Origin of the sequence: Nereida ignava, from assembly GCF_001049735.1 — a bacterium.
GTDB lineage: Bacteria > Pseudomonadota > Alphaproteobacteria > Rhodobacterales > Rhodobacteraceae > Nereida > Nereida ignava.
On sequence record NZ_CVPC01000003.1, the window covers coordinates 226793 to 282760 of the forward strand.

The following is a 55968-nucleotide window of genomic DNA, read 5'->3' on the forward strand; positions in this document are numbered from 1 at the left end:
GGGGGCTGTGGTAGTTTTGATCCGCTGACATCAAATAAATCGGCAGGTTGCGGGGCGGGTCTTCTTGCATATCGCGAATGCGCGCAGACGCCTCGATGCCCGAAAATTTAGGCATATGGATGTCCATCAGAATAAGCGCAAATCTGTGGCTTTCATTGGCCAGAAGATCAAGGCAGATGTCCCCATCCTCAGCCAACTCATAGCTATAGCCCAAGGCATCCATGAACTCTGCCATCATGAATTGCGTCGCGGGATCGTCTTCTACAATCAATACTTTTTTAGTCACGGTATTCGCCGTCGGTTCGTGTATTACGGAAGGTTCATCAAGCAATTTCTGCATCGACTTGTCGCCAATCATATAGTGTCAGTGTAAATATGCTGCCCTTGGGGCTGTTAGGGCGAACGGAAAGGGTGCCCGATAATAGGGCGGCGACTTCCTTGCTGATCGACAGGCCAAGGCCGCTGCCCTCTGCGCGACGTGCGACGCCGTTGTCGATTTGATAGAAACGCTTGAACAGCTCGGCCTCATGACTTTTCGAAATGCCTGGCCCCGTATCACAGATGTCAAAGATCAAACCATCGGAGTCTTTGTCGATGTGAATATGCATGCTGACTTGGCCGCTTTCGGTGAATTTGAAAGCATTGTCCAAAAGGTTCGTCAAAATTTGTGAAACCCGCTCCAGATCAATGCAAATACTCTGCGGAATGGCAGGGTCTACGGTAAGTTCTGTTGATATGTTGTTGCCAGCGCGCGCCTGAAAGCCGCTAAGCTGTGAGCGCAACTCCTCAATGGCTAGGTTTGTGCGTACTTTGGTGGGGGTGATGTTAACGACCTCTGCATCAAGGCGCGACACATCAAGCACTTTGGTGAGTTCTGCAAACAAGCGTTCTGCTGAGCGGTGGCCACTGACCGCCTGACGTTTTTGGCGTTCCGGAATGTCTGCCCGTTCGATCAATTCAAACATTCCCATGATTGCGTTCAAAGGCGTGCGGATTTCGTGGCTCATCACCGCTAGGAAGCGCGATTTGGCATCATCGGCTTTTTTAGCAGCTGCCTCAGCAGATTTTCGGTAGAGGACTTCGTCGCGCAACTGTGCGTTTTTGTACTCCAACTCGTCTTGGTCACGGATGCTGGCTATGCGTGCATTGCGCAAGCCGTTCGCACTTAGCAGCAAAAGCCCGCCCATCAGTGTTAAAATACCTGCAAACATGGCCCCGATTTCGGGCGTATATGTTTGTTGTGCTTGCAAGAAAGCCGCACGAGGTTTCAGCGCGACGTTCAATTCATTGCCAAGGTATTGTGCGCTGGCGGTGGCAATTTTCGTTGCCGGATTTGAGGCAAAGTCTGGTGACGCAAAGATTTGCTCTCCGCTGAGGGTCAAAGACGTGCTGACATCTGCGGGTGCTAGCTCCTTCAACCATGTTCCCACCGAGAACACGGACACAATGCCGCCCATGAATTGACCTGCATTGAACACCGGCTCAAACACCAAAAAGCCGATGCCATCACCGTTCAAAAGGGGCACTGGGTCTGTCATTGTGGTTTGTTTGCTGTCGCGGCCCGCGAACAATGCGCGGCGCCTGTCGGGGCTGACTGCAGAAATATCACGACCGTTGGCAACTGTGTTTGTAATGGGCGCAGTTGATCGCGCGATAAAGTTGTTGTCGAGCCAGCTCATAGCAAGATTGCCGGGCATGTCATCTAGGTGATTTTGGGCATCATCCAAGAAAGCATCGGTGTCTAGTTGCCCCGCAAAGGCAATCCGTGATGCCATACGTTTGGCTGCCTCTTTGCGGTTTGTCAGATCAGCTTTGAGTGTTTTGGCAAAGGCATCTGCGCGGGCTTGGGTTGCGCGGATCGCTTGGTCATTGCGTTCTGCATTCAGGTAGACCCAAGTCACAGCGGCGACAACGATGGTTAATCCCATCACGCCAGCAAATGTTTTGCGTTGATTGTATTTTTGAACGTCCGTCATATTAAGCCCGCTCAGCTTTGGGCGAGTGCGACATCGCAGCGTAATCAATAAGGGCTGCAAGATCAGGAAGTGAAACCGGTTTGCGTAAAAGCCAATCCACCCCAGGCATTTCGGCCATGTGGTTGCCATGTGCAAAAACGCGTTCACCGGTGATCATGATGATCCGGCAGTCGGGTAGGGCTGTGCGAGCGTAATGTGACACACCGATTGAGGTGCCGCGTTCCAGATGCAGGTCGAGCATAAGCAAATCATAGGGTTGCTCGTGCATTGCCGCCATCGCGCTTTCAGCGTTGTCGACCGCCGTTACGGCGTGCCCTTCGTCCTCGAGAAAATCACACCAAACCTGACGCAATTCTTGTGAATCTTCGAGAACCAAAACATCCATTACTGTCACCGACTAAATAAGTTGTCAGATACAGATAACGCGATTTGTATGAACGAAACCTAAACGGTTTACATAAAGTAAATATCTTGTGGGTTAAGTGGCAGCGCCGCATTCCCCGACAAGGTTCTCATATTGTGCTGTAACCCAGCCCAATGCCTGCTCTGGATTGCGCTCTTCGACTTGCCCTGTAAGCTTGCCGAACACGGCCGCCGAGCGGGAGTTGTCGATCATATCGAGGTTTTGACTGGTCAGCACCACGTCGTAGACAAAGAACGCGACAGCCACCAAAACGATGCCGCGCAATACGCCAAACAAAAAGCCGATGCCCTGATCAAGCCCGCCCAAGACAGATCGCTGCACAAGGGATGAAAAAAGTGGGGTGATGATCGACATGATCACAAGGGCAAGCGCAAACACGGCTGCAAAAGCGGCGATGATGGCCAACTCACAGCTTTCACCGATAAATCCGCCAATGACGGGCAGCTCTTTGACCAACGGTTCAGCTTGTGAGGCAAAAACAGACGCCAAGATAGCAGCCCCGATCCAACCTGCGATGGAAAGTGCCTCGCGGACAAAACCACGGGAGTATGCAAGCAACGCGGAAACCACGATCACAAGCGCTACAATTCCATCAATCAGAGTGAATCCGTCCATTTACACTTGTCCTTCTTGCTGGCGTTACCTGTCGCCAAAGATTTCAGTCACGAAACTCGCTAGATCTGGCATTTGCCGCAGCGCCATACCCTGTGTCGCAGGTGGTTTTGCAGTTTGCGCCGTAATGGCACCGCTAAAACCAAGTTTTTGGGCTTCTTTCAACCTATTTTCGGTTTGGGAGGCCGGTCTGAGCGCACCGGACAGGCTGATTTCGCCAAATATGACACTGTCTGCAGGCAGTGTTGCGTCCTCGCGTGCGCTCACCAAAGCGGCGGCCACGGCCAGATCTGCTGCGGGTTCGGTCACGCGCATCCCACCGGCCACATTGAGATACACATCAAGTCCGGTGAACGGCACACCTGCGCGCGCCTCCAGCACGGCCAAAATCATAGCAAGACGGCCCCCATCCCACCCCACAACTGTTCGGCGGGGTTGGGCATGTGGAGAAGGGGCCACGAGCGCTTGGAATTCACACAAAACGGGCCGTGAGCCTTCTATGCCCGCAAAAACAACGGAGCCCGGTGTTGGTTTGCCCCGTTCGGATAGAAAGAGGGCAGAGGGGTTTTTGACTTCCGCAAGACCGCGGCCCGTCATTTCAAAAACACCGATCTCGTCTGCAGGGCCAAAGCGGTTCTTAACGGCGCGCAAAATCCGGAACGGGTGGCCGCGCTCGCCCTCAAAATAAAGGACTGTATCTACCATGTGTTCAACAACGCGCGGCCCAGCAATTTGCCCACCTTTAGTGACGTGACCGACCATGATCACGGCGATGCCGTTGCGCTTGGCAAAACTTGTCAACTCATGGGCCGCTGCCCGCACCTGACTGACCGATCCAGGTGCTGCCTCAACGTGATCGGCCCACATTGTCTGGATTGAATCGATGATGCATAGATCAGGCTTTTCGTCTTCGAGGGTGGTCAGAATATCGCGCAGGTTTGTCTCAGCGGCTAATAAGACAGGGCTGCTGGTAAGTTTAAGACGCTGAGCGCGCATGCGGACTTGTCCCGCTGCTTCTTCGCCCGAGACATAGACAACCTTGAGGCCGTTGCGCGCAAACCTTGCCGCCGCTTGCAGCAAGAGTGTTGACTTACCGATGCCTGGGTCGCCGCCCACAAGCAGGGCAGAGGCCTCGACCAATCCGCCCCCCAAAACGCGGTCAAGTTCTTCGACGCCCGACAAAGTTCGCGCAGGTGGTGTGTCTTGTGCTGCCAGATCGGTCAGGTTCAAGGCTTTGCCACGACGCATGCCAAGGGATTTGGAGGCAGGTCCCGAGGACAAGGCCTTTTCTTCTTCAATCGAGTTCCACTCGCCACAGCTATCACACTGCCCCGACCATTTGGACGTGACGGCGGCGCATGATGTGCAGCGAAAGCTGGCTGATTTGGCCATGTTACGTCCTTTGCGAGCCCTTGCGTTTCGTTAGTGCCGCAAGCTGCGCGCGGTTGCAATGGACAGGCACAATGAGGCGAGGATTGTAGCAGTGAAAAGATATAATCCCCAAGCTGGCTCAACCCGCCCAAAGCCCGCGCCTTTCGCCAAAACAATGTAGAGCGCGATCAAGAAGACATCTGCCATCGCAAATTTGCCCAACACGCCGATCAATGGCAGGGCGGTTGGTGCCATAATGCGCAACTGAACAAGCAACAGACCAAGCGTTTTTGCGATTGGGGCGATGATCGCAAAGATAATAACAACCAAAGCAAGAAGCACATCGGTCTGCCAAAGGCTTGCAATGCCCGACCAAAGTGAAATTTCGTTAAGACCGAACAGCGGCAGCAGACCTGCACGCATGAGGGGCGCAAACCACGATAGGGGGAACAGGATCAGCAAAAGGGCATTTGCGGCAATCAACACCTTCATCACACTCGAAACCTCCGCCGCTGTCGATTTAGTTCATCCCTGAAGAAGTACCTCAAGGGCTATGGTTGACAGTAGCATATCCTTTGGGCGCGTCGTAATTCGCTTGAAAATAAGCCCAGGCTAGCGAATTGCCGCAATGGGACCTTCGCTTAGTCCGTTGATAAACTGATGCACGTAAGGATCGCCCGTCGTGTCCATTTCCGTAACCGTGCCGGTCCATTTGATCGTCCCGTCGTGCAACATTGCAACGCGGTCGGCGATGGCGCGGACTGATGACATATCATGGGTGATGGTCATCGCGGTTGCGCCCATTTCCACGACAATTTCACGGATCAAATCGTTGATCACACCTGCCATAATTGGGTCGAGACCGGTGGTGGGCTCGTCGAAGAAAATAATCTCGGGGTCGGCGGCGATGGCGCGCGCAAGCCCTACGCGCTTTTGCATGCCGCCGGACAGCTCGGCCGGAAACCGGTCTGCGACATCAGGTTTGAGGCCGACGCGTCGCAGCTTTTCAATTGCCAGCGCACGGGCTTCGTCGGTTGAGACGCCCGATTGAACAAGGCGAAAAGCGATATTTTGCCAAACCGGCATGCTGTCAAAAAGCGCGCCGCCCTGAAACAGCATTCCGAAACGCGACAGCAGCGCATCACGGTCGCCGTCTTTGATGTCTTTGTCCGCCACCGTAATGGTGCCGATATCAGGTTTTACCAGCCCAAGAATACATTTCAGCGTTACAGACTTGCCTGTGCCTGAACCACCAATGATCACCATGCTTTCCCCTTTAGGGACATGAAGATCAACTCCGTTTAGTACGGCATTGTTTCCAAAGGCTTTATGAACGTTTTTGAGGCGGATCATGCTGTGAAAAACGCCTCTGTTAGAATGTAGTTAGCAGCTAAGATAAGCACACTAGCCGCCACCACAGCCGCTTTTGTTGCGGCACCTACACCTTGCGCGCCGCGTCCTGAAGTCATGCCAAAATAGCAGCCCATCAATGCGACAATGAACCCAAAAACCGCGCCTTTCACAAGGCCGCTCGCAATGTCCCAAAACTCCAGAAAATCAGCGGTGTTTTGCAAATACGCGGCTGCGTTGAACCCAAGCCTGCTTGTGCCAACAAGATAGCCGCCCATAATCCCGATGATGTCACCGATAAGCACCAATACAGGTACAGTCAGTGTGGCGGCCAGAACCCGTGGAACAGTGAGGTATTTCATCGGGTTGGTCGACAGGGTGACCAGTGCATCAATTTGTTCGGTTACTTTCATTGTACCGATTTCGGCGGCAATCGATGAGGCAACACGCGCCGCAACCATAAGACCACCCAAGACGGGTCCCAACTCGCGGACCATTCCGATGGCGACAATCGACGGTACCACTGCTTCTGCGTTAAACCGCGCGCCGCCGGCATAGATTTGCAGCGCAAGAGCCCCACCTGTAAACAGCGCCGTTAGTCCCACAACAGGCAGGCTGAAGTATCCAATGGTGATGCAGGCTGAGACAAATTCACGCCAGTAAAATGGGGGGCGTGCAATTTGACCGATTGTTTGAGCAGCAAACAGGGCGACCGCGCCAATCGCGCCAATCGCGTTTAGAACAGCGCGGCCTGTGCTGCCCAAAAGTAATGTAGCGGACCGGATCACGCGTAGCGTCTTTCGTAACGATGCCCGAGCGATGTCAGGATTTCATAGCCGATGGTGCCAGCACTGTCTGCCAGATCATCGACGGTTTGGTGCGGACACAAAATATCAAGTGCATCTGGGGTGCCGGACAGATCAGTAATATCCACGGTGATCAAATCCATTGAGACACGGCCAATCACAGGGCACACCGTGTCCCCTGCATATACTTTTGCATCGTTTCCAATAGCGCGGATCAACCCGTCCGCATAACCAGCGGAGACAGTGGCAACGCGGCGTGCTGATTTCGCGATATAGGCGTTGCCGTACCCAACGGCCTCGCCTTCAAGCACATCGCGTACCTGAATAATTGGCAGTGATAGATGCACCGTCGGTGTGGCATCTGCGAAAGGCAGTCCGCCGTAAAGCCCGATACCAGGGCGGACCATGTCGAAGTGAAACTTTGGCCCAAGCAACGTGCCGCCAGTAGCGGCAAGCGAAAGGGGGGCTTGGACACCGGCGGTCATCTCTAAAAAGACGTCGCATTGAAAATCGTTCATCGGGTGATCAGGCTCGTCCGCACAGGCCAGATGGCTCATCACTAAGGCGGGGCCTTGACCAAGGGCAACGTCGCGCACCGCGGCCCATTCGCCGGGTTCCATGCCAAGCCGGTTCATTCCGCTATCAAGCTGAATGCCAAAGGGTGCGGATGGCAGCGCTTCAAAGTGGCGGGTGAGTTGTTCGACACTGTTCAATAAGGGCGTCAGGTGCAGATCATTGATGATGTCTGTGTCGCCGCGCATGTGGCCACCAAAGACCATGATCTCGAGGCCCGGGCCAAGCGCTTGGCGCACTTTTGCGCCTTCTTGCGCCGTTGCTACGAAAAACGTCTTTGCACCTGCATTGGCGAGAGATTTTGCAACGCGGTCCGAGCCAAGCCCGTAGCCATCCGCTTTGATCACGGCTGCCGTTTGCACCCCTGATTGGGACATTGCATCCAGCGCGCGCCAGTTTTGGACGACAGCGTCCAGTGAGATCGTGAGAGTTCCTGTAGCCATAGTGAACGGGTGCCTAAGCTTACGGGTAAGGTCAAGGCCAAATAGAGACGGGCATTTACGGATGCTTAACTGCTTGCGGCTTAGGTTGCTGTCAAAACACACCAGAACGGAGTGGCCTCATGTCGCAAATTACGCAATTTCCAAGCCAAACACCTGCCTCAATCGAGGTTCCCGCCGCAGTACCAAACACGGAGGCGGTGAGTTCCGCAAAGCTGAGAACCAAAAAGACCATCCTTGGCAATGTGATGCAAATGTCAGCCGCAGGCGATGTTCCGCGCACGATGACAGAAGTTGCGAAAGCCTCAGGCCTAGGCCGTGCCACAGTTTACCGCCATTTTCCGGATTTGGGCGCGCTTGCTGCTGATATTGTTCGGCCTAAGCATGATGCGATGGTTGCCACGTTGCGCGCAGCAGAAGGCATTAATGATGTTTTGGTAGCACTGTTGAAGTATCGCCGCATGTTGTCGAGTGAGCGTGCGCTTTTATGTTCTGATGCGGTGCGTGGAACGGGCGCAATTGAGGCATTAAAAGAAGATGTAGCAGATGTTCTGGCTGATTTTGTGGATCAGGGCAGCGATGCAGGGGCGTTTTATGGGCGCGTGTTGGTCGATGCGCTGTGGCCGCGCGGCGAGGACACACCAGCCCTAAGTGCAGGGCTGGATGATGTTGTTGTTATTGCGCGCATTTCGGGCCTGATCACACAGATCGAAGCAGTGATCGCAAATGATCGCGCCCCAACGACTGTGATGAGCTAAGCTGCTGATTAATATTCGCTGCCTTGGTCGCCTTGCCACGGTTTGGCAAGGTTGCCGAAACGTGTGAACTTACCCTCAAACGACAAGTGCACATCGCCAATCGGACCGTGGCGCTGTTTGCCGATAATGACATCTGCTTTGCCGTGAAGCTGTGACATCTCATCTTGCCACGCAGCCATCTTGTCTAGCTCGTGATCTGCGGGTTTTTCACGCTCTTTGTAATATTCAGCACGGTACACAAACATAACGATATCGGCGTCTTGCTCAATTGAGCCGGATTCACGAAGGTCCGACAACTGCGGGCGCTTATCTTCGCGATTTTCCACTTGTCGCGACAACTGTGACAACGCGATGACCGGAATATCAAGTTCCTTAGCAATCGCTTTAAGACCCTGAGTAATTTCCGAGACTTCGTTCACGCGGCTGTCTTTTGCGGTCGCGGGGCGAAGAAGCTGCAGGTAGTCTACGATGATCACGTCCAACCCATGGGTCCGTTTCAAGCGGCGCGCCCGTGCGGCAAGCTGCGAAATGGGTAGGGCAGGTGTGTCATCAATATAAAGCGGGCAGGCCTCAAGCGATTTGGCGGCATCCACAAAACGGCGGAATTCGCCTTCTGTCATGTCGCCCTTCCGGATCTGTTCGGATGGGATTTCGGAAGCTTCGGACAAAATCCGCGACGCTAGCTGTTCGGCGCTCATCTCAAGGCTGAAAAAGCCCACAACACCGCCATCTTCAGCGCCTTCATGTCCTTCGGGCGTGATGCCTTTGCGGTAGGCTTTGGCGATGTTGAACGCGATGTTCGTGGCAAGAGATGTTTTACCCATCGACGGGCGTCCCGCCAAAATGAGTAGGTCAGATCGGTGCAAGCCGCCCAACATCTTGTCCAAGTCGACCAACCCAGTGCTGATCCCCGCCATGCCACCTTCGCGTTGATAGGCGGCGTTTGCGACATTCACCGCGTCAGTGACGGCTTTCAAAAACGATTGAAAACCCTGTTCGGCCTGACCTTGTTCGGCAAGTGCGTAGAGCTTTTGCTCGGCTTCGACGATTTGCTCTTTGGGCTCGCTGTCCACATCGACTTTGCCTGCTTTCGCAGCGATATCGCGGCCTACGCTGATCAACTCACGGCGGATCGCCAGATCATAAATCATTTGCGCGTAGTCCCGCGCGGCAAACCCCGCAACGGACGCACCTGCCAGCTTGGCCAAATACGTTGCACCGCCAAGCTCTTTTAGCCCTTCGTCATCTTCCATGAATGATTTGAGCGTAACAGGAGACGCAAGCGCATTCTTGGTAATCCGTGCCTTTGCCGTTTCATAGATGCGCGTGTGAACGGGGTCGTAAAAATGCTCTGGGTTCAGAATGGCGTCGATGCGGTCAAAGATATCGTTATTGGTAAGGATCGCGCCCAACAGCTGCTGTTCAGCCTCAATCGAGTGCGGCAAAAGTCCTGCGTCCGCGCCAGCGTCACCATTTTGCGCACCAACGGGGACCACTTGGCCCATGTTCGATATCTCGTTCATCATTCCCCCAACTGCTGTCGCAGCGCGTCAAACCCACTTAGATGCTGCTCTTGCAGAGCCTTCACCTTTCACATTTTGCCAAACCCGCATGGAGAGGGCAAATTGTATAATCCTGTGAATAACTTATTCTTAACAAAATATAGCAGCGCAAGCAATCTGCGCCGCTATATCTATGCGTGTGGTGTCGTAAGATAGCGCGAAAAAAGTCGCGCTAGACTTTGTCGGCGTTGGCCTTCTGCCATTCGCGTGGGGCGTTCAAAAACGCCTCAACTTCTGTCAATGTGGCGGAGTCGAATGCGCCTTGGGCTTTTGCCTCGGCCAATACATCCCACCATGTGCATAGGCTGATCAGACCAACCCCATGATCGCCAAGTGTTTTTTCCGTCTCTGGGAAGATTCCGTAGTAGAAAATTACCGCAGTCCATGCACAGCTCGCGCCGGTTTCGCGGATTGCGTCGACAAAAGACAGCTTGCTGCCCCCATCGGTTGTCAGATCTTCAACCAAAAGCACGCGCTGGCCTTCGCTCATGTCGCCTTCGATTCGAGCGTTGCGCCCATAACCTTTGGGTTTTTTGCGCACGTAGGTCATTGGAAGTGCCATGCGCTCGGCTACTAAGGCCGAGAACGGAATGCCCGCGGTTTCGCCACCGGCAATGTTATCAAATGCCTCGAAACCTGCTGTGCGCATGGTTTCGACCACCAAGAAATCCATCAACGTGCTGCGGATGCGCGGGTGGCTGATAAGCTTGCGACAATCAATATATGTGGGGGACGGAAGCCCTGATGCCAGCTTGAACGGCTCGGCTGCGTTAAAGTGGACGGCCTTAATTTCCAGCAACATACGCGCTGTGAGACGGGCGATTTCGGTGCTGTCGGGGAAGGAAGAAGGGATCATCTATGCCTCAATATGCCAGTGAAGGGGGAAGCCCGGATCAAAGAGAGTGACGGGACCCTCGCCGGTGTTCAGTTTTTCAGGATAGCCAACGGGCGTATCGCGCTTGGTCAGCGTAATCGTCGTGTTATTTGCCGGCAGGCCGTAATGCAAAGGACCGTTGAGCGAGGCGAAAGCCTCAAGTTTATCCAGCGCGCCCGCGACTTCAAAAACATGTGCGAGGCACGACATCGTGTTGGTCGCAGAGAAAACGCCAGCGCATCCGCAGGCCTGCTCTTTGTTCGGATCCGTATGGGGCGCGGAGTCCGTGCCCAAGAAGAACCTCGCATCACCGCTGGTGGCGGCCTCTACCAATGCCACGCGGTGACTTTCGCGCTTTGCGACAGGCAAGCAGTAGTAGTGGGGTTTGATCCCGCCAACCAAGATGTGATTGCGGTTGATGATCAGGTGATGGGTTGTGATGGAACCCGCAAGATTTGCATCCGCGCTGCGCACATATTCAACGGCTGTTGAGGTTGTGATGTGCTCCATTGTGACACGCAATTGCGGTACGTCGCGGCGCAATGGCTCCAGAATGCGGTCGATGAAAACTGCTTCACGGTCGAAAATATCAATGTCCGCATCAGTGACCTCACCGTGACAGCACAGGGGCACACCAGCTTCGGCCATGGCTTCAAGAACAGGACGCACTTTGTCCATATCACGCACACCGGATGCAGAGTTTGTGGTGGCGCCTGCGGGATAGAGCTTCACGCCGGTGATAAGCCCTGCTTTGTGGGCGGCTACAACATCGGCAGGATCGGTTTGTTCGGTCAAATAGAGCATCATCAGCGGATCGAACTGCATGCCTGCCGGCAAGGCATTCATGATGCGCGCACGGTATGCGTTTGCGTCGTCTGCCGTTACCACTGGCGGAACCAAGTTCGGCATAATGATTGCACGCCCGAAATGACGGGCTGTTTCGGGCAAGACGGCTTCAAGCATTGCGCCGTCGCGCAGGTGCAGGTGCCAATCATCGGGGCGGCGGATGGTCAATGAAGTGCTCATGCAGGCGCGATACATCAAAACCCCACCAAAGGGCCAGAAGAATTGAATAGGTCGATGCAGCAAAGCAGCTGTACGCAATCGGTGATAATACGCTTATTGCGGGCGGCATGATCTGGACCTGTGGGCTCGTGTCGGTCATTTTGGTGCTGAGTTAATGAGTTACGCGTGAGGTTGAGAATATGATGTTAACATTTTTTCTTGGAATTGGCTGCGGACTTGCTGTGCCGCGTGTAGAGCAGCCGCTTCGGACAGCGATTGAAAAAATTAGCCTGATCAAACTTAACCTTGAGCCGGCGGAAATGGATGTGATCTCTGTACTGGTCTTGATGATTGGGGCATCGCTGATTTGCGGACTGCTCGATATCTCGTCGTCTGCATTCCTGCTGGCGCTCGGCACTCTGATCGGCCTTTACGGGCAACGCATCATTGCAGGATTTCGGTCGGGTGAATAATGCCGCGTGCGCAGGTGCTCTGGCATTTATTGTTGGTGGCCTTTGTCTGACTCCACATAATGCCCAAGCGGATCAGGCTTATGGTGCCGATGTAAATTGTGACGATCCGCAAAACCAATTGGAAATGACGTATTGCGAGGGGGAGGCCTTTGCACGTGAGGATGCGCGCCTCAACTTGGCGTATCGAGGTGCGATGGAGCGCGCACAAAACCTTGAGAGTGATGAGACAGCGCGCCTGTTGCGTCAGGCACAGCGCGCGTGGATCAAATACCGCGATCTGGCCTGCGCGTCCGAGGCGGCAACGGCCCAAGGCGGTAGTATCTCCGGACAGCTTTATCTTGGCTGCAAGACGTATTTGACCCGCCAGCGTGCCGATGATTTAGCTGTTTTTTTCGATGTGATGTAGGTTTAGCTCATTTGGTAACTGAAACCTTTGTCTCTAAAGTGAAGTGAAATCAAAGAGGTAAGTATCAGCCCTGCGTTAGATGCATGGCGGGATTGCGGATTTACCGGCTACTCTGCGCTGCAGCATTTGTCTACATCTAACTCAACAGACAAACGCAGCTCACCGTAGGAATATCGAAATGGCTTTTTACACTGACACCGTCGCATCCGCTCCTCGCACTGGCTTTTTTGCCGCAATTGGTTCCTTTTTTACATCCATCGCAGTTGCACGTGAGGCGTCTTTGAATGTGCAAGGTCGTGTGGCCAAAATGGATGAGTTGCGTGCGAAAACTGACGAAGAACTCGCCGCACTCGGCATGACACGTGACACTATCGCGCTGCATGTTTTCCGCGATCTATACTACATCTGATTACCAACTCGTTCCCTGACTATGAGTTTTGATGGCCCTGCATTCTGTGCGGGGCCTTTCTCTTTTCAGCGGTCTCTGTGAGGAACGTTGAACTTAGAGTGCGTGACCTGCTGTTAGCGCGGCGGTCGCAAGGGATCGGGAAGGGCAATGCCCTTGTCCATCAACGCGCTTAGTCTGCGGCGGGCGATCGGCATGCGGTAGTGTTGGCCGATGGCGCGGCAGAGTTTTGCAAGGCGCATGGGTTTTTCTTGCGCTTCAACTGCCAGCACTGCGCGGCGCAAGAAAGGCACATGCTTGCGGCGTAGGCGCATCAGTTTATGCAAAGATTGTCTGTTTAGTTTGCCGGTGCCCGCTTGTGCCAGCATGCGGTAGAGAACCTGCATCTCAATCAAATCAGCCTCTAGGTCACCGCTCATATGGCGCAAAGGCACCATGGTCGTGTGCGCTTTGTGAAAAAGTGACGCCTGCGCAAATTCATCCCTGACCGACGGGTCATAAAGAACAAATACATCTTCGGCGGCATCAATCATATCGGGCGCATAGCCGTAGCGGTCCTCAAAACTTAGCCGCCTGTGGGGGGCAAAGCGCTTGTCCCATCCAGTGATGCGTGGATTAAGCGTGGCCTGCGGCTGCAGGCAGATGACAGTGGCGCCGGGGGAGGCGACGCTAAAGGCAGCGGCCGCATAACCGCACATGTCAGCGCCGTAAAAGATCACGCGGTCGTAGGCGTCAAAAAAGCCGTCATCACTTAATTTGTCAAAAAACTCGTAAACGGCGGCGTCGCGAAACCATGTATCAGCCGATGTAAGCAAGCACAGATGCGACCAACCCGCCTCACGGACCAACTCAAAGCCAACGGGCTCGCCGGACTCGTAGGTGTTGCGGATGTGCTCGACGGCTTCAAAAGTGACAAGCAACGTCGGACCATCATCGACGAATAGCGACGCGTGCTGCTGGCCCAGTTCTTCATACATCCCATATTGCCGGCCCAGCTTTCGCATCGCTTGGGTCCAGTCCTTCAGGGACAAATCGCTTAGCGGGGGGCGAAAAAGGTTCGCGTCGTCCTGCATGGTGTGCTCCGGCCAGTCTTGCCCTTCGGCGAAAGGCGGTGTTGGGCCACAGCTACCGGTCGAATAGGGCGAAAATGCGGAGCCACCGTGCGCTTTTTAAGAGGGTTTAGCTTGCGTTAACCGTGCCTAGAAGAACGCCTGAAGCCCCGTTTGGGCACGCCCCAAAATAAGCGCATGGATGTCGTGCGTACCTTCATAGGTGTTCACAGTTTCCAAATTAACCATGTGGCGCATGACAGGGAACGCGTCCGAAATGCCGTTACCCCCGTGCATGTCGCGGGCGTGGCGTGCCACATCCAGCGCTTTGCCGCAGTTGTTTCGCTTCATCATGCTAATCAATTCGGGGCTTGCGCTGCCGCCATCCATCATGCGTCCCAATTGCAATGAACCCTGCAGTCCAAGCGCGATTTCTGTTTGCATGTCAGCCAGCTTTTTCTGGAAAAGTTGCGTCTGAGCCAGTGGTTTACCGAACTGATGGCGGTCCAAACCATATTGCCGGGCTGCGTGCCAGCATGCCTCGGCAGCGCCCATCACACCCCAAGAAATTCCGTAGCGCGCGCGGTTCAAACAGCCAAATGGTCCTTTGAGACCTTCAACATTCGGCAGCAACGCATCTTCGCCCACATCTACATCGCTCATCACGATTTCACCTGTGATAGAGGCCCGAAGCGACAGCTTACCTTTAATCACAGGCGCGCTGAGCCCCTTGGTTCCCTTGTCCAACACAAAGCCACGAATTTTGCCGCCGTGGGCTTCTGATTTTGCCCAAACAACAAAAACGTCAGCGGCGGGGGCATTCGAAATCCACATCTTTGCACCATTAAGGCGGTAGCCTGTCGGGGTTTTTACGGCCGTGGTTTTCATTCCGGCGGGATCACTTCCTGCGTCCGGTTCGGTCAGGCCAAAACACCCGATGCTTGTGCCTGCCGCAAGGCCGGGCAGGTATTTTTGCCGCTGTTCTTCGGTTCCGTAGGCGAAAATCGGATACATCACCAAGGATGACTGCACTGACATCATGGAGCGATAGCCACTGTCGACCCGTTCAACAGCGCGTGCGATCAGTCCGTAGCTGACGTAGCCAGCACCAAGCCCGCCGTAGCTTTCAGGGATGGTCGCACCAAGAAGGCCCGCGCTGCCCATTTTCTCAAAGAGTGAACGATCAAAGCTTTCGTCGCGGTAACTGTCCGTTACGAGCGGGGCGAGGGCGTTCTGGCTGAATGTTTCTGCCGCTTCTGCCAGCATACGCTCTTCTTCGGTCAGCTGCGCATTCAACAAAAACGGCTCTGCCCAGTCAAAACGGCTAAGTTCGGGGCCGTGACCAGCGGGGTGTGACTGGATTGGATCGACGGGGTGTTGCGCGTTCATTGGGGCCTCCACAGATCAGACATGCTCTTTTGCGGTAGCCTAGTGTGGCAGCCAGCGGACAGCAAGCGCAACGAATAGACCAAGAATGGGGCAAATGCGGGACAAAGAAAAAGCCCCCACGCGGTTGGCGTTGGGGGCTTTTTGATCGGTGTTGTGGTCTGTTGAACCGCAAATAAGATCGTCGCTTATTTCGGCATAGGTCCGATAAGCATAACCATCTGACGGCCTTCCATTTTTGGGAAGTTTTCTACTTTGCCGTGCTCTTTTGTGTCTTCTGCAACGCGCTCAAGCAATTCACGTCCAAGGTTTTGGTGCGCCATTTCGCGGCCACGGAAACGCAGTGTTATTTTTACTTTGTCGCCGTTTTCCAAAAACTTGAAAACATTACGCATTTTGACGCTGTAATCATTGGTGTCAGTGTTCGGGCGGAACTTGACCTCTTTGATCTCAATCGTCTTTTGTTTCTTACGCGCTTCGGATTCACGTTTTTGCAGCTCGTATTTATACTTGCCGAAATCCATAATCTTGCAGACAGGTGGGTTCGCGTTTGGCGAAATCTCAACCAGATCGAGACCAGCTTCTTCGGCCAATGCCATGGCTTTCGCGGGTGAAACAACGCCGCCGTTTTCACCATCAGCGCCAATCAGGCGAATTTCGAGTGCTTTGATGCGGTCATTGACGCGGGGGCCGGTGTCGCGCTGTGGAGGCGCATTATGTGGTCTGCGGGCTATGGGTTCATTCCTTAAATGGTTGGTCGTAATTTCTAGTTGCGCAAACTAGGCGTTAAAGTCGCGCGCTTCAAGCGGCAAATGCGTGTTTGCAAAGGGTGTTTGGCGTATTTTTGGCTGTTGTGGCGTTTTGTGGCTTGTGTCCTTTTCAAGCTGGCGTGAGCGTGTGATATGTTGAGTACTGCTCTGCGGAGTTAACGAGTGTTTTGTGAATGGGGACGTGACGCAAATGAATAAATTAGTATTGGGTGCTGGCGCTGTGGTGATTGCGGTGGCGGGCTATGTTTGGGTGTCTGGCTCAAACGTGGAAGAGGTTGCGGATAGTGCGACTGGCGCTGCTGAGACTGCTGTTGAAACCACAACCGAAACCGTAAGCGAGGGCGCAACAGCTGCCACTGAAACGGTAACTTCTGCAACAGACAGTGCGACCACTGCGGTTGAAAGTGTTGTTGAAGAAGCCAAAACGGCTGTGGATGATGCTGTGGATACGGCAAAAGCCAAAGCAGAAGAGGCCGTTGAAGCTGCAAAAGAAGCTGCGGAAAATGCGGTGTCCGATGCGTTGGGGCTTGCGAGTGACGGTACAGATGCGGCGGCTGATCTGACCGAAGCGGCGACTGACGCTGTTTCTGGTGCAGTGACAGAGGTGACAGAAGGTGCTGCCACTCTTTTGGAAGGCGCGACCGAGGCCGCGTCTGACGCGGGTAACGCCGTGGCGGATGTGGCGACACAATCCGCGGATCCAGTTTCTGACACGGCAACGGATGTTGTAGAGGGCACCGCGGACGCGGTGTCGCAAACTGTGGAAGAGACCAGTGAAGCGGTAGAGACAGCAACTGAAGCGGCTCCTGAAACGGCCGCCGAGGCACGCCCGAGTGCTGAAGCTGATCCTGTGAGACTGGGTGATCTGCTAACGGCTGAAGGGCTGAATACGGACGCGGCGCTGCAACTTGTTGAAGGCTCTGAGATTTCTGGATTTGCGAAAACAGCGCTTAAAACTTTGATTGAGCAGGCGGAGAATAATCCTGAAATGGCCAACCAAGTTATCGATGCCATCAAAGCGCAGATCGGTGGATAGGCTGTTTTGATTGGTAAAATAGAAAAGGCCGCAGAACTCTGCGGCCTTTTTTAACAATGACTTACTGATAGTTTTTAATGTTGATCAGCCAACAAACGCTTTTTCGACCACGTAGTGTTTCGGATCAGAGTTAGCACCTTCCTCAAGCCCGTGGCTTTCAAGAATTTCTTTGATATCCACATTAAGCCCCATAGACCCACATACCATGGCGCGGTCCGTTTCGGCCGACAGACCGTCTTCAATGCCGAGGTCTTTGAAAACCGTCCCGTCCTTCAAAAGGTCGGTGATGCGGCCCATCTTTGGGCTCTGCTCACGGGTTGTGGTTGGGTAGTAAACCAGCTTGGCAAGGTTCTCTTCACCAATCAACTCGACCAGTAGCTCGTCTGTTTTGATGCTCTCAATCAGATCTGCACCGTAAGTAAGCTCGGCTACATCGCGGCAGGTGTGCGTGACGATGACTTGGTCATACAGCTCATACGTCTCCGGATCGCGCAGCAAAGATGCGAAAGGCGCAAAGCCTGTCCCTGTTGAAAAAAACCAAAGACGCTTACCTGGCAGCAGGGCGTCGTGAACGAGCGTACCTACAGGTTTGGGGCGCAAAATAATTTCATCGCCTACCTGAACGTGCTGAAGTTTCGATGTCAGCGGTCCGTCCTGAACTTTGATCGAGTAGAACTCCAACTCCTCGTCCCAGCTTGGGGAGGCGATGGAGTAAGCACGCAAGAGCGGGCGCTGTTTGCCGGTTTTTGGGTCCGGATCGCCCATCAAGCCGATCATGACAAACTCGCCAGAGCGGAACCGAAGCGACGCAGGGCGTGTGACACGGAACGAAAACAGCCGGTCGGTGTAATGCTTAACGGCTGTCACGACTTGCGCGTCGGGAAGGGTTGGTGTGGCCTTTGCGGCGGGGGCGTCGGTCATGGGTGTTTGATCATTCATAAGTGTCATTGCGCGGGTCATGCCCACGCGTCCTGTCATAGTCGTTGATTTGGATCAGTTAAAGGCGCTGTTTAGCCGCGTAGGCGGGCTTGATAGTCGTGCTTGGTCCAATTTGCTCGAAAAAGCCACTCTGCTTCGGGTTGGCGGGCGGCGAGGGCGTCATCAATTTCGACCTCGTCAAAACCAACGCGGCGGGCCATGGCGTATTGATCCGAGATCACATGACCCTTGGCGCGCAAACGACCCTTGTAGCCCATCCGGCGCAACTCGGCTGCAATGGAAAAGCCGCGACCGTCCGCAAAACTGGGAAAGTCCACGCGGATCAGGCTTAGCCCATCAAGACGCGCGCGCAGGTCTTCTGGCTCAGCGTCTGAGGGCAGGTCGACGCCCGCGCAATCATTTGCAGGCAGGCTATCGAGCGTGCAAAATCCACCGTTCCAGTCGTCCGCGGCAAAACCGCTGTCGGTTACAATTACTGTCATAATATCAGGTCCTTATGCCGCTGATGCTTTGCTGTCGGGATAAAGCGCCGCTTTGAACGGCCCCATGCCAACACGGCGGTATGTTTGTAAAAATGTCTCTGCTTTTTCGCTGCGCACGTCGAGGTATGTCTCGATGATCCGCTCGATTGCTGGCACTAGCGCCTCTGCGCTAAAGCCCGGACCTGCGCGCTCACCAATGGCCGCATCCTCGGACCCGTCACCGCCCAAGGTGATCTGATAGTTTTCGACGCCGGCGCGGTCTAAACCCAGAATGCCGATATGGCCCACGTGGTGGTGACCACAGGCGTTGATGCAGCCAGAGATTTTGATCTTTAGCGCGCCAATTTCATGCTCAAGCTTCAATTCATCAAAGCGCTCAGCAATTTCTTGCGCAACAGGGATCGAGCGCGCAGTAGCTAGCGCGCAGTAATCCATGCCGGGGCACGCGATGATGTCACTGATCAGACCAATGTTTGCTGTCGCCAAATCTGCCTCACGCAAGGCTGCATAGATGGCGGGCAGGTCTGATTGGTGCACGTGGGGCAGGATAACATTCTGCTCATGGCTGATGCGCAACTCGTCATGGCCATAAGTTTCTGCCAACTCTGCCATGACGCGCATCTGATCTGCAGATGCGTCACCTGGTGTCGCGCCGTGCTTTTTCAAACTGATCGAGACAATTGCGTAGCTATCGTTTTTGTGTGCGGTGATGTTTGTGTCCGACCAGCTTGCGTAAGCGGGGTTGGCCAGACGCATGGCTGTGTGCGCATCAACGGGCGCATTGCGATAAGCTGGCGCGTCGAAGTTTTGTTGAATTTGTGCAAATAGATCGCGATCAACACCTTTGAACGTAGGCTTTATTTGTTCGAAACGTGTAAGGACGCGGGCACGGATGTCATCGATGCCATGCTCGTGAACCGTAATTTTGATGCGTGATTTATATTTATTATCGCGGCGTCCAAGACGGTTCCAAACATTGACCGTGGCTTCAACAAACGGCAGTAAATCCGCCTTTGGCAAAAATTCTGCAAGTGTTTTACCAATCATCGGGGTGCGGCCCAAGCCGCCACCAACAATAATTTTATAGCCGATTTCGCCATCTTTTTCGACGATCTGAATGCCAATATCATGGGCGCGAATGACAGCGCGGTCCGCCGCAGAGCCGGTCACGGCAAGTTTGAACTTGCGCGGCAAAAACTGAAATTCGGGGTGATCTGTTGACCACTGACGTAGTAGCTCCGCTGTTGGGCGCGGATCTTCTACCTCATCCGCCGCAGCGCCTGCAAAGTGGTCTGCGGTAACGTTACGAATGGTGTTGCCGCTTGTTTGTAGTGCGTGCATCTCCACCTCGGCCAAACGGTCAAGGATATCAGGGACGTCCTTTAGTTTTGGCCAATTGTACTGGATATTTTGGCGTGTGGTAAAGTGACCATACCCTTTGTCAAACGTCTCGGCGATCATTGCGAGTTGGCGCATTTGGGCACCGTTTAGTGTACCGTAGGGAATGGCAACGCGCAGCATGTAGGCGTGAAGTTGCAGATAGAGACCATTCATAAGGCGAAGTGGTTTGAACTCATCCTCTGTGAGGGCGCCAGAAATACGGCGTTCAACCTGCGCGCGAAACTGGGCGTTCCGTTCTGCGACGAAAGCCGCATCAAAATCGTTGTACTGATACATTATGACAACTTCACTTGCTTGCCGTGTGCGTAATTGGATGGGCCGCGTGTGCGGAATTCTTCTCGGAAATGGATTGGGGTGGGGCCATCGTCCGTAATGGCAACATCCGCGAGGTACACACCCACCGCGACTGCAGGCTGGCTGCTTGCGGTCAAAAGCTGTTCTTGCGCAACGGCTTCATCTTCAAACACTTCGGCGCTTGATAATGTGCGAACCCAAGTCCCTTCAGGTGACCAATAGATGACATCGCCTTCAAGAAGCGCGTTGGCGGTAATAACTTTTGGGGTGAAGCTGCGGCTCATTGGGCCACCTCCTGTATGGAAATATCTTGTGCCACTTGCAAAGCGGCGCGTGGTGCGAGGCCAAGCAACATAAGCGCGGGGCCTGTTAAATTGGCTGTCTCAAGGTCATCGGAAAGCGTCCCGAGGCGGCAGGTCAGTGTGCGTTGTTCCACGCGGCTGACGTTCTCGACGACGGTGATGGGCGTTTCAGGGTGCGCGCCATGCATCAAAAGGCGCCCCTGCACGAACCGCGCAGCGCGTTTGCCCATATAGATCGCGGCAACTTCGCCTGCACGTGACAACGCACGCCAATCGTGATCCGCATAGCCTTTCATGTCGTGACCTGTGATGAAGCGCACGGACCCGTTGCGATCACGCTTGGTCAAGCTTTGGCCGATGCCAGCAACGGCAGCAGACGCGGCCGTAATGCCGGGCACGATACGCCAAGAAACGTCCGCGGCGTCACATGCGTCAATTTCTTCATCCAGCCGCCCAAAAACTGTTGGATCACCGGACTTGAGGCGCACAACTTGGTGACCGTCTTTGGCGTGGCTGACGATAAGGTCATTGATTTCAGATTGGCTCATCGCCTTGCCGAAACCTTCTTTTCCGGCGTCAATCATGACCGCTTCACGGCGTGCGAGCTCAAGAATTTCTGCGCTTACGAGGCGGTCATAAATCACCACATCCGCTTTATCCAAAGCCTTGCGCGCCTTGAGGGTGAGCAGGTCAGGATCGCCAGGGCCAGCACCGACTAGGTCAACATGACCTGCTTTTTCGCGCGTATCCGTCAGGTAGGTGTCGAGCAGGTTTTTAAGTGCCGACTGAACGCCATTTTCACCATCTTCTTCAATGGCTTGGGGGCCTTTATTAAAGTAATACTCGGACCAAAAATCGCGCCGTTTACGACCCATAGGAAGGGCCTCAACAGCGCTGCGGAAAGACTTGCCGATCCGCGCAAGCACACCCAAAGACGCGGGGAGTTTTGCTTCCAGATCTGCTTTGATCGCGCGGGCCAAAACCGGTGCTGCGCCTTCGGTGCCGATGGCGATGGTAACCGGATCACGGTCAACGATCGCCGGTGTGATGAATTGGCTGCCGTGTAAATTATCGACCATATTCACCCGCGCGCCATCACGGTGGGCAAGTGCTGCCACGCGCGCATCTTCGGCGTCGTCACCGTTTGCCGCGTAAAACAGGACCGCGCACATGGCGTCCCCGGGCTCCATCGCGCGGCTGATCAATGTCAGTCGCCCTTCTTGGGCCCACGCGCGGATCTCTGGTGCGGCGTTTTCTGCCACGACTGTTAAATTGGCCTCGGTTTTCAGCAATAACCGCAGCTTGGCTAGGGCTTCTTCACCGCCACCGGACAAGACAATCCGACGGCCTTCGACGGCGACGAATATGGGAAAATGTTTCATGCGGCGGTGCTCCAGCTACTCAACTACCGCCCAATATAGTATATTTTCCCACTATTTTGCTATATGGTGGCTATGCTAAGAACGTATGTTCTGTATATTTATCCTGTATGGAAAGATTTAGTAACTCGACAGGAAAAAGCAGATGGCTGTTCAGATAGACGACCTAGACCGGAAAATTCTCATACAGCTGCAGCAGGACGCGAGCCTGTCACTTGATGAAATTGCCGCAACAGTGGGCAGTTCCAAGACCCCTGTGTGGAACCGGATTCGCAAAATGCGCAACGCGGGCGTCATTGGCACACAGACCGCGCGCCTTGATGCGGATGCCCTTGGTTTTGAGGCGTGCTTTTTTGTGTTGATCCGCACGTCCGAACATGAAGCCGAATGGCAAGCGGCGTTTCTTAAGGCGCTTAAAGAGCGTCCAGAGGTGCAAGAAGCGCACAGGCTTGCAGGGGATATCGATTATATTTTGAAGGTCCGTGTGCAAAACGCGCGCGCCTACGATGCGTTCTATCAGGCACTTATCAGCGAAGTGCGCGTATTTAATGTCACGGCGCTTTTGAGCATGGAGGAAATCAAATCAACCAGCGCTCTGCCGCTGTGACTGTTGCGCAAAGCCGCTTAGTCAGCACAGACAATTAGTTTGCTGAGCCCATGGAAATGATATGCCGGTTTATATTCTGGCCGCTCCGCGATGCGCAGCTTAGGGCACCGTTGAAACAAGGTCCCAAGCGCAATTTCCATTTCTAACCGCGCAAGCGGAGCACCGACGCAAAAATGAATGCCGCCTCCAAAAGATGTGTGCACTTTGCCTGACCGGTTTGGTTCAAAAACATGTGGGTCTTTGTAGACGTTCGGGTCGTGATTGGCGGCGCCTAACAGCAGTCCAACGGCATCGCCTTTCTTGAAGTCATGGCCAAAAACCTCAACGTCACATTTCGCCCATCTTTGGAACATGTGCAAAGGCGGATCAAACCGTAGGATTTCCTCCACGAGTGGGCCGATCGGAGTGCTTTCATTCGGAACATGTCCCGTTTCAAGACACGCCTTGATGCCATTCCCAAGCGAATGAACTGTTGCCTCGTGCCCTGCGTTTAACAGCAAAATACACGTGGTTATCATCTCGTCGGTTGAGAGTTTATCGCCGTCTTCTTCTGCTGCAATCAGTTCGGATATCAAATCATCTGCGGGCGTTGTGCGGCGCTCATTGATGTAGCTGCGCATGAACTCTGTGAATTCTGTTGCGGCTTGGGCCGCTTGCTCTTCGATTTCACGGGTCCGGCCTGCCACATACATGGCCACCATGGCGTGTGACCACCGCAAAAGTTGATCTGCCATGCTGTCGGGCACACCCAAAAGGCGGGCGATGACCAAAACGGGAATTGGGGTGGCGAAGTGTTCCAAGATGTCAAAATTGCCTTGTGGGAAAGCATCGATCTTTTGCGTTGCCAGTTGTTCGATCATCGGTGCCAGTGTTTTGATCCTGCGCGAGGTAAACCCATGCAGGACCAATTTACGCAGACGGGTATGGCGGGGTGGCTCCAGCTCCAACATCGAGTGGGCTTCCACCGCGTAGAACGCCTCGAGATAATCTGGTACGTCAAACCTGGGCCCCTCGCGGCCAAATTTTTTGTCGCGCAGCAACGCCGATACTGCCGCATGGCTACTGGCCACTGGCATATCGAACTCCTCCCAAAACACCAACTCACCCATCTGGCGGAGGCGGTCATAGAATGGGTAAGGGGCTGCGTTGAGGGCGGGGTCAGTAAGAGACTGCGAGATACGTTTCATTGCGATGACTAATCCCAAAGAGTCTGGCCATTGCAAGTACCATTTTCTAATGTCCTGAAAGATGATCAGATTACTTTCCTCACGTTTGACTTTGCTGCTGGCGGTGCTGGCGCTGACGGCGGCCATTGGCGGCGCAGTCTATTTGCTTGGCTTGCGTCAGGGCATTGTCGATCTGTCCAAGCGCGGCACGTCTGATTTATCTTTGGCGGCGGACCGTCTTACGACGCAGCTGCAACGCTACGGACAACTTGCGGTGCTTTTGACGGACCATCCTGCTGTACGCGCTACGTTTGAAGAACCTTTGCTCAGCAATGATCTGACGGAGCAAACCGCCGCCGAGGTGTTGCGCGCCACCGCTGATAAAACAGCCTCGCACAATATTGCTGTGCTGGATCGCAACGGCACACCGATTTTGCGATCCGATACTGAAGGTTTGGGTATTGACCACATTGAGCGGCCGTATTTCAAACGCGCGATGAGTGGTGCTTTGGGCAGCTATCATATGGTTGGTGACGATGGCCGGCGTTTGTTTTTATACGCAGCACCTGTTTTTTCGGCACAGGGGCCGGTGCAGGGCGTGGTCTTGGTTGCCGCTGATATCGAAGTGATTGAACGGGACTGGCGTGGCGATACGGCGGCGGTTTTTTTTACCGATGAGTTGGGCGTGGCGTTCGTGTCAAACCGGTCCGAGTTGGTGTTACGTCAGCTTGATGCGCGCGGGGGGCTGCGCAGTGGTACTGCGGAATATTCCCGTGACCGTTTGACGCCGTTTCCACAGATCAACATCGCAAAACTTGCAGGGCAGGAGGTCTGGGAGGTGCCGCTTGGCCCGTATATCCCCGAGCGCGCGCTTCACTTGGTGCAGCCCTTGCCGGTGATCGGACTGACCGGAGAGGCGTTGATTGATATTGCGCCGGTCATTCGTGTGGCGGGGCTACAAGCGGCTTTTGCCTGTGCGGTTGTTTTGCTGTCGGGCTTGGCGTTGGTGGCGTTACAAGACCGCCGCCGCACGTTGGCCAAAGCGAATGCGGCCCTTGAAGACCGCGTGCACCGCCGTACTGCGGAATTGCAGCGCGTAAACAGTAGTCTTCGCGCGCAAATCATGGAACGTGAAGAGGCTGAGTCTGCTTTGCGCCGCGCACAGGCGGACTTGGTCGAGGCGGGCAAGTTAAGTGCTTTGGGGCAGATGTCTGCGGGCATCAGTCATGAGCTAAATCAACCGTTGATGGCAATTGGCAGTTTCGCGGAAAACGGACAGGCGTTTTTGGCCAAGGGGGACGCGGAAACCGCCGCGCAAAACCTCAGCCGCATTGCGGAGTTGTCGCGCCGCGCGGGGCGGATCATTAAAAACCTTCGCGCTTTTGTCCGCAACGAATCCGAGCCCCTGTCGGACGTGGTCCTGCGCGACGTGTTGGATGCCGCGCTTGATCTATTGGGGCCGCGTATCACGACCGATGCCGTTGCGATTGAGATTGATGACGCCGTGCCATCGGCCAGTGTGCGTGCAGGCGACGTGCGGCTTGAACAGGTTTTTGTGAACCTGATCGGCAATGCGCTGGATGCGATGAGCGATCAGGCCGAACGCAAGCTACACATTTCGATCAGCGTCCCTGAGGCATCGTCCGACAGCATTAGCATGGCGTTTCATGACAGCGGTCTGGGTCTTGATGGGCCAGACCGAATATTTGAACCTTTCTATACCACCAAAAAAGTTGGTGAGGCCCAAGGTATGGGGCTTGGTCTTTCGATTTCATATGGGTTAATTCAATCTTTCGGTGGGCAAATCAAAGGCAGCAACCATCCAGCGGGGGGCGCTGTTTTGACTGTCACTCTTCCACGGATTGAACAGGTTAAGGCTGCATGAACACCCCAGTTTTGATTATTGATGATGATGCTGACGTGCGCGACGCATTGGGTCAGACATTGGCCTTGCGTGATTTCGCACCGATCGCATGCAGCTCATTCGTAGCGGCCAAAGATCACATTGCGCGTGGCTTTGCGGGCATCATTGTGACGGATATCCGGATGCCCGGGCGTGATGGCTATCACGTTTTGGACTACACGCGCAGTATTGATCCTGACTTGCCCGTAATCTTGCTGACCGGTGAGGCCGATGTGCCCAAAGCCGTGCAGGCCATTCAGCTTGGCGCGTTTGGCTTTTTGGAAAAACCCTGCGCGGCAGATGTCCTTTGCGCCGAAGTCACCAGGGCGGTGGCGCACCGAACAGCGGCGTTGAATTTGCGTGCACACAGAGCAGCCCAAGAGGCCGGTGATGCAGCGGCGCGGATGTTGGCGGGGGCGTCGGCGCAATCAATGGCCATGCGTCACCAAGTACGCCGAGTGGCAGCCACTAAAGGCGATGCGCTTATCACAGGTGAGTTGGGGGTCGGCACCTCACGTGTGGCGGAAGTTATCCACTTGCTGGCCGCAGGGTCCGACGCGCCGTTTGTAAAGCGCGTCAGCGGTGGATTGAGTGAGGCAGATGCCCACAAAGCGATTGAGGCGGCAAAAGGCGGCAGTCTTTTTTTGGATGAAGTTTGGGCGCTAAGTCATTCTAATCAGGCAATTTTTGCCGAAACCACGGCGCCGATGCGCTTGATTGTTGCCAGTTCGCGTGATCTGCGAGGCGAAGTGGCAGGCGGGCACTTCAATAGCGAGCTATTTTACCGCACAGAACTTCTGAGCGTGCATATTCCGCCGCTGCGGGAGCGCAAAGATGACATTCCGGTCCTGTTTCAGCACTATCTCGATCAAGCGTGTGAGCAAGGCGGTTTGGCACGTCCGGACGTGCCACCCCATGTGATTGCGCGCCTGATGGCCGATGATTGGGCAGGCAATGCGCGTGCGCTTCAATCGGCAGCAATGCGCTATGCGCTTGGCGTGAGTGATCTGGCGGCGGGGGATGTGATGGGGCTGAGCGACCAGATGGCGCAAGTTGAGCGATCTTTGTTGGATCAAGCGCTGCGGCGTCATGCTGGGCGCGCGGTTCATGTCGCAGAAACTCTGAAACTGCCCCGAAAAACTCTGTACGACAAATTAGCAAAACACGGGCTTAGGCCTGAGGATTACCGCACGGATTAGGCTGTGCGGATTCTCGCACGTGAGCGGTAACCGTTGTGCGAAATATCGCATAATGCTGCACGACGCACATCACATACATCCGTTAAGCTACTGATAAATAATTATATATCTTATTTCATGCAGTGCGCTTGCGAGCTCTTTTGTTTGCCTCTCAACTATCCGTGATCGGTACGGCTTGGCCTGTGCTGTGACTTAAACGTTAAAGGTTCCAAGGGAGGATACCATGAAATTTCTTACTGCTGCTGCGACCGCTGTCGCGTTGAGCTTTAGTGCCACTGCTGGCCTTGCTGCATGTGACGACGGCGAGATCGTTATCAAGTTTAGCCACGTGACCAACACTGACAAACACCCTAAAGGCATCGCCGCATCACTGCTTGAGCAGCGCGTAAACGACGAGATGAACGGCACAGCCTGCATGGAAGTGTTCCCGTCTTCAACGCTCTACAACGATGACAAAGTGCTCGAAGCAATGCTTCAGGGTGATGTTCAGTTGGCCGCTCCGTCGCTGTCAAAGTTCGAGAAGTTCACAAAGCAATTCCGTATCTTTGACCTTCCGTTCATGTTCACAAACATTGAAGCGGTTGATGCGTTCCAAGGCTCGGCGACTGGCCAAGCGATGAAAGACAGCATGCAGCGCCGCGGTTTGCAGGGCCTTGCGTTCTGGCACAACGGCATGAAGCAAATGTCAGCCAACAGACCATTGGTTCAGCCTACAGACGCGAACGGCCTAAAGTTCCGCGTTCAGTCATCTGACGTTTTGGTTGCACAGATGGAAGCAATCGGTGGCTCACCCCAGAAAATGGCGTTTTCTGAAGTATACGGCGCGCTGCAACAGGGTGTTGTAGACGGTCAAGAAAACACATGGTCAAACATCTTTGGCCGTAAGTTCTTCGAGGTGCAGGACGGTACCACCGAAACCAACCACGGCATCATCGACTACCTCGTTGTGGCAAGTGTTGACTGGCTCGACAGCCTCGATGCTGACGTACGTGACCAATTCTTGACGATCCTCGATGAAGTCACAGAAGCACGCAACAAAGAGTCGTTTGCAGTTAACCAAGCTGCACGTCAGTCAATCATCGATGCCGGTGGCACCGTTCGTGAACTGACTGCAGAGCAGCGTCAGGCATGGGTCGACGCGATGAAGCCAGTTTGGGCGCAATTCGCAGGTGACGTAGGCCAGGAAAACATCGACGCAGCACAGGCGATCAACGCAGGTCTGTAAGACGATCCCAAAGTGCCCCCGCCTGACGAGTGTCGGGCGGGGGCATTAATTTATCCCGACATCAATCTTGGTCGTCCGCAAACGGGCGCAGGATGTGTCGTGTATCAAGTCACAATTCAAAAGGGGGACGCGGCGTGTCTCAAGGCGCATCAAAGACGTCGGGCGGGTTTATTGATACATTGGAAGAAACGCTGATCGCGGCTCTGCTTGGAGCCATGACAGTTGTGACTTTTGCCAATGTGATCGCTCGTTTTGTATTCAATTCTAACATTTTGTGGGCGCTAGAGCTTACAGTGTTTCTGTTCGGTTGGCTGGTTTTGCTGGGCGCAAGCTATGCCGTAAAGAAAGGCGCACACCTTGGAGTGGACGCGTTGGTAAACATTTTGTCGCCAGCTGCGCGGCGGATCGTCGGGCTGATTGCGGCTGCTGCGTGTTTGCTCTTTTGCCTGCTATTGCTCAAAGGCTGCTATGACTACTGGGCGGTGTTTGCAGATTTACCACCAACTACTGGGCGCTGGTTCCCAACAGGGTTTGAGGAAAAGTTCCGTAGCCAGTCGTTCTATGAAGTTGACGATATTCCCATGATCGCGCCGTTCCGTTGGCTCGAAGGGGCAATCAATTACAACGAAGCCTATGAGAAGATCCCCAAAGCTATCCCGTATTTTGTACTGCCGTTGTCTGCGTCACTTTTGATGCTGCGGTTCGTACAAGTGACCTTGCGGATTTGGCAGGGCACAGAGGACCGTTTGGTTGCAAGCCACGAGCTTGATGAAGACGAAATCTCCGAAGCGGCCGAACGCGCCGATAAGCTAGAGGGCTAAATTATGGACGTCATTCTTCTATTTAGCATGGTCATCGGCCTGCTGATGATCGGGGTGCCGATTGCGGTGTCTCTCGGTCTGTCCTCCACGCTCTTTTTGCTGTGGTTCTCGGATACATCGTTGGCCTCTGTTGCGGGCACATTGTTCGAGGCGTTCGAAGGCCACTTCACGTTGTTGGCAATTCCGTTTTTCATCCTTGCCTCGTCCTTTATGACCACAGGCGGCGTTGCGCGGCGGATCATTCGTTTCTCGATTGCGTGTGTGGGGCATTTGCCCGGCGGCTTGGCGATTGCGGGTGTTTTTGCGTGTATGCTTTTTGCAGCGCTCTCAGGCTCGTCTCCGGCGACGGTTGTGGCCATTGGCTCTATCGTTATCGCGGGTATGCGTCAGGTCGGCTACACCAAGGAATTTGCGGCCGGTGTTATTTGTAACGCGGGCACGCTTGGTATCTTGATCCCACCATCCATTGTTATGGTTGTATATGCTGCAGCCGTTGAGGTCTCAGTAGGTCGAATGTTCCTTGCGGGGGTGATCCCGGGCTTGATGGCTGGCTTGATGTTGATGGTCACCATTTACGTGATGGCAAAGGTCAAAAACCTGCCCCAAGGTGAGTGGCAAGGCTGGGGCGAGGTGTTTACTGCGGCGCGCGAAGCGGGCTGGGGGTTGTTCCTGATCGTCATCATTTTAGGCGGTATCTATGGCGGTGTCTTCACCCCGACAGAAGCGGCGGCCGTTGCAGCGATTTACTCGTTCGTGATCGCTTGTTTTGTCTACCGTGACATGGGACCACTTGCGACAACGGGCCCTGAGGCGAACACATCTTTGTTCCGCAAGCCATGGGCTTTGGTCACAGCGATGATCCACCCGGACACCAAGCAAACGTTGTTCGATGCAGGCAAGCTGACGGTTACGCTTTTGTTCGTGATCGCGAATGCTTTGATCTTGAAGCACGTGCTAACGGACGAGCAAGTTCCGCAGACAATCGCGGGTGCTATGCTGGATGCGGGTTTTGGACCGGTGATGTTCTTGGTGATTGTGAACATCATTCTGCTTATCGGTGGTCAGTTCATGGAGCCATCCGGCCTGCTTGTCATTGTGGCACCACTGGTGTTCCCCATCGCGATCGAGTTGGGCATTGATCCAATCCACCTTGGGATTATCATGGTCGTCAACATGGAGATCGGGATGATCACACCACCTGTTGGTTTGAACCTCTTTGTGACCTCAGGTGTGGCCAAGATGCCGATGATGGCTGTGGTGCGCGCAGCTCTGCCATTCCTTGCAGTGCTGTTCGTGTTCCTGATCATGGTCACATATATTCCGGCAATTTCCACATTCCTGCCAAATGCAGTGATGGGGCCGGAGTTGATCATCAAATAGCGATCAATCTTTATCTGCTATTGAAAAGGCCCGCTGAGTGTTTCAGCGGGCCTTTTTGTTTATGCGATTTTGCATGCAGAGCTTTGCTAACTAAGCTGATGCCTCAAGAGCTGCCACAATCGGTGCAAAGTCTGCAGCCGTCAGCGACGCGCCACCAACCAATGCCCCGTCCACATTTGATGTTGCGAATATCTCTGCGGCGTTGCCTGCTTTGACGGAGCCGCCGTAAAGAAGACGGATCGCACCGGCGGTCTGTGTCCCAAAGCGGTCTGTAAGTTCAGCGCGCATGAAGTCATGCACCTCAGCGATTTTGTCCAATGACGCGACTTTACCAGTTCCGATGGCCCAGACTGGCTCATAGGCGATCACAATGTTGGCGCCGGTTGCTGCCTCGGGCACTGATCCGACCATTTGGGAGGCCAACACCGTGAGGGTCTGCCCTGTATCGCGCTGCTCAAGTGTCTCGCCAATGCACACAATCGCCGTTAGCGAGGCGTCCCATGCCGCCAGTGTTTGATCCAAGACATCAGCATTCGTCTCGCCGTGGTCTGTGCGGCGCTCCGAATGGCCCGTGATGACATACCGCGCACCCGCATCGGCGATCATTTTTGCGCTGACATCGCCGGTGTGCGCACCGGTTTGATTTGGGTGGCAGTATTGGCCACCTACCTCAAGCGCGCATGTCCCAGCACGCTCTACCATGGGGGCCAAAAGGGTCGCAGGCGGGCACAAAACCATATCCACAGAAGCCGCAGGATGAGCTTTCAATAGGGCATCGACTTGCGCCAAATCCGCGCGCGTCCCGTTCATTTTCCAATTACCTGCGGCCAATTTACGTCTCATGTCGCACCCTTCTTACAGCGTCGTTGAACCATACCAACGGGTGTGGCCTGTGCGCCGCGTTGCGTCAAGCGCCGCTTGGATGTAGCAACGAAAGCAGACAGAAGTGAGTAGCGTGATGATCCCGAAAATTGATGCCCAAGCATTGTTCGACGCAGATAAAGAGGCGCTTGATGCAGTGCGCAGAGCTGCTGAGACGACGGGTTTTATGACGCTGCACAACACGGCCCTATCAGGTGCCGAGGTTGCCGCTGTCATTGAAAGCTATCGTCAATTCTTTAAGCTGCCGGAGGCCGCCAAAGAACCAGTTGATATGGCTCAAACCGGATCAAACCGGGGATGGGGGCGTGCGGGATCAGAGCAGGTCGATCTAAACGCCAATCCTGATTACAAACAGTTCTTTGATTGCGGTGTGTCTGTGCCAAGTGAGCATCCTTGGGCGGACAAACAGTTTTATGCGCCCAACAAATGGCCCAAGCAGCCAGCGGGTTTAGGTGCTGCGGACTTCAGGGCCGACGTTCTGGCGTATTTCACCAAGGCGCGTGCAATATCTATGGATTTGCTCAGCGCACTTGCACGGGCGATTGGCGAGCCTGCCTCTTTCTTCGAGGATAAGTTCGACACTCCGATGGCGCTTTTGCGGGGCAACTATTATCCCGAACGCCCCAAGTGGGCAGGGGAAAAGGACTTCGGAATCGCGACACACACGGATTATGGCTGCCTTACGTTCTTGGCGCTTGATGGCAGTCCTGGGCTTGAGGTGCGCCAGCGGGGCGGTGGTTGGATCCCTGTACGCGCAGAACCGGGCACATTCGTGATTAACTTTGGTGAGATGTTTGAAATGTGGACAAACGGACGGGTGAAAGCCACACCCCACCGGGTCGTCGGCGGTACGAACGAGCGTATTTCTATTCCGCTGTTCTTTAATCCAAACTATGACACCAACGTTGCCCCCATTGGATCAGGGCAGGTCATCCTTGCGGGAGAGCATCTAAGCGCGCGCTATAACGAGACCTACGTGCATTTACAGCAAACCAGTAAAGGCGGTTAAGCCGGTCCTGAGCGCGTGTTAAGCTTTGCCCGCTAGGGTCTCATCAAACTTGATGCTTTCACCGCATCCGCAGGCATCCACAACGTTTGGGTTGCGGAATTTAAAGCCAGCTTCAAGCAGGCTGACTTCGTAGTCGATTTCAGTGCCAAAAAGGAACATCTGCGCCATAGGGGCGATCATTACGCGCGCGCCGTCGATCTCAACGACTTCATCCATTGCGTTGATCTCTTTGACGTATTCCATGGTGTATTCCATTCCTGCACAACCGCCTTTCTTGACGCCTACGCGCAGGCCCTCTGTGCCGTCCTTTGCCATGAGCTTCACAATGTGAGCCACCGCAGCGGGGGTCAAAGAGACAGGAGGTTTTCCAGGAATGCCAAACATCAAAGTTTTCCTAAGCTACTGAAGGTTACATAAAGCCCAGTTCAAGGCGCGCTTCGTCGGACATCATGTCCATGCCCCACTGTGGCTCCCAGATCAGATCGACCTGAACTTGTTTGATGCCAGCCAGCGGTTCAATCGCATCCGCAACCCATCCAGGCATTTCGCCAGCAACAGGGCAGCCTGGTGCGGTAAGAGACATCAAAACATTCACTTCGTTCTCATCGTTGATCTCAATCGTGTAAACAAGACCGAGGTCGTAGATGTTCACGGGGATCTCTGGATCGTACACGCTGCGGCACGCTTCGACGACATTGTCATACAAAGGGTGATCCGTGCTTGACGGTTTGATGAGGGGAGTACCTTCCATCGGGGGTGTCGCGTCGGTCATAGTGGTCCGTTCGTGCTGTCTGAGATGATTTCTTACGGTTTAGATAGGGATTTGCACCCACCACGTCTAGGGGCTGGGCGCAGGTTTTGCCGCACAAAGGCTGTGCGATGATACGGACGGTCGCGGATTAGCCCACAAAAAGGGGCGTCATGTTGATTTAACACAGCGCTGCGCAGGTATTAGTCGGTCTTACGCTTGCGGATGGGAACAGGGCGGACCCGCTTTTCAATAGAGTCGTAGAGCAAGCTGGCGATATTCTTGCCAGTGGCTGTCTCAATACCCTCAAGGCCGGGTGATGAGTTCACCTCAAGCACTTTTGGCCCATCGGATGAGCGCAGCAGGTCAACACCCGCAATCCCCAAGCCAAAAGTACGTGCAGCGCGTACAGCAACATCGCGTTCTTGTTTGGTGATGCGCACCACTTTGGCAGAGCCGCCGCGGTGCAGGTTTGAACGGAAATCTCCATCCGCACCGGTGCGTTTCATTGCGGCAACCACCCGCCCACCGATGACAAGACACCGAATATCCTCACCGGCAGCTTCTTTGACAAAGTCTTGTACCAGAAAGCTGGCCTTTAGACCGCGGAAGGCATCAATCACGGATTCAGCAGCTTTTTTGGTTTCAGCAAGTACGACTCCTTTGCCTTGGGTCGACTCGAGCAGCTTCACAATAAGCGGTGCGGTTCCCACAAGGCCAATAAGGTTGGAGGTGTCCTTGGGGGAGGCCGCAAAGGCAGTTGTGGGCATTCCGATACGCGCGCGTGCCAGAAGTTGGTGCGCGTATAGCTTGTCCCGCGAAGAGGCGATCCCCTCTGCGCCGTTCACGCAATAGGTCCCAAGTGTCTCAAACTGACGGGTAATCGCGGTGCCGTAGCTGGTGATTGAGGCGCCAATGCGCGGAATGACCACATCAAAGCGCGGCAGACGCTTGCCGTCGTAGTAAACCTCGGGCGAGGTGGCGTTGATGGCCATGTAGCAACGGGTGGTGTCGATGATCTCAACACCGTGGCCGCGTTTTTCACCTTCCTCCACCAACCGGCGGGTAGAGTAGTTATCTTCACGGGACAAAACAGCAATGCGTAGCGCGCGCTTGGGCGCTGCTTCGCGTACTTTGGCAGAGGCGTATACATCGTACGACAGCTCTGGCTGACAAAACCTGTCTGAGGGCGCAACGGTCAACCGGTCCCCAAGAGCCTGACGACCCAGCAACATATGATAGGACATATTCGTGCGGTTGGTGAGCGTGACCTCGATTGGCCACATTTCATCACCCATTTTGACATTGGTCTCGATGACGTAGCGCATTTCGCTTTCACCATTCGAGGATGTGACCTCGCGTTGATCCACAATGTCAGCGGAACACGCAATAACCAGATCGGGCCGCGCAGGAATAGGTTGCACCATAAAGCGCACCCGAGGGCGGGTCCGGCCAAATGGCTCTATATCGAAGGCATGCAGCGCGGATGTTTTCGCGCCTGTGTCTACTTTTGCTTTTAGCGCAGGAAGGCCCAATTCAGGTAGCGAGAGCCATTCTTCCCAGCCTACGCGGATTTGGGTGTTGTCGGTGTCGGTCATGCTTAGCGCATCCTCATTACTCAATGTGACCCGTAACAGGGTAACAGTCAGGCCGTACTCTCACAATCTTTGCTTGGCAATCACCTGTGTATCATCTGCAAACACTCTTGGGTTGGGCGCCGCTTTGGCCTAAAGAAGCGCAGAAATGGTAAAGGGCAATGATATGGCACAGACTTTCGGGTTTGATCTTCTGGCAACAGATGGGCGCGCACGCACGGGGCGCATCAGCACGCCGCGGGGCGATATCCGCACACCTGCTTTTATGCCCGTTGGCACGGCTGCAACAGTAAAAGCGATGATGCCTGAAAGTGTTGCGGCGACCGGTGCGGATATTTTGCTCGGCAATACGTATCACTTGATGCTGCGCCCTACGGCTGAGCGGATTGCGTCGCTTGGTGGGCTGCATAAGTTCATGAATTGGGACAAGCCCATTCTTACTGATAGCGGTGGGTTTCAGGTGATGAGCCTAGCTGATCTGCGCAAGCTGACAGAAGACGGTGTGACGTTCAAAAGCCATATCGATGGTTCCAAACATATGCTAAGTCCCGAACGCTCTATGGAGATCCAAAAGCTGTTGGGCAGCGATATTGTGATGTGCTTTGATGAATGTCCCGCACTGCCTGCAGATAAGGCGCGGATTGCACAAAGCATGGAATTGTCAATGCGCTGGGCCAAACGCTCGCGGGATGCTTTTGGCGATCGTCCGGGGTATGCGCTTTTTGGTATCCAACAAGGTGGGCTTGAAGAGGATCTGCGCGCGCAAAGTGCCGAGGCCCTGCGGGATATCGGCTTTGAAGGGTATGCGGTTGGTGGTCTTGCCGTAGGAGAGGGACAAGAGGCGATGTTTGGTTGTCTTGATTTCGCACCTGAGCAACTGCCCAAGGATAAGCCGCGTTATTTGATGGGCGTTGGTAAGCCTGATGATATCGTGGGGGCTGTGAAGCGCGGCATTGATATGATGGATTGTGTTTTGCCGTCACGCTCAGGGCGGACCGGACAGGTCTTTACTCGCCACGGGGTCGTGAACATCAAAAACGCACGGCACGCAGATGATCCGCGCCCGTTGGACGAACAATGTAGCTGTCCCGCCTGTCAGAAATACTCGCGCGCCTATTTGCACCATGTCTATCGCTCGCAAGAGATGATTTCGGGCATGCTTCTGACCTGGCATAACCTGCATTACTTTCAGCAGATCATGCAGGAAATGCGTGACGCCATCGCAGAGCAGCGTTTTGATGTATGGGAAAAAGGGTTTCACGAAGGGCGTGCCCAAGGGGATATCGAGCCGCTTTAAGAAAAAGTTGGCCACACACCCTTTATAGACTGACCCTTTGTAGAATGAAAAACGGCGGCTCCCAAAAGAAGCCGCCGTTTCGTGTTTTAAGCGCCTGCGCTGGGCTTATTGGATATCAGCTGCGCGGCCCGCGTTGATTTTAGCCTCAGCTTCAGCAACTGCCGTTTTGAGAGCGCTCAAGATGCGCTCACCACCGTCAACGTTGTCAGTGAACCATGCTTGTACAGGCTCGGCGGCTGCGGCGAACGTAGCTTTTTCGGCTGGCGTCGGCACATACAGATCACCGCCACCTTCAACAAAAGCTGCGTAGGCCTCGATTGATTTGCGCTTTGGTGAGGCAAATGTTGCCTGTTGCAGCGCATAGAAGCCATCCACAACCACGCGGCGCATGTCTTCTGGCATCGCCATAAACTTGTCGTTGCTCATCCACCACAGCGCGCCCATGTAGGCGTGACCGTCAAGCGTGACGTATTGCAGACCTGCATCGGGGAATTTCATGCCCATGATGTCGGTGATGCCGTTCTTTGATCCGTCCACAACACTTGTTTGGAATGATGTGAACAGTTCTGGCCACGGAATTGGCGTTGGGGATGCGCCAAGTGCACGAACCAGCTCTTGGGGAAGGTCTGCAACGACTGTGCGGATCTTGAGGCCTTCAAAATCTGCTGGCTCAGCCAAACGGCGTTTTGTGTTGGCAAAGTTGCGCCATCCGCCCGTGTTACCAATGGTCATCAGACGGATTTTATCGTCACTGTCCTCAAGGGCCATGTCGCGCATTGTGCGCACAAAATCACCAGACAGCACATCTTCCGCGATACGGTCATCAGCCATCAGATAGGGAAGGTCGAGCACCTGCACATAGGGGAAGATGCTTGCAGCACCGCCGGACGTGGAGATGTAGACATCAATAGAGCCGTCAGCCACACCTTGCAGACACTCCGCGCCTTTTGAGCAAAGCTGTGTGCCGATGAACAATTCAACTTCGATTTTACCGTTTGAGGCTGCTTCGACGTAGTTTTTGAACACAACCAAACCGTCATAGTCTTCGTCGTTCTCGTTAGAGTTGGCGGTTGCACGGATTGTGTACTCCGCGTGACCTGCCGCATAGCTTGCAAGGCTTGAGCCTGCGAGTATGGCTGCGCCCATCGCGGCGGTGGTTAGGTGTTTCAGCATGATGTTTCCTCCCTGGAATATTATTGATGCTGGTTTATTGAACGAAGCCCGTCAATCGCGGGATCGTCATCGAAATGGCCGGAATGTAGGTAATCAAGAAAATCACGATCACCTCCACAGCCAAAAACGGTAAAATTGCTTTTGAGATGGTTTCAACTTTTTCGCGGCTCACGGTGGAGGCCACAAATAGAACCAATCCCATGGGCGGTGTGGCAAGCCCTACGGTCAGGTTGACGGACATGATGATGGCGAAATGCACGGGGTGCACGCCAAGCTCTGTAAAGATTGGCCCCAAGATCGGCCCAAGGATGATGATCGCGGGGCCCGCGTCCAAGAACATGCCCACGATGAACAAGAGCATGTTGATCAAAAAGAGCAACACCAACGGGTTTTCCGAAAGGCTTAGAATAGCCTCAGTCAGGATTTGTGGAGCGTACGACAGTGAGACAACTGTTTTGAACGCTACGGCTGCGCCCACCAAAAGCAATACCGCTGATGACGCAAGCGCAGAGCGTGCAATGACGGGCCACAAGTCTTTTAGAGACATTGATTTCAAAATGAAAAAGCTGACGATCAACGCGTAGGCCACGGCAATCGCAGAGGCTTCCGTGGGGGTCATAACGCCTGCCAAAATGCCGCCCAAGATGATGATCGGAGTTTGGAGTGGGGCCACGGCCTTTTTGCACACAACGCGAAAATCGGCACTGACTTGAGATTTGATATAGGCACAGATGCCATGCGCAACCAAGAGAAGCACGGCAAACATGATCCATCCATTGATCTGATCACCGGCCTCAAACAGCCCCGACAGACCATAAAGAAGGCCTGCGATGTTGATCCGGATAAGCCCCCACGCCACATAGGCTTCACGCGTTGTGATGGTCTGGCCTTTTTTGACGATCCGCTCGGCTTTGGGCAGGTCATAGCGGTCAGCCATGAGGCGAACCATAACCATGAGCCCCACGCCAACCATGATGCCCGGAACGATGCCCGCCAAGAAAAGTGCGGCGACGCTTTCACCCATGACATAGGCATAGATGATCATGATGCCTGAGGGGGGGATGATTGGGCCGATTACGCTGGAGGCGGCGGTGATGGCTGCGGCGAACTTCCGGCTGTAGCCGTTCTTTTCCATTGCGGGGATTAGCGTAGACCCAAGCGCTGAGGTGTCCGCCACCGCAGAGCCAGACAGCCCCGCAAAAAGGATTGATGACAGAATATTCACATGGGCCAGCCCACCGCGCAGGTGGCCCATGAACGCTTGGCTGAACTCAACAAGACGGGTCGTGATCCCACCGCGGTTCATGATTTCACCGGCCAGCATGAAGAACGGCAGCGCCATCAGCGGAAAGCTGTCGATACCGTTATAAAGGTTGCGGTAAAGCACGGGCAGATCGCGAGCCGATCCATCAAGAACCAGCAACGCACCGGGCGCAAGCAGTAGGCCAAAGACAACGGGCAGGCCGATCATCAAGAGCACCAAGAACACAGGCAAGAACCAGATCAGCATGACAGGCGTCCTTGTGTGCACGCGCGCAGCGCGGTGGTTTGCAGGTATGACATTGGCTGATAGGTCATGCTGCTCATTCCACAGGCCCCACATCATCAAGTTGCTTAAGTGCTGCAGCGCCACCAAACATTTTGATCACTTGGCGCAGTACCAATTCAACGTTCACAACACACAGACCCACAAAGCCCACAAACAGCGATGCATAGGCGTAAGAGTTGCGGAACCTGATGTCGCGCATGTCAAAAAGGTCCATTGGAATGCGCAACGTTGCAGACCGCCCTCGGCCAGTTAGGCTATCGACGTTGTCCCATCCAAGCTGCGCACAGATCACCAACACGATCATCGCCATAAGCAACAGGACCAAAATCAGGATAGATGACAGTACGCGGGGCAGGGCACGTTCGAACATATCGATGGCCACAAACCCGCCTTGGCGGTAGGCCAGCGGCGCGATTAACCCGGTCATCCAGAGCATCAAAAAACGCGCCCCTTCTTCTGACCAATTCAGCGCGTCACCCATAATGTAGCGGAAGAATACCTGCGCCAAAATGAAGACGACCATCAGTGCTAAGGCGGCGATTGCCAGTACGCGGCCAACCGCCAAAGCGATGTCATTGAACTTTTCTACGGGCCAGAGGGCTGCAAGAAGCAGGGCCATGGCGTTCCTCCCTTTCGTGGTGCCTGCGTCCCGCTCGTTTAGTGGCGGGAAACATCAGGCGGGGTGCGTCAAAGCCCTTGGATCAGGGCTGTGATGCAAACTCTTTATAAGCGCCGCTTTGAAACATAAGCGGTGTGCCGTCACCGATGTGCGCTGCATGCACGCGACCAACAATAATTGCATGATCGCCCGCATCATGAAGGGCGTCCATCTCGCATTCAAAACGCGCCAAGCACCCCTCAAGCAGCGGCACCCCATGGGCGTTCTGGGTAAAGTCCAGATCCGCAAAGGCGTTTGCCTCGCGCACAAAACCGTTTGCAATATGCGCTTGATCGGAGGCCAGAACATGCACCGCGTAGTGTTGTGCTTCGCTGTAACATTCAAAGCGGCGGGCAGATTTCGCGGGGCACCAAAGCACAAGCGGTGGATCAAGGCTGACGCTTGAAAAGCTGTTTGCCGTAATGCCTACCAATTGTTGTTCGGGGGTGCAGGTGGTGATTACGCAGACACCTGTGCCGAACTGCCCAAACGCACTGCGCAAAGCGCGCTGCGCGTCCGGCTCAGAGGTTAGGGGAACGGGGCGCATTGCCATCTAAGCGACCTCGCAGCCAAGAGCAGCGGTGTAAATCTCAAACCATGTCTGACGGCCAAGGTTTACTTTAAGAGCATCGGACAACGCATCGATGCGGCTGATATTATTTGTTCCCATCACTGGCGCAATACGGGCCGGATGACGCAGCAAAAAGGCAACGGCAACTGCGCTTGGCTCAACGCCTGCCTCGCCTGCCACCCGGTTCAACACATTCATGACGGCGGCGTTGTCAAAGATCGATCCGCCACCAAGTGGCGACCACGCCATGACGGGGATGTCGTTCTCTTGCAAAAAGGCCAAGTCACCGTCTGTGAACGGAGTATGGTTCGTCGCCGACAGCTCAATCTGGTTGGCGACCAACTCATTCTCCATGGCAGATTGCAACAGCGAGAAATCCCACGGCTTGAAGTTTGACACGCCAACGGTGCGGACTTTGCCCGAGGCAATTAGGTCATCAAGGGCTTCACCGGTTTCCATTGCGTCCATCAGCGGATCCGGGCGGTGGATTAGCAAGCAATCAATGACATCGATGTTCATGTCGCGCAAAGACGCCTCAACGCTGGCGGTGATGTGTGCAGCAGACGTGTCGTAATATTTCACGCGCGCGCCACTGTGACGGCCAACTGGGGCGATGATATCGCATTTTGTGACAATCTCGATCTGGTCACGCAAAGCAGGCGCCGCTTTCAGGGTCTCACCAAAAAGTGCCTCGGCGGTGTAGCCGCCATAGATATCCGCTTGATCCATGGTGGTGATGCCTTGCGCCAAACAAGCCTCGACTTTGGCTTGCACATGGGCCTGGCTGGTGTCGGTGTCATCGCCCAAGCGCCACATTCCGTAGATGATTTGGCTAAAGCTGAGATCGTCGGTGATTTGAATGCGGTCCATTAGCGGCGCTCTCCTGTCCCAAGGGGGGTTGGGGGTGTTGTTGCGGGCACGCGGCCATAAGCATCTGGCAGCGATACGGTTTTCAAATTTGGCAAAACACGTTTGCCAAAGGACTTACACTCGTCAATGTGGGGGTATCCTGAAAAAATAAAGGCTCGGATGCCCATTTTTTTGTATTCTTCGATTTTTGTCATGACCTGATCGGTGCTGCCGACCAAAGCGGCGCCACAGCCTGAGCGCGCGCGCCCAACGCCTGTCCACAACCCTGGCTCAACGTAGCCGAATTTATCGGCCAGTTCGCGGGCTTTGGCCTGATGGGCGACCCCAAGCGAGATGCTGTCATGGGCGCGGTCGCGGATAAGTTTGCCGTATTCGTCATCAAGTTTGCTGACGATGTAATCTGCGTATTCACGGGCCTCGGCCTCAGTGTCGCGGACAATCATGTGAACGCGCAGTCCGTAATCTAGGGTGCGCCCGTGTCGTTGCGCAACTGCGTGCACATCACGCATGCGCTGTGCAAGCTGCTCTTTGGGTTCGGGCCACATCAAATAGACGTCGCAATGCTTGCCGCACAACTCAAGTGCCGCAGGTGAGTAGCCGCCAAAATACAACAGCGGCCCGCCGTTGATTTGATAGGGGCGGGCGGGGTCTGTTGGCACATTCTCAAAATTATAGACGTCACCTTTGAAGGTGATTTCATCTTGGGTCCACGCTTGGCGCAAAATCTGCACAACCTCGTCACTGCGTTTGTAGCGGTATGCGCTGTCCGCCACTTCGCCGGGGAAGTCAGACGATATAACGTTCAGCGTCAGCCGGCCTTTGAGCATATGATCCAGCGTTGCCAAAGTGCGCGCCAACATGATGGGTTGCATTTCGCCGCACCGAATTGCGGCCAGAAAATTCATACGCTCCGTTAGGGGCGCCATGCCCGCCACAAATGACAACGTATCTTGGCCGACCTGATAAGATGATGGTGCGAGGATGTTGCGGAAGCCTTGGGCCTCGGCCTCAAGGGCGATGTCGCGGCAATGTTCCCAGCTTGAGCGCAAATCACCGTCGGGGACGCCCAAAAACTGGTAGTCATCCGAGCACAGGGCAGAGAACCAGCTGACCTCAGCGGCATCCAGATCGGCGGATGTGGCTGGTACAATTGAGGCCATTCGAATCCCTTCCCAAGCTTTGAGTTGACAAAAGGCTAGCAGTGTCTTTGATGTGTATCAATAGTGTATCAATTTTTGTGTGACGGTTCTTATGATGCTCCCTTTGGGACGCCTGAGAACGCACATGATTAAGGAGCGGGAGGGCCGTGTGGTGCAAAATGAAGCGTATATATCGCCAAGCACGATACGTGCTGCGGATGATACCGCGCTGCCCAAATACATCGCCCTGAGCGAGTTGCTAATCCGTGAAATTGCGGCGGGGCGGCTGGCTGATGGACATAAGTTGCCGCCAGAACGTGACATGGCCGCAGAGCGCGGCGTGAGTGTTGGCACTTTGCGCAAAGCACTGATCATTCTGGAAGAGAAGGGGCTGTTGGAGCGTATCCAAGGCTCGGGTAACTATGTGCGTTCGCGCGGGGGCGTTGAAAGCATTTACGGGTTGTTGCGTCTTGAGTTGCTAACAGGCGGCGGCTTACCCACGGCAAGGCCGATCAGTGTTGATACGATGGACGCGCCCGCTGATGCGCCCTTTGATCACGGGCACCGTATCCGCCGCCTTAGGCTTTTGGATGGCACCGCCGTCGCCATTGAAGAGATTTGGGTCAATACACATGCAATCACAGCCCTTGGGATTACTGACCTGCAAGATGCCCTGTATCTGATGTATGAACAGCGCTTTGGCGTGCGTATCGCGCGTGCTCAAGACAGTGTCGGGATGGACCGGGTGCCTTCTTGGCGGCACGTCGAATTCGGACCGCAAATTGATGATGCTGTAAGCCATATCACACGGGTGGCGCGCGATCTTGAAGGGCGTGCCGTTGAATATTCACAAACGTGGTTTGATGCGAAAAAAGCCGCCTATATCAATCGTTTCTAACGGGAAGCTACTATGACTAAAGTTCGTTACGGCATCATCGGATGCGGCATGATGGCGGGAGAGCACATCCGCAATATTGCGCTCATTCAAGGGGCGGTTGTGACCGCCACTTATGACCCGGTGCGCGAGTTGGCTGAGCAGGCGGCTGCCCTTGCAGGCGGGGCTGAGGTAGCTGAAAGTTTTGACGCGCTTTTAGCCCGCGATGATGTAGACGCGCTTGTTATCGTCAGCCCCAACCATTTGCACATTGGCCAGCTTGAGCAAATCGCGGCCTATAAGCATCGGCCAGTCTTGTGCGAAAAGCCGCTTTATACCGACCCTGCGCAGGCGGCACAGGTGCAGGCATTTGCGGCCAATTATACAGCGCCGGTTTGGGTCGCGATGGAGTATCGCTATATGCCGCCAATTGCGACGCTGCTACAAGAAGCAGCATCGGTAACAGGTGGTGTCAAAATGCTGACCATTCGCGAGCACCGCTTTCCGTTTCTGCCCAAAGTGGGCGATTGGAACCGATTTAATGCAAACACTGGCGGGACGCTGGTGGAAAAGTGCTGTCACTTCTTTGATCTGATGCGCCTTGTCATGGAGGATGAGCCTGTGCGGATCATGGCCAGTGCAGGCCAGTCAGTGAACCACCTTGATGAAACCTACGATGGTCAAACGCCGGATATTTGGGACAACGGCTACGTGATTGTGGATTTCGCCAAAGGCGCGCGGGCAATGCTTGAATTGTGTATGTTTGCGGAAGGCTCAAAGTACCAAGAAGCCGTAAGCGCCGTGGGGCCGAACGGTAAAATTGAGTGCCTTGTTCCGGGACCACGCCGTTTCTGGCCGGATCATTTGGGGCCTGCACCGATCCCGCAGGTGTTGGTCAGCCCGCGCAACCCCGCAGGTGAGACGGTCATCGATGTGCCTGTTGATCCGACTATTCTGGATGCGGGGGATCATAATGGCTCTACGTTCTATCAACATCGCAAGTTTTTCGACGTATGTCTTGGGCACGGCGCTGTTGAAGTGACACTTGATGATGGCGCGCGCGCTGTTGCTATGGGGCTTGCGGCGCAGCAATCTGCGCGCGAGGGCCGTGCGATCTTGCTATAACGCTGCCGGCATATCTGTCGGCTGGGCAATAATCAGGATGCATTGCTCAAACGCACAGGGTAAACGCAGCGTATGACACGACCCGATCAAATGACTTTGCTGAAATCAGCCCGCCTGTCTGTGGCCCCGATGATGGACTGGACGGACCGCCATTGCCGTACGTTTCACCGTGTGCTGTCAGACCACGCGTTGCTCTATACTGAAATGGTAACGGCGCCGGCGTTGGTCCGGGGCGGGGCGCGGCATTTGCTTCGCTTTGATCCGTCCGAGCACCCAGTGGCCTTGCAGCTTGGAGGGTCTGACCCAAAAGAGCTGGCTGAGGCGGCCGCCATGGGCGCGGATGAGGGCTATGCTGAGATTAACCTGAATTGTGGTTGTCCTAGTGACCGTGTGCAGTCCGGCAGCTTTGGCGCCGTATTGATGGAACGCCCGGATATTGTTGCTGAATGCTGTGCTGCAATGATCGATGCGCAGGACGTCGAGGTTACAGTCAAATGCCGTATCGGAGTAGACGACCAAGACCCCGCCGAAGTGCTGCCTGATTTTCTTGCGCGGGTAAGTGCAGCTGGTGTGGGACGCTTTACTATCCACGCGCGCAAAGCTTGGCTTCAAGGGCTAAGCCCCAAGGAAAACCGCGATATTCCGCCGTTGGATTATGAGTTGGTTGTGCGGATGAAGGAAATGTTCCCCCATCTGCATCTTTCTATCAATGGCGGTGTGGCAAGCTTGGATGAAGCCGAAGCGCTGCTTGAACGTGGTTTGGACGGTGTCATGGTGGGGCGCGCTGCATATCACGACCCTGCCGCGATCTTGTCGCAGGCGGATCAGCGCATCTGGGCCAAGCGCGGACCGCGCCCGATGGATGATGTGATTGAGGCGATGGCCGGCCGTATCGAAGCGCACCTCGCCGACGGCGGTAAGCTGCACCAGGTCACGCGTCATATGCTGGGGTTATTTTCTGGACAACCCGGTGCGCGTGCATGGCGGCGCTATCTGTCCGAGCATGCCCCCAAAAACGGAGCGGACGCGCAAGTCCTGCGCGACGCTTATGATCTTATCAAACAAGCGGCAGAAACTGCACAGAACGGCGAAAATAAAGCCTTAGAAGATATATAAAAAGACACATGAGAAGGGGCGCCTAAATGCCTGACGTAGCTGAATTAATACCGTTGGTGACGACTCTTTTGGCGTTTAGTGCCTTTGCGGGCGTGCTTGCTGGTCTTTTGGGGGTTGGTGGGGGCATCGTACTGGTCCCTGGGTATTTTTACCTGTTGTCGTCGCTTGGCTATGATGGCCCTCAGCTTATGCAGGTCTGTGTAGCCACATCGCTTGCGACGATTGTTGTTACATCTGTGCGCTCGGTCCAAAGTCACCATAAAAAGGGCTCTGTAAACTGGGAAATGCTGCGGGCTTGGACGCCCGGAATTGCGCTTGGCGCAGTTGTCGGCGTTTGGATTGCGTCAGAACTTAAATCAGTCACCCTGCAAGGCATTTTTGGCAGTTTAGGGCTTTTGGTGGGTCTCTACATGGCGTTTGGTCGGCCGCATTGGCGATTGGGCGATGTTTTGCCGCGCGGCGTTGTGGGGTACGTCACTTCGTTGGTCGTTGGGTTTTTGTCAGTGCTTATGGGCATTGGCGGCGGTGCGTTCTGCGTGCCTTACCAAACCTTGTTCAACGTCCCGATCCACCGCGCTGTGGCGACGGCGGCCGGTTTGGGTGCGCTGATCGCAGTGCCGTCTGCGATTGGATTTCTGTTCATTGAGATCGAGCCAAGCTCTAAGCCGCCGCTCACTTTCGGGGCAATAAACGTGGTCGCCTTCGGTCTGACAATTTCGATGACATTGCTGACCGCGCCACTTGGGGCGAAGCTTGCCCACTGGATGGACCCCAAGCCATTAAAACGTGCATTTGCGTTTTTCCTAATTTGCGTTGCGGGCAATATGTTGCGCGGCGTGTTTTTGACATAACTTGTAGGTTATGGGGCTGCTTGGATCATCTGGCTTTGTGATTTACCCGCACGATCCGCGGGTTGCTGAATGGTCTGACAAAGCAGCAGAGGTCATGCGCCCGATCGCACGTGATCCCGCGGTGCAGGCGGTTAATTTGCGGCACGGCAATACGTGGTTTGTCGGTGTGGATGCGCTTCCAAATACGCCAGACGGGGCCGTTGGTGATGTGCCCCTGATGGGGGCGTGGCGCGATGCTGTTCCAGCGCTGCCTTTGCACCGCGCTCAGGTCTCGATCATTTATCCCGGCTACCCCAAACAAGACGTGGGCGAGAGTGACGCCAACCACCGCTACCGTTCGAACCGATCAGCCGCCCATGTGGATGGCCTGCTGCCCGTTGGGCCGCAAAAACAACGCTTTGCAATGGAGTATCACGCCTATATTTTGGCGATCCCGCTGGGTAAAGTCGCTGCTGCGCCAACGGTCGTTTGGGAGGGAAGTCAGACAATTATGCAACGTGCCCTACTTGAGGCGATCGGTGATGCGGACCCCTCACAGGTCGATATTACTGACGCCTATCAAGCGGCTCGGCGCGAGGTATTTGACTGCTGCCCAAAGGTTCCGCTCAATATCATAAAAGGGCAGGCGGCTTTGTTGCATCCGTTTTTGCTGCACGGCACGGATCCTTGGGATCCAGAGGTTGGTGATCCAGACGGACACGGTCGCATGACAGCATTTTTTCGTCCAGATTTGGGCGATGGGCGTGCTTGGTTGGATATTGAGCTATAAAGTTCGTTGCCTGTTTCGCACCGGCAGCGAAAGCCTGCGGCGCGGATATTTATCAACAAAAGAAAGTGGGATTAGCGCTTTAAACGTGCGGCCCGTCCGCCGCGGCGTTGCTTTAGCAGGGATGCGCGGTTTGGCAGGTCATCCATCACATTTTTACGCGCGTCGGCAGACAGGGATGACCATACACCGATCTCTTCAATTGATCGCAAGCAGCCTGTGCACAGCCGCGTTTCAGGGTGGATAACGCAAATATTTACGCAAGGACTTTCGATCTCGGCGCGTTGCCAAACGGGGGCATCTGTCGGCATGGTTTTATCCCTTTAAATGGCGCAAACGATCCAGCGCGCCTTGCAAGATATATCCAGCGGCAACGTGGTCAATGACTTCTGCGCGTCGTTTGCGTGATGTGTCCGCCTCAATCAGCGCGCGTTCTGCTGCGACGGTCGACAGTCGTTCGTCCCAAAAGGTGATGGGGACTTTGGCAAAAGCCTCAAGCCGTTCAAGGTTGCGGGCGAACGCGCGTGTAGATTGGGCGCGGGGGCCTTCTGTTCCGTCCATGTTGCGTGGCAGGCCCAGCACAATACCGCCAACTTTGCGGTGGGCGCAGATTTCTGCCAAGGATGCAGCGTCCACGCCGAACTTCTTGCGCTTGATGGTTTCCAGTGGGGTGGCCACTGACATTAATGTGTCACTGACGGCGACGCCCAAGGTAACTGTGCCCAGATCAAGACCCGCAAGGGCCGTGAAATTCGGCAGCGTCTCTGCAAACTCTGCGATGTCTTCAAAAATCATTGGGGTATCCCTGACGCGTCTGCGGCGCGTTTGATAATGGCAAGTGCTTCGGGCGCGTCCGCAAAGCTTTCTTGGGCGTTTTGCCAAATTGCGGTGGCGGCGTCGATCTCGCCCAAAACGCCGTATGCATTGATCAGACGTGCCCAATCGGCGGGTGTGCCGCCTTCGGTTGCAAGGCGTGTGTTGAGCGTGCTGACCATGCCACGGATCATTGTTGTGCGGTCCTCAGCCGACATATCGCGCGCAGCGGCGATGGCTTCGGCAGAGGGGCCAGCGGCATCAGGTGGCAGCTGATACCGGATGCCCGCACGGTCGGCTAAGTCTTCAATCTCGGCGCGGATGGGAACAACCCAAGGGTCCACGGGGCTGCTGGCGTCCAAGAGTTGACGCCAAAGCTGGAACGCCCGGTCCGGCCTACCTGTTTGGGCAAACATGCGCCCGATGTAAAAGCGTGACTGCGGTTGGTTGGAGTCTTTTTGCAGCGCTTGGGCAAAGGCGTTCTCGGCCTCGGGCGAGACATAACCGCCTGCCGCAAGAACCATAAACTCACCCGCCAATGCCCAGTCTTCGGCTGTGGCGTCACTACCTTGGGCACGGATCACGTTTTGTTGGGCCCTGTAAGCGGCGGTGTAATTGCCAAGCCTCGCTTCTGCGTTTGCCAGCAGGCTTTGGCCGCGTGCGTCATCTGGCCGTTCCGCGACTGTGGTGCGCAAAGTCTCAACCAACTCAAGATAGCCTGAGGGCAATTGTTCGGCTGTGGGCTTTCTGAGTGTTTGGCTTGCCTGGCTCTGGGCCATCTCTTGGCTGGGACGCTCGGCGCGCAGCTGTTCGGCGATGCGTAGGCGTTCCGCGTGCGGTAGGTCCCCGTAGCCGGGCGCGCCGATCGTTGCATAAAGACCCAAAGCGCCTGCAATAACAGCGGCACCGCCCAAAACTGCGGCAGCCTTGGTAACCGGTGCTGGTGCGTCGGGGGCTGTCCCGTTTTGGGCCTGCGCAGATGCGTCGGCGGCCAAAAGACGGCGCGAGATTTCAAGGCGCACGGCGTCTGCTTGGTCTTCAGTGACAATGCCGCGTGCCAAGTCGCGGTCAACTTCGGCGAGCTGTGCTTTGTACACATCCACATCATAGCTTTTGGAATCTGCATCACGATCGGCCGTGCGCCAAAACGCCGCGACGATCCAAATCATCGCACTAAGCGCAAGAATGCCGGAAATTGTCCAAAATATAAGCCAAATCATGGTTTTTCTGCCTTTTTCATGCTGGACTATCTAGCGGCTGCGGAACCAAACAAAAAGAGGTCTTGATCATCTGTGCGCAGTTGTCGCAAAACCGCAGGGAAGCGACGCCGCGCGGCTTTCAGCGCATGTTGACCCGTGGCATCACTACCTCAAGATCGATCCTTTCTGCGCCACTTATGTATGAGGCTGCCCGATGAAGAAATATTCTGCCTTCGCAATCGCGAAAGAGGCTTTGACATATCACAAAGGGTGGGGCCGTGCGTGGGCAAAACCTGCGCCCAAAAGCCATTATGATGTGATCATTGTTGGTGCTGGTGGTCATGGATTGGCCACTGCGTATTACTTGGGCCGCAACTTTGGCATCACAAACGTAGCGATTATCGAGAAAGGTTGGCTGGGTGGCGGTAATACCGGCCGCAACACGACGATTATCCGATCAAACTACCTGCAAGACCCATCTGCTGCGATTTATGAAAAAGCGCGCAGCCTGTACGAGACCTTGTCGCAGGATCTGAACTACAATATTATGTTTAGCCCGCGCGGTGTGATCATGCTGGCGCAGACCCATCACGAGGTGCGCGGCTATAAACGCACGGCCCATGCCAATGCGTTGCAGGGCGTCACGACAGAATGGATCGAGCCTAAGCGCGTCAAAGAACTGGTGCCGATCATTAACTTGCATGGCCCCCGATACCCTGTTCTGGGTGGCCTGTGGCAAGCGCGTGGCGGTACGGCCCGTCACGATGCGGTTGCGTGGGGCTATGCCCGCGCGTGTTCCGACATGGGTATGGACATTATTCAGCAAACCGAAGTGACAGCGGTGAAACGTTCGGGCGGGAAAGTGACAGGCGTTTCTACGACGCAAGGGGATATCAGCTGCAACAAGCTTGGTGTTGTCGTTGCAGGACATTCCGGTGTGCTTGCGGATATGGCGGGCTTCCGTTTGCCTATTGAATCTGTGCCGCTGCAGGCTTTGGTGTCAGAGCCGATTAAGCCATGCATGGACGTGGTTGTGATGGCCAACACGGTCCACGGTTACATGAGCCAATCCGACAAAGGTGAGATGGTCATCGGTGGTGGTACAGACAGCCATAACGCCTACACACAGCGTGGTTCTTTCCATCATGTTGAAGAAACTGTGCGCGCGCTTTGTGAGACATTCCCAATGATCTCGCGTCTAAAGATGCTGCGCCAGTGGGGCGGGATCGTTGATGTAACGGGAGACCGTTCGCCTATTTTGTCCAAGACGCCAGTTGAAGGTATGTTCATCAACTGCGGTTGGGGGACAGGCGGGTTCAAGGCAATTCCGGGATCTGGCTGGGGTATGGCAGAGTTGATCGCCAAAGGACATTCACCTTTGACTGATCAGTTCGGCTTAGACCGTTTCCGCGAAGGCCGCTTCATCGACGAAAGTGTTGCCGCAGGGGTGGCGCACTGATGCGGATGATGTCAGGTCTTTTTGTCGTCGCGTTCGGCTTTTGCGGCAGCGCTGCCAAAAGCAATCAAGTCGCTCACGTCAACCTCGCGCCCGCCTCTGGCGGCTTTGCGGCGCTTGATAGCGGCCTGTTCGCGCAAAAACATGATAACGGCAAAAGCAACAACTGCTGCGCCGATACACAGCAAAATAGTGGTCTGATCCAAGAGTTCACTCCTTTCGTGGTGCGTGTACTGAACGCCCTTGTTTCAAGCCTAACAGTAAACCCCATCGATTTCGCCCTAAATAACGGAGCTGCCCGATGCTGATCCTTACATGCCCATATTGCAGCGTCGCCGCAGATGAAACAGAGTTGTCCGCTGGCGGCGAAGCGCACGTTAAACGTGAAACTGTTGGCGCAGATGACGCGGCGTTTGAACAGTATTTGTTCCAGCGCGAAAATCCCAAAGGCATCCATTTTGAGCGCTGGCGTCACGCAGCCGGTTGCGGCAAGTGGTTCCACGCGGCGCGCTGCACAAATACGCTTGAAGTGTTTGGCACTTACAGCGCGCAAACGCTTGAGCCTCCGAAAAACATTACTGACGCGATTAGCGCCGCCCGGCCGGGTTGGACATGGAGAAACTTTTCATGAGCACACGTTTGGCAAATGGCGGCCGTCTGATTGACCGAAACGCCAAAGTAGATTTCACACTTAACGGCAAACGCCTGAGCGGTTTTGCAGGTGACACTTTGGCTTCTGCCCTTTTGGGGGAAGATCAGATGTTGATGGGCCGGTCTTTCAAGTATCACCGTCCACGTGGTGTAGTTGCCTCAGGTGCGGAAGAGCCGAACGCGTTGATGAATTTGGGCGAGGGCAATACGTTCGAACCCAACGCGCGCGCCACAACCACACCGCTATTCGGGGGCCTGAAGGCCGCTAGCCAAAACCACTGGCCCAGCCTTGAATTTGATGTCGGTGCCATCAACAAGCATTTGTCGCGTTTTCTGCCTGCGGGTTTTTATTACAAGATGTTCATTCACCCGCGGCCTTTGTGGAAGCATGTCTACGAGCCGTTTATTCGTCGTTCTGCGGGGCTTGGCCGCGCACCTGAAGCTGAAGCGCGTGATCCCGATACCTATGAGCATTTTTACCATCACACGGATGTTTTGATCATTGGGGGCGGCACGGCGGGTTTGAGTGCTGCTCTTACTGCGGGGCGTGCCGGTCTTGATGTGACCTTGATGGAACAAAACGCCGAGTGGGGCGGCCGCGCACCTGTTGACGCAACCTGTGGTGGGCCGTCTGAAATTGACGGTGTTTCCGTTGACGAGTGGATCAATAACGCCATTCAAGCCCTAGAAAAGATGAAGAATGTCACTCTGCGGACCCGTACAATGGGCGCGGGGGTGTATGATCACGGGTATGTGCTTTGCTATGAGCGTCTGCGGGATCACGCGCCGGAACTGGATGGTCCGCGTCACCGTTTGTGGAAAGTCCGCGCGCAGCAGATCATCACAGCAACCGGTGCGATTGAACGGCCTTTGTCTTTTGCTGGCAACGATATTCCGGGAGTTATGTTGGCGTCCGCGGTGCGCGATTATGCTGTGAATTATGGCGTCAGTGCGGGCGACCGTACGGTTGTTGTGACCAACAATGACGATGCGTACCGTACGGCGATTGCCATGGTTCAGGCGGGCTTGTCCGTGCCTGCCATTGTTGATGCGCGCACGATGGCCGATCAGGGGCTGGTGTCCCAAGCCCGCGCTTTGGGCATTGAAGTAAAGCAGGGCATGGGCATCGCCAAAGTCAAAGGCACCAAACGTGTGACCGGTGTCGCGCTTTGTTTGCAAGCAGGCGAAGGTGCCGTCCTTGAGGAAATCAAATGTGATGTGGTTGCAATGTCAGGCGGCTGGAGCCCCGTTGTGCATATGTGGTCACATTGCGGTGGGAAGCTGACGTGGGATGAGGACGGGCAGTTTTTCCGCCCTGATCCAGATCGCGCGCCAACAAGCCACGACGGCAAAGCGTTTGTAAGTGTTGCTGGTGCTGCGAACGGACATATGATGCTGGGCGCAGGCCTTGCTGACGGTGCAAGCTGTGCAGCCAAAGTCGTTGCTGCGTGCGGCAAAAAGGTGAAGGCCAAAGATCCTGTTCCGTCTGCAACTGACGTGACTGAGGCGCCGATGGCACCGGTATGGATTATGCCCCAAGGCGCGAATATCTCGCTGCGTGCGAAGATGTGGTTGGACTATCAGAACGACGTGAAAGTGAGCGATGTTCAGCTGGCTGCCCAAGAAGGCTATGAGAGTGTTGAGCACACCAAGCGCTACACCACGCTTGGCATGGCTACAGATCAGGGTAAGCTCAGCAATATCAACGGTCTGGCGGTTCTTTCGGGTGCGCTTAATGCGCCAATTCCGGCTGTCGGCACCACCACATTCCGTCCGCCTTACACGCCAATTTCTATGGGATCGATCGCAGGTGAGGCGAAGGGTGATATTTTCCAACCCATGCGCCGAAGCCCGCTTCACGATTGGCATGACGACAACGGCGTATACTGGGAGCCAGTGGGTCATTGGCGCCGTCCATATTGCTACACGCGTGATGGCGAGAGCCACGCAGATGCAGTTAACCGCGAAGTGAAAAACACGCGTGAAAACCTTGGTCTGCTGGATGCCTCAACTTTGGGTAAGATCATTGTCAAAGGCCCAGATGCGGGTCGTTTCCTCGACATGCTCTACACGAACATGATGTCGAACCTGAAAGTTGGCCGCTGCCGCTATGGTTTGATGTGCTCAGAGAACGGCTTTTTGATGGATGACGGTGTTGTTGCCCGCATCGATGAGGACACGTGGCTGTGCCACACCACATCCGGTGGGGCGGATCACATTCATCAACACATGGAAGAGTGGCTTCAAACCGAATGGTGGGACTTGAAAGTCTACGTTGCCAACGTGACTGAGCAATATGGTCAGATCGCTGTTGTTGGCCCGAACGCACGCAAAGTTCTCGAAACCCTTGGTGGGATGGACGTGAGCCAAGACGCGCTGTCATTTATGGGATGGGCTGATGGTACGCTTGCGGGTATTGATGTGCGCATTTTCCGCATCAGTTTCTCGGGTGAGTTGTCCTACGAGATTGCCGTGAAGGCAGGCCAAGCCCGCGCCCTTTGGGACGCAATCTATAAAGCGGGCCAAGGCTTTGGGGTGATGCCCTACGGTACTGAAACCCTTCACGTTCTTCGTGCCGAAAAAGGCTTCATCATGATCGGTGACGAGACTGATGGCACGGTCATTCCGCAGGACCTGAACCTGCAATGGGCGCTGTCGAAGAAAAAAGAAGACTACCTTGGCAAGCGCGCACATGAGCGTAGCTTTATGGCCGATCCTGCCCGCTGGAAACTGGTCGGTTTGCTGACTACGGACCGCAGCGTGATCCCTGATGGGGCGTATGCGGTTGCAGACGGGGTCAATGATAACGGTCAGCGCAACACTCAAGGACGCATCACATCAAGCTACTACTCCGCCACAATGGAGCGGGGTATTGCCATGGCGTTGGTTAAGGACGGTCCGGACCGCATGGGCGAAGTGTTGACCTTCCCCAAGACGGACGGAACCGAAGTGCGTGCGGAAATCGTTGATCCTGTATTTTACGATAAAGAGGGGGCTAAGCAAAATGTCTAAGGCGATCTCGGCCCTGAACGGGCAACGTTTTGAAGGGGCGGTTACGGTCAAAGACCTTGGCCCGCGCGGCATGATTACACTGCGCGGCGATCTTTCATCTGCCGCTGTGAAAAAAGCGGCAACAAGTGTTAGTGGCGCAGAAATGCCCCAAGCCGGCATGTGCACGATTGCGAAAGATCAAGGCATCGCTTGGATGTCGCCTGACGAATTGCTGGTGGTTCTGCCCTATGCGGATGTGGATGGTGCGATCGCGAAGATGGGCAAAACGCTAAAAGATACGCACCACTTGTTGGCGGACGTTAGTGACGCGCGCAGCATTATTCGCGTACAAGGCACCGGCGTGAGAGACGTTATTGCGAAATTGAGCCCCGCTGATATGCGCCCAAGCAGTTTTGCTGTTGGCACGATGCGCCGGACGCGGATGGCCCAAGTTGCTGCTGCTTTTTGGATGCGGGATGCGCGGACAATCGACGTGATCTGCTTCCGCTCTGTGTCCGAGTACGTCTTTGGTATCTTGAGCGCTGCCGCAGCCGAAGGTGCAGAGGTTTATCCAAAGTAGTCTGCGCACAAAAATAAGCGGCTCGCATTTGAACGCGCCCCTTGACGTAGGGGCGGTGTCGCCTCATTTCATGCGGTAGCGAACCGTAATATCAATTGACGAGAGAGGAGCCTCACAGATGGCTTTTGAACTTCCTGATCTTCCCTATGCACATGATGCGCTTGCTGCGCACGGTATGTCTGCAGAGACGCTTGAGTACCACCACGACCTGCACCACAAGGCTTACGTGGACAATGGCAACAAATTGATTGCCGGCACCGAGTGGGACGGCAAATCTATGGAAGAGATCATCGTCGGCACATATGATGCGACTTCTGTTGCCCAAAACGGCATCTTCAACAACATTAGTCAGCTTTGGAACCACAACCAGTTTTGGGAGATGATGGGCCCGAATGCGTCTGCAATGCCGTCCGAGCTTGAAAAAGCGCTTGTGGAGAGCTTTGGTTCAGTCGACGAGTTCAAATCCCAATTCAGCGCTGCTGGCGCAGGCCAATTTGGTTCTGGTTGGGCATGGTTGGTGAAAGACACCGACGGTGCGTTGAAAGTGACCAAGACAGAAAACGGAGTGAACCCGCTTTGCTTCGGTCAAACTGCGTTGCTTGGTTGTGATGTATGGGAGCACAGCTACTACATCGATTTCCGCAATAAGCGTCCTGCGTATCTGACCAACTTCCTTGATAACTTGGTCAACTGGGAGAACGTCGCTTCACGCATGTGATAGCGCACTTGTTTTTTGAATAATTGAGCCGCCGCCTGAGGATATCAGCGGCGGCTTTTTTCATTTGACCCGCCGCTGGAATGGGCGCACTGCATGCGTCATGAATGAAAGTTTCAAAGGTGTTGCGGCCATGATTGCCGCCTGTGTCGTGTGGGGGCTGTCGCCGCTTTTCTACGCACAGTTCAGCGATATCCCGACCATTGATATTTTGGCGCACCGGACTCTTTGGTCGCTTTTGTTGTTCGCGGGCGTTTTGATGTTTCAGCGCCGCTTGTCACAAATCCCCAAGGCTCTTTCGACCCCGAAGAACATCGCGATCATTACGACTGCGTCGGTGATGATTGCAATTAATTGGGGCCTGTTCATATGGGCGACAAAAGTGGGGCGTGTTACTGAAACATCGCTTGGATATTACATCTTCCCGCTTGTGGCGGTTGTTTTGGGCATGTTGGCTTTTGGTGAAAAGTTGAGCCGCGCCCAAGCCCTTGCGGTTGGCCTTGCAGTGGTTGCAGTAAGCGTGCTGGCCATTGGGACACAAACCCCACCGTGGATTGCTTTGGCTTTGGCTGTGACCTTCGGGATTTACGGATTAATCAAAAAGCGGCTTGAGGCAGGTCCTGTTGTTTCCGTGGCGTGCGAAGTGCTGTTATTTGCGCCGCTCGCTGCTATATGGTTGATCTGGTTTGGTGATCTGACGGTTTTTGGCAATCTTGCGGAGCTGCTCTTTTTGGCGCTTTGCGGGCCTATGACAGCCATTCCACTGATGTTTTTCTCATATGCGACCAAGCGTGTTCGTCTTGGAACAGTTGGCTTGGTCCAATACTTGAACCCCACATTGCAGTTCGTCTGCGCGGTTTTGATTTTCAAAGAACCGTTTGGTGTCTGGCACGCGGTTGCGTTCGGCCTCATTTGGACCGCTCTTGCGCTGTACTCGGCCGCATCGTTGCCCAAAAGTCGCGCTC

At 54.8% G+C, this 55968-nt stretch carries 59 protein-coding genes (2 of these 59 only partly in view); 24 read left to right on the plus strand and 35 right to left on the minus strand.

The features are described from left to right. The 9 genes from NIG5292_RS03305 to alr form a co-directional block, all read right to left on the minus strand. Window positions 1-286, minus strand: the 5' portion of a protein-coding gene (locus tag NIG5292_RS03305; protein ID WP_158441643.1) for a response regulator. The gene continues 89 nt to the left of window position 1, outside the view; only the first 286 of its 375 coding nucleotides appear in the window; it begins with the start codon at window positions 284-286; its stop codon lies beyond the left edge, outside the window. A gap of 37 nt (window positions 287-323) precedes the next feature. After that, on the minus strand, window positions 324-1976 hold the full coding sequence (locus NIG5292_RS03310; protein ID WP_048597973.1) for an ATP-binding protein: 1653 nt from the start codon (window positions 1974-1976) through the stop codon (window positions 324-326). A gap of 1 nt (window position 1977) precedes the next feature. Continuing rightward, a complete protein-coding gene (locus tag NIG5292_RS03315; RefSeq protein WP_048597975.1) occupies window positions 1978-2361 on the minus strand; it encodes a response regulator in 384 nt (127 codons plus the stop codon). 93 nt (window positions 2362-2454) lie between these two features. After that, complete coding sequence (locus tag NIG5292_RS03320; RefSeq protein ID WP_048597977.1) at window positions 2455-3015, minus strand: CvpA family protein; 561 nt, start codon at window positions 3013-3015, stop codon at window positions 2455-2457. Window positions 3016-3039: 24 nt separating this feature from the next. Beyond that, on the minus strand, window positions 3040-4404 hold the full coding sequence (gene radA / locus NIG5292_RS03325) for a DNA repair protein RadA (protein ID WP_048597979.1): 1365 nt from the start codon (window positions 4402-4404) through the stop codon (window positions 3040-3042). A 30-nt stretch (window positions 4405-4434) separates the two neighbouring features. Further along, the gene (locus NIG5292_RS03330) at window positions 4435-4875 is read right to left on the minus strand and encodes a paraquat-inducible protein A (protein WP_048597981.1); all 441 of its coding nucleotides are present in this window, start codon (window positions 4873-4875) and stop codon (window positions 4435-4437) included. A gap of 120 nt (window positions 4876-4995) precedes the next feature. After that, window positions 4996-5736, minus strand: a complete 741-nt coding sequence (locus tag NIG5292_RS03335; RefSeq protein WP_048597983.1) for an ABC transporter ATP-binding protein — start codon at window positions 5734-5736, stop codon at window positions 4996-4998. Continuing rightward, window positions 5733-6497 (minus strand): MlaE family ABC transporter permease, encoded by a 765-nt coding sequence (locus NIG5292_RS03340; protein WP_143081931.1) that lies wholly within the window; start codon window positions 6495-6497, stop codon window positions 5733-5735. The genes NIG5292_RS03335 and NIG5292_RS03340 overlap by 4 nt, the downstream gene beginning before the upstream one ends. 20 nt (window positions 6498-6517) lie before the next feature. Further along, window positions 6518-7555: an alanine racemase gene (gene alr / locus NIG5292_RS03345; RefSeq protein WP_048597985.1), complete on the minus strand. Its 1038-nt coding sequence runs from the start codon at window positions 7553-7555 to the stop codon at window positions 6518-6520. A 119-nt stretch (window positions 7556-7674) separates the two neighbouring features. On the opposite strand from alr, the gene NIG5292_RS03350 reads away from it, so the two are divergent. Further along, complete coding sequence (locus NIG5292_RS03350) at window positions 7675-8310, plus strand: TetR/AcrR family transcriptional regulator (RefSeq protein ID WP_048597987.1); 636 nt, start codon at window positions 7675-7677, stop codon at window positions 8308-8310. 8 nt (window positions 8311-8318) lie between these two features. Here the strand turns inward: NIG5292_RS03350 and NIG5292_RS03355 are convergent, their stop codons facing one another. The 3 genes from NIG5292_RS03355 to pyrC form a co-directional block, all read right to left on the minus strand. Continuing rightward, complete coding sequence (locus NIG5292_RS03355) at window positions 8319-9815, minus strand: replicative DNA helicase (RefSeq protein ID WP_143081930.1); 1497 nt, start codon at window positions 9813-9815, stop codon at window positions 8319-8321. Window positions 9816-10044: 229 nt separating this feature from the next. Then, window positions 10045-10728, minus strand: a complete 684-nt coding sequence (locus NIG5292_RS03360) for an orotate phosphoribosyltransferase (protein WP_048597990.1) — start codon at window positions 10726-10728, stop codon at window positions 10045-10047. Further along, window positions 10729-11772, minus strand: a complete 1044-nt coding sequence (pyrC, locus tag NIG5292_RS03365) for a dihydroorotase (RefSeq protein ID WP_048597991.1) — start codon at window positions 11770-11772, stop codon at window positions 10729-10731. 179 nt (window positions 11773-11951) lie between these two features. On the opposite strand from pyrC, the gene NIG5292_RS03370 reads away from it, so the two are divergent. The 3 genes from NIG5292_RS03370 (at window position 11952) to NIG5292_RS03380 (ending at window position 13039) form a co-directional block, all read left to right on the plus strand. Continuing rightward, window positions 11952-12224: a hypothetical protein gene (locus NIG5292_RS03370; RefSeq protein ID WP_048597992.1), complete on the plus strand. Its 273-nt coding sequence runs from the start codon at window positions 11952-11954 to the stop codon at window positions 12222-12224. After that, entirely contained in the window at window positions 12217-12630 is a 414-nt protein-coding gene (locus tag NIG5292_RS03375; protein ID WP_048597996.1) for a lysozyme inhibitor LprI family protein, read from the plus strand. The genes NIG5292_RS03370 and NIG5292_RS03375 overlap by 8 nt, the downstream gene beginning before the upstream one ends. A 178-nt stretch (window positions 12631-12808) precedes the next feature. After that, complete coding sequence (locus NIG5292_RS03380; protein WP_048597998.1) at window positions 12809-13039, plus strand: hypothetical protein; 231 nt, start codon at window positions 12809-12811, stop codon at window positions 13037-13039. Between the two features lie 113 nt (window positions 13040-13152). Here the strand turns inward: NIG5292_RS03380 and NIG5292_RS03385 are convergent, their stop codons facing one another. From NIG5292_RS03385 to infC, 3 genes are all read right to left on the minus strand, one after another. Further along, window positions 13153-14109 carry a hypothetical protein gene (locus NIG5292_RS03385; protein ID WP_053084826.1) on the minus strand — a complete coding sequence of 319 codons (957 nt, stop codon included), beginning with the start codon at window positions 14107-14109 and terminating at the stop codon, window positions 13153-13155. 126 nt (window positions 14110-14235) lie between these two features. Further along, a complete protein-coding gene (locus tag NIG5292_RS03390) occupies window positions 14236-15474 on the minus strand; it encodes an acyl-CoA dehydrogenase (RefSeq protein WP_048598000.1) in 1239 nt (412 codons plus the stop codon). Window positions 15475-15659: 185 nt separating this feature from the next. After that, the gene (gene infC / locus NIG5292_RS03395; RefSeq protein ID WP_074842022.1) at window positions 15660-16235 is read right to left on the minus strand and encodes a translation initiation factor IF-3; all 576 of its coding nucleotides are present in this window, start codon (window positions 16233-16235) and stop codon (window positions 15660-15662) included. A gap of 196 nt (window positions 16236-16431) precedes the next feature. Here infC and NIG5292_RS03400 point away from each other — a divergent pair, with 196 nt between their 5' ends. Further along, window positions 16432-17277, plus strand: a complete 846-nt coding sequence (locus NIG5292_RS03400) for a hypothetical protein (protein WP_048598006.1) — start codon at window positions 16432-16434, stop codon at window positions 17275-17277. An 84-nt stretch (window positions 17278-17361) separates the two neighbouring features. Here the strand turns inward: NIG5292_RS03400 and NIG5292_RS03405 are convergent, their stop codons facing one another. The 5 genes from NIG5292_RS03405 to cysG all read right to left on the minus strand — a co-directional run bounded on the left by NIG5292_RS03405 (window position 17362) and on the right by cysG (window position 22077). Next, window positions 17362-18225: a ferredoxin--NADP reductase gene (locus NIG5292_RS03405; protein ID WP_370726274.1), complete on the minus strand. Its 864-nt coding sequence runs from the start codon at window positions 18223-18225 to the stop codon at window positions 17362-17364. Between the two features lie 62 nt (window positions 18226-18287). Then, complete coding sequence (locus NIG5292_RS03410; protein WP_048598008.1) at window positions 18288-18698, minus strand: DUF934 domain-containing protein; 411 nt, start codon at window positions 18696-18698, stop codon at window positions 18288-18290. 12 nt (window positions 18699-18710) lie between these two features. Further along, the gene (locus NIG5292_RS03415; protein WP_048598010.1) at window positions 18711-20375 is read right to left on the minus strand and encodes a nitrite/sulfite reductase; all 1665 of its coding nucleotides are present in this window, start codon (window positions 20373-20375) and stop codon (window positions 18711-18713) included. Beyond that, a complete protein-coding gene (locus NIG5292_RS03420) occupies window positions 20375-20677 on the minus strand; it encodes a DUF2849 domain-containing protein (RefSeq protein ID WP_048598011.1) in 303 nt (100 codons plus the stop codon). Before NIG5292_RS03420 ends, NIG5292_RS03415 begins: the two co-directional genes overlap by 1 nt. Further along, window positions 20674-22077 carry a siroheme synthase CysG gene (cysG, locus tag NIG5292_RS03425; RefSeq protein ID WP_048598013.1) on the minus strand — a complete coding sequence of 468 codons (1404 nt, stop codon included), beginning with the start codon at window positions 22075-22077 and terminating at the stop codon, window positions 20674-20676. The genes NIG5292_RS03420 and cysG overlap by 4 nt, the downstream gene beginning before the upstream one ends. 142 nt (window positions 22078-22219) lie before the next feature. Here cysG and NIG5292_RS03430 point away from each other — a divergent pair, with 142 nt between their 5' ends. After that, entirely contained in the window at window positions 22220-22681 is a 462-nt protein-coding gene (locus NIG5292_RS03430; protein WP_048598015.1) for an Lrp/AsnC family transcriptional regulator, read from the plus strand. Between the two features lie 17 nt (window positions 22682-22698). Here the strand turns inward: NIG5292_RS03430 and NIG5292_RS03435 are convergent, their stop codons facing one another. Next, complete coding sequence (locus tag NIG5292_RS03435; RefSeq protein ID WP_048598017.1) at window positions 22699-23868, minus strand: cytochrome P450; 1170 nt, start codon at window positions 23866-23868, stop codon at window positions 22699-22701. Window positions 23869-23929: 61 nt separating this feature from the next. Here NIG5292_RS03435 and NIG5292_RS03440 point away from each other — a divergent pair, with 61 nt between their 5' ends. The 5 genes from NIG5292_RS03440 to NIG5292_RS03460 all read left to right on the plus strand — a co-directional run bounded on the left by NIG5292_RS03440 (window position 23930) and on the right by NIG5292_RS03460 (window position 30375). Beyond that, window positions 23930-25732, plus strand: coding sequence for a sensor histidine kinase (locus NIG5292_RS03440; protein ID WP_048598019.1), 1803 nt, complete (start codon window positions 23930-23932; stop codon window positions 25730-25732). After that, window positions 25729-26949 (plus strand): sigma-54-dependent transcriptional regulator, encoded by a 1221-nt coding sequence (locus tag NIG5292_RS03445; protein WP_048598021.1) that lies wholly within the window; start codon window positions 25729-25731, stop codon window positions 26947-26949. The genes NIG5292_RS03440 and NIG5292_RS03445 overlap by 4 nt, the downstream gene beginning before the upstream one ends. Window positions 26950-27172: 223 nt before the next feature. After that, window positions 27173-28174 (plus strand): DctP family TRAP transporter solute-binding subunit, encoded by a 1002-nt coding sequence (locus NIG5292_RS03450; protein ID WP_048598023.1) that lies wholly within the window; start codon window positions 27173-27175, stop codon window positions 28172-28174. A gap of 134 nt (window positions 28175-28308) precedes the next feature. Continuing rightward, complete coding sequence (locus tag NIG5292_RS03455; protein ID WP_048598025.1) at window positions 28309-28995, plus strand: TRAP transporter small permease; 687 nt, start codon at window positions 28309-28311, stop codon at window positions 28993-28995. 3 nt (window positions 28996-28998) lie between these two features. Continuing rightward, window positions 28999-30375 (plus strand): TRAP transporter large permease, encoded by a 1377-nt coding sequence (locus NIG5292_RS03460; protein WP_048598027.1) that lies wholly within the window; start codon window positions 28999-29001, stop codon window positions 30373-30375. A gap of 90 nt (window positions 30376-30465) precedes the next feature. On the opposite strand, the gene tpiA is transcribed toward NIG5292_RS03460, so the two are convergent. After that, window positions 30466-31218: a triose-phosphate isomerase gene (gene tpiA, locus NIG5292_RS03465; RefSeq protein ID WP_048598029.1), complete on the minus strand. Its 753-nt coding sequence runs from the start codon at window positions 31216-31218 to the stop codon at window positions 30466-30468. Window positions 31219-31333: 115 nt separating this feature from the next. Here tpiA and NIG5292_RS03470 point away from each other — a divergent pair, with 115 nt between their 5' ends. Then, window positions 31334-32266: an isopenicillin N synthase family dioxygenase gene (locus NIG5292_RS03470; protein ID WP_048598031.1), complete on the plus strand. Its 933-nt coding sequence runs from the start codon at window positions 31334-31336 to the stop codon at window positions 32264-32266. Window positions 32267-32284: 18 nt separating this feature from the next. Here the strand turns inward: NIG5292_RS03470 and NIG5292_RS03475 are convergent, their stop codons facing one another. From NIG5292_RS03475 to rimK, 3 genes are all read right to left on the minus strand, one after another. Then, complete coding sequence (locus tag NIG5292_RS03475; protein ID WP_048598033.1) at window positions 32285-32650, minus strand: HesB/IscA family protein; 366 nt, start codon at window positions 32648-32650, stop codon at window positions 32285-32287. Between the two features lie 25 nt (window positions 32651-32675). Next, on the minus strand, window positions 32676-33038 hold the full coding sequence (locus tag NIG5292_RS03480) for an SUF system Fe-S cluster assembly protein (protein ID WP_048598035.1): 363 nt from the start codon (window positions 33036-33038) through the stop codon (window positions 32676-32678). Window positions 33039-33217: 179 nt separating this feature from the next. Beyond that, window positions 33218-34612: a 30S ribosomal protein S6--L-glutamate ligase gene (gene rimK / locus NIG5292_RS03485; RefSeq protein ID WP_048598037.1), complete on the minus strand. Its 1395-nt coding sequence runs from the start codon at window positions 34610-34612 to the stop codon at window positions 33218-33220. Between the two features lie 163 nt (window positions 34613-34775). Between rimK and tgt the strand changes: the two genes are divergently transcribed. Then, window positions 34776-35906, plus strand: coding sequence for a tRNA guanosine(34) transglycosylase Tgt (gene tgt / locus NIG5292_RS03490; protein WP_048598193.1), 1131 nt, complete (start codon window positions 34776-34778; stop codon window positions 35904-35906). Between the two features lie 105 nt (window positions 35907-36011). Here tgt and NIG5292_RS03495 read toward each other — a convergent pair whose 3' ends face one another. The 6 genes from NIG5292_RS03495 to NIG5292_RS03520 all read right to left on the minus strand — a co-directional run bounded on the left by NIG5292_RS03495 (window position 36012) and on the right by NIG5292_RS03520 (window position 41887). Continuing rightward, window positions 36012-37079 carry a TRAP transporter substrate-binding protein gene (locus NIG5292_RS03495; protein WP_048598039.1) on the minus strand — a complete coding sequence of 356 codons (1068 nt, stop codon included), beginning with the start codon at window positions 37077-37079 and terminating at the stop codon, window positions 36012-36014. A gap of 34 nt (window positions 37080-37113) precedes the next feature. Next, the gene (locus NIG5292_RS03500; protein ID WP_048598194.1) at window positions 37114-38589 is read right to left on the minus strand and encodes a TRAP transporter large permease; all 1476 of its coding nucleotides are present in this window, start codon (window positions 38587-38589) and stop codon (window positions 37114-37116) included. A gap of 73 nt (window positions 38590-38662) precedes the next feature. Continuing rightward, entirely contained in the window at window positions 38663-39247 is a 585-nt protein-coding gene (locus tag NIG5292_RS03505; protein WP_048598041.1) for a TRAP transporter small permease, read from the minus strand. 82 nt (window positions 39248-39329) lie between these two features. After that, complete coding sequence (locus tag NIG5292_RS03510; protein WP_143081923.1) at window positions 39330-39839, minus strand: flavin reductase family protein; 510 nt, start codon at window positions 39837-39839, stop codon at window positions 39330-39332. Further along, the gene (locus NIG5292_RS03515) at window positions 39840-40727 is read right to left on the minus strand and encodes an aldo/keto reductase (protein WP_048598043.1); all 888 of its coding nucleotides are present in this window, start codon (window positions 40725-40727) and stop codon (window positions 39840-39842) included. Further along, window positions 40727-41887 carry an LLM class flavin-dependent oxidoreductase gene (locus tag NIG5292_RS03520; protein ID WP_048598045.1) on the minus strand — a complete coding sequence of 387 codons (1161 nt, stop codon included), beginning with the start codon at window positions 41885-41887 and terminating at the stop codon, window positions 40727-40729. Before NIG5292_RS03520 ends, NIG5292_RS03515 begins: the two co-directional genes overlap by 1 nt. A gap of 124 nt (window positions 41888-42011) precedes the next feature. On the opposite strand from NIG5292_RS03520, the gene NIG5292_RS03525 reads away from it, so the two are divergent. The 5 genes from NIG5292_RS03525 to NIG5292_RS03545 all read left to right on the plus strand — a co-directional run bounded on the left by NIG5292_RS03525 (window position 42012) and on the right by NIG5292_RS03545 (window position 46601). Further along, window positions 42012-42764, plus strand: a complete 753-nt coding sequence (locus NIG5292_RS03525) for a GntR family transcriptional regulator (protein ID WP_082136611.1) — start codon at window positions 42012-42014, stop codon at window positions 42762-42764. Window positions 42765-42776: 12 nt separating this feature from the next. After that, window positions 42777-43865 carry a Gfo/Idh/MocA family protein gene (locus tag NIG5292_RS03530; protein ID WP_048598047.1) on the plus strand — a complete coding sequence of 363 codons (1089 nt, stop codon included), beginning with the start codon at window positions 42777-42779 and terminating at the stop codon, window positions 43863-43865. Between the two features lie 72 nt (window positions 43866-43937). Then, window positions 43938-44981, plus strand: coding sequence for a tRNA dihydrouridine(20/20a) synthase DusA (gene dusA / locus NIG5292_RS03535; RefSeq protein ID WP_048598050.1), 1044 nt, complete (start codon window positions 43938-43940; stop codon window positions 44979-44981). 26 nt (window positions 44982-45007) lie between these two features. Then, window positions 45008-45832, plus strand: a complete 825-nt coding sequence (locus NIG5292_RS03540; protein ID WP_048598052.1) for a sulfite exporter TauE/SafE family protein — start codon at window positions 45008-45010, stop codon at window positions 45830-45832. Between the two features lie 10 nt (window positions 45833-45842). Continuing rightward, the gene (locus NIG5292_RS03545; protein ID WP_048598053.1) at window positions 45843-46601 is read left to right on the plus strand and encodes a hypothetical protein; all 759 of its coding nucleotides are present in this window, start codon (window positions 45843-45845) and stop codon (window positions 46599-46601) included. 71 nt (window positions 46602-46672) lie between these two features. On the opposite strand, the gene NIG5292_RS03550 is transcribed toward NIG5292_RS03545, so the two are convergent. The 3 genes from NIG5292_RS03550 to ccmI are packed head-to-tail and all read right to left on the minus strand — an operon-like array spanning window position 46673 to window position 48631. Next, a complete protein-coding gene (locus tag NIG5292_RS03550) occupies window positions 46673-46909 on the minus strand; it encodes a DUF1289 domain-containing protein (RefSeq protein WP_048598056.1) in 237 nt (78 codons plus the stop codon). A gap of 4 nt (window positions 46910-46913) precedes the next feature. Next, entirely contained in the window at window positions 46914-47393 is a 480-nt protein-coding gene (ruvX, locus tag NIG5292_RS03555) for a Holliday junction resolvase RuvX (RefSeq protein ID WP_048598057.1), read from the minus strand. Next, on the minus strand, window positions 47390-48631 hold the full coding sequence (ccmI, locus tag NIG5292_RS03560) for a c-type cytochrome biogenesis protein CcmI (protein WP_048598059.1): 1242 nt from the start codon (window positions 48629-48631) through the stop codon (window positions 47390-47392). Before ccmI ends, ruvX begins: the two co-directional genes overlap by 4 nt. 193 nt (window positions 48632-48824) lie before the next feature. Here ccmI and NIG5292_RS03565 point away from each other — a divergent pair, with 193 nt between their 5' ends. Further along, window positions 48825-50069: a sarcosine oxidase subunit beta family protein gene (locus NIG5292_RS03565; RefSeq protein ID WP_048598061.1), complete on the plus strand. Its 1245-nt coding sequence runs from the start codon at window positions 48825-48827 to the stop codon at window positions 50067-50069. Between the two features lie 11 nt (window positions 50070-50080). On the opposite strand, the gene NIG5292_RS03570 is transcribed toward NIG5292_RS03565, so the two are convergent. After that, the gene (locus NIG5292_RS03570) at window positions 50081-50272 is read right to left on the minus strand and encodes a hypothetical protein (protein WP_048598063.1); all 192 of its coding nucleotides are present in this window, start codon (window positions 50270-50272) and stop codon (window positions 50081-50083) included. Between the two features lie 95 nt (window positions 50273-50367). On the opposite strand from NIG5292_RS03570, the gene NIG5292_RS03575 reads away from it, so the two are divergent. The 5 genes from NIG5292_RS03575 to rarD form a co-directional block, all read left to right on the plus strand. Then, a complete protein-coding gene (locus tag NIG5292_RS03575) occupies window positions 50368-50697 on the plus strand; it encodes a sarcosine oxidase subunit delta (protein WP_048598065.1) in 330 nt (109 codons plus the stop codon). Then, window positions 50694-53729: a sarcosine oxidase subunit alpha family protein gene (locus tag NIG5292_RS03580; RefSeq protein WP_048598066.1), complete on the plus strand. Its 3036-nt coding sequence runs from the start codon at window positions 50694-50696 to the stop codon at window positions 53727-53729. The genes NIG5292_RS03575 and NIG5292_RS03580 overlap by 4 nt, the downstream gene beginning before the upstream one ends. Beyond that, window positions 53722-54288, plus strand: a complete 567-nt coding sequence (locus NIG5292_RS03585) for a sarcosine oxidase subunit gamma (RefSeq protein ID WP_048598068.1) — start codon at window positions 53722-53724, stop codon at window positions 54286-54288. The genes NIG5292_RS03580 and NIG5292_RS03585 overlap by 8 nt, the downstream gene beginning before the upstream one ends. A 118-nt stretch (window positions 54289-54406) precedes the next feature. Continuing rightward, window positions 54407-55006, plus strand: coding sequence for a superoxide dismutase (locus NIG5292_RS03590; RefSeq protein ID WP_048598070.1), 600 nt, complete (start codon window positions 54407-54409; stop codon window positions 55004-55006). 100 nt (window positions 55007-55106) lie between these two features. Beyond that, window positions 55107-55968: the 5' portion of an EamA family transporter RarD gene (gene rarD / locus NIG5292_RS03595; RefSeq protein ID WP_048598072.1), read on the plus strand. 14 nt of this gene lie beyond the right edge of the window; only the first 862 of its 876 coding nucleotides appear in the window; the start codon lies at window positions 55107-55109; its stop codon lies off the right edge, out of view.

Coding starts and splice junctions, on each gene's coding strand:
- NIG5292_RS03310 (WP_048597973.1), bottom strand. CDS start 1,976: ATGACGGACGTTCAAAAATACAATCAACGCAAAACATTTGCTGGCGTG.
- NIG5292_RS03315 (WP_048597975.1), bottom strand. CDS start 2,361: ATGGATGTTTTGGTTCTCGAAGATTCACAAGAATTGCGTCAGGTTTGG.
- NIG5292_RS03320 (WP_048597977.1), bottom strand. CDS start 3,015: ATGGACGGATTCACTCTGATTGATGGAATTGTAGCGCTTGTGATCGTG.
- radA (WP_048597979.1), bottom strand. CDS start 4,404: ATGGCCAAATCAGCCAGCTTTCGCTGCACATCATGCGCCGCCGTCACG.
- NIG5292_RS03330 (WP_048597981.1), bottom strand. CDS start 4,875: ATGAAGGTGTTGATTGCCGCAAATGCCCTTTTGCTGATCCTGTTCCCC.
- NIG5292_RS03335 (WP_048597983.1), bottom strand. CDS start 5,736: ATGATCCGCCTCAAAAACGTTCATAAAGCCTTTGGAAACAATGCCGTA.
- alr (WP_048597985.1), bottom strand. CDS start 7,555: ATGGCTACAGGAACTCTCACGATCTCACTGGACGCTGTCGTCCAAAAC.
- NIG5292_RS03350 (WP_048597987.1), top strand. CDS start 7,675: ATGTCGCAAATTACGCAATTTCCAAGCCAAACACCTGCCTCAATCGAG.
- NIG5292_RS03355 (WP_143081930.1), bottom strand. CDS start 9,815: ATGGGCCAAGTGGTCCCCGTTGGTGCGCAAAATGGTGACGCTGGCGCG.
- NIG5292_RS03360 (WP_048597990.1), bottom strand. CDS start 10,728: ATGATCCCTTCTTCCTTCCCCGACAGCACCGAAATCGCCCGTCTCACA.
- pyrC (WP_048597991.1), bottom strand. CDS start 11,772: ATGAGCACTTCATTGACCATCCGCCGCCCCGATGATTGGCACCTGCAC.
- NIG5292_RS03370 (WP_048597992.1), top strand. CDS start 11,952: ATGATGTTAACATTTTTTCTTGGAATTGGCTGCGGACTTGCTGTGCCG.
- NIG5292_RS03380 (WP_048597998.1), top strand. CDS start 12,809: ATGGCTTTTTACACTGACACCGTCGCATCCGCTCCTCGCACTGGCTTT.
- NIG5292_RS03385 (WP_053084826.1), bottom strand. CDS start 14,109: ATGCAGGACGACGCGAACCTTTTTCGCCCCCCGCTAAGCGATTTGTCC.
- NIG5292_RS03390 (WP_048598000.1), bottom strand. CDS start 15,474: ATGAACGCGCAACACCCCGTCGATCCAATCCAGTCACACCCCGCTGGT.
- NIG5292_RS03400 (WP_048598006.1), top strand. CDS start 16,432: ATGAATAAATTAGTATTGGGTGCTGGCGCTGTGGTGATTGCGGTGGCG.
- NIG5292_RS03405 (WP_370726274.1), bottom strand. CDS start 18,225: ATGACACTTATGAATGATCAAACACCCATGACCGACGCCCCCGCCGCA.
- NIG5292_RS03410 (WP_048598008.1), bottom strand. CDS start 18,698: ATGACAGTAATTGTAACCGACAGCGGTTTTGCCGCGGACGACTGGAAC.
- NIG5292_RS03415 (WP_048598010.1), bottom strand. CDS start 20,375: ATGTATCAGTACAACGATTTTGATGCGGCTTTCGTCGCAGAACGGAAC.
- NIG5292_RS03420 (WP_048598011.1), bottom strand. CDS start 20,677: ATGAGCCGCAGCTTCACCCCAAAAGTTATTACCGCCAACGCGCTTCTT.
- cysG (WP_048598013.1), bottom strand. CDS start 22,077: ATGAAACATTTTCCCATATTCGTCGCCGTCGAAGGCCGTCGGATTGTC.
- NIG5292_RS03430 (WP_048598015.1), top strand. CDS start 22,220: ATGGCTGTTCAGATAGACGACCTAGACCGGAAAATTCTCATACAGCTG.
- NIG5292_RS03435 (WP_048598017.1), bottom strand. CDS start 23,868: ATGAAACGTATCTCGCAGTCTCTTACTGACCCCGCCCTCAACGCAGCC.
- NIG5292_RS03440 (WP_048598019.1), top strand. CDS start 23,930: ATGATCAGATTACTTTCCTCACGTTTGACTTTGCTGCTGGCGGTGCTG.
- NIG5292_RS03445 (WP_048598021.1), top strand. CDS start 25,729: ATGAACACCCCAGTTTTGATTATTGATGATGATGCTGACGTGCGCGAC.
- NIG5292_RS03450 (WP_048598023.1), top strand. CDS start 27,173: ATGAAATTTCTTACTGCTGCTGCGACCGCTGTCGCGTTGAGCTTTAGT.
- NIG5292_RS03460 (WP_048598027.1), top strand. CDS start 28,999: ATGGACGTCATTCTTCTATTTAGCATGGTCATCGGCCTGCTGATGATC.
- tpiA (WP_048598029.1), bottom strand. CDS start 31,218: ATGAGACGTAAATTGGCCGCAGGTAATTGGAAAATGAACGGGACGCGC.
- NIG5292_RS03470 (WP_048598031.1), top strand. CDS start 31,334: ATGATCCCGAAAATTGATGCCCAAGCATTGTTCGACGCAGATAAAGAG.
- NIG5292_RS03475 (WP_048598033.1), bottom strand. CDS start 32,650: ATGTTTGGCATTCCTGGAAAACCTCCTGTCTCTTTGACCCCCGCTGCG.
- NIG5292_RS03480 (WP_048598035.1), bottom strand. CDS start 33,038: ATGACCGACGCGACACCCCCGATGGAAGGTACTCCCCTCATCAAACCG.
- rimK (WP_048598037.1), bottom strand. CDS start 34,612: ATGACCGACACCGACAACACCCAAATCCGCGTAGGCTGGGAAGAATGG.
- tgt (WP_048598193.1), top strand. CDS start 34,776: ATGGCACAGACTTTCGGGTTTGATCTTCTGGCAACAGATGGGCGCGCA.
- NIG5292_RS03495 (WP_048598039.1), bottom strand. CDS start 37,079: ATGCTGAAACACCTAACCACCGCCGCGATGGGCGCAGCCATACTCGCA.
- NIG5292_RS03500 (WP_048598194.1), bottom strand. CDS start 38,589: ATGCTGATCTGGTTCTTGCCTGTGTTCTTGGTGCTCTTGATGATCGGC.
- NIG5292_RS03505 (WP_048598041.1), bottom strand. CDS start 39,247: ATGGCCCTGCTTCTTGCAGCCCTCTGGCCCGTAGAAAAGTTCAATGAC.
- NIG5292_RS03510 (WP_143081923.1), bottom strand. CDS start 39,839: ATGGCAATGCGCCCCGTTCCCCTAACCTCTGAGCCGGACGCGCAGCGC.
- NIG5292_RS03515 (WP_048598043.1), bottom strand. CDS start 40,727: ATGGACCGCATTCAAATCACCGACGATCTCAGCTTTAGCCAAATCATC.
- NIG5292_RS03520 (WP_048598045.1), bottom strand. CDS start 41,887: ATGGCCTCAATTGTACCAGCCACATCCGCCGATCTGGATGCCGCTGAG.
- NIG5292_RS03525 (WP_082136611.1), top strand. CDS start 42,012: ATGATTAAGGAGCGGGAGGGCCGTGTGGTGCAAAATGAAGCGTATATA.
- NIG5292_RS03530 (WP_048598047.1), top strand. CDS start 42,777: ATGACTAAAGTTCGTTACGGCATCATCGGATGCGGCATGATGGCGGGA.
- dusA (WP_048598050.1), top strand. CDS start 43,938: ATGACACGACCCGATCAAATGACTTTGCTGAAATCAGCCCGCCTGTCT.
- NIG5292_RS03540 (WP_048598052.1), top strand. CDS start 45,008: ATGCCTGACGTAGCTGAATTAATACCGTTGGTGACGACTCTTTTGGCG.
- NIG5292_RS03545 (WP_048598053.1), top strand. CDS start 45,843: ATGGGGCTGCTTGGATCATCTGGCTTTGTGATTTACCCGCACGATCCG.
- NIG5292_RS03550 (WP_048598056.1), bottom strand. CDS start 46,909: ATGCCGACAGATGCCCCCGTTTGGCAACGCGCCGAGATCGAAAGTCCT.
- ruvX (WP_048598057.1), bottom strand. CDS start 47,393: ATGATTTTTGAAGACATCGCAGAGTTTGCAGAGACGCTGCCGAATTTC.
- ccmI (WP_048598059.1), bottom strand. CDS start 48,631: ATGATTTGGCTTATATTTTGGACAATTTCCGGCATTCTTGCGCTTAGT.
- NIG5292_RS03565 (WP_048598061.1), top strand. CDS start 48,825: ATGAAGAAATATTCTGCCTTCGCAATCGCGAAAGAGGCTTTGACATAT.
- NIG5292_RS03575 (WP_048598065.1), top strand. CDS start 50,368: ATGCTGATCCTTACATGCCCATATTGCAGCGTCGCCGCAGATGAAACA.
- NIG5292_RS03580 (WP_048598066.1), top strand. CDS start 50,694: ATGAGCACACGTTTGGCAAATGGCGGCCGTCTGATTGACCGAAACGCC.
- NIG5292_RS03585 (WP_048598068.1), top strand. CDS start 53,722: ATGTCTAAGGCGATCTCGGCCCTGAACGGGCAACGTTTTGAAGGGGCG.
- NIG5292_RS03590 (WP_048598070.1), top strand. CDS start 54,407: ATGGCTTTTGAACTTCCTGATCTTCCCTATGCACATGATGCGCTTGCT.